Origin of the sequence: Vibrio sp. 10N.286.51.E5, assembly GCF_041469125.1 — a bacterium.
GTDB lineage: Bacteria > Pseudomonadota > Gammaproteobacteria > Enterobacterales > Vibrionaceae > Vibrio > Vibrio crassostreae_C.
In genome coordinates this window covers 69,004-126,674 of the sequence record NZ_JBFRJZ010000029.1, presented here as the reverse complement: position 1 = coordinate 126,674, position 57,671 = coordinate 69,004, and the positions used below count along the sequence as shown (strand labels likewise).

Sequence of the window (57,671 nt, the reverse complement as noted above, 5' to 3'; positions counted from 1 at the left end):
TTCGCACCGCCTGCCCACCAGATCATTTTGATCTCTGGGAACGTTAGGTTGTGACCATTGTGATGGTAGCTTGAACCCGGGTTTTCTAGCGCTTCAACAATACGCGCTACAGGGAATGCGTTCACAGATCCTGAAACAGCCCAATCGTTACCCGCCGAAGAACCACCGCCAAGTGACGCTGAAATCGCAGGAAGTACGCCTGCATCACGAGCAGGGTTACCACCGTTTGAGTAGTGGTAAGAAAGACCGAAACCACCACCAGGCAAGCCAACTTGACCTAGCATTGTCGCTAGCGTAACCAACATCCAGTGACGTTGTTCACCGTATTGTTGACGCTGCATACCCCAGCCAGACATCAGCATAGTACGGTTCTTACTGAAGATATCCGCAAGTAGCTCAAGCTGCTTCACTGGCACACCACAGATCTCAGACGCCCACTCAGCAGATTTTTCTACGCCGTCTTCCTTACCCATCAAGTAAGCTTCGAATACGTCGTAACCTGTTGTGTATTTACCCAAGAATTCTTTATCGTGCTTGCCCTGTTTCACTAACGTGTGTGCGATACCCATCATCATGGCTACGTCAGTCATTGGGTGAGGAGCAATCCACTCTGCGTTGTCACCAAAAAACTCGATAGTCTCAGAGCGCATTGGGTCAATCGCAATCACTGTCTTGCCCGACTTCTTCAACTGGTGGAAGAACTCAAGACCTGCACAGTCGGTTGAGCTCCAAGCGATCTTCAAGGTGTTAATTGGGTTTAGGCCCCAAAGTACCACCACATCACTGTGCTCAAGGATAACTGGGTAAGTCGTCTGCTGTTCATACACCTCAATCGAACCCACAACGTGCGGCATGATAACTTGCGCAGCACCTGTTGAGTAATCACCTAAGTGACCAGAGTAACCACCAGCCATGCTCATGTAACGTTGTAGAAGCGTTTGCGCTTTGTGCAGAACACCACTTGAACGCCAGCCATAAGAGCCTGCGAATACAGATTCCGCACCGTGCTCTTGACGAATACGTGAGTGTTGTTGGTGAATCAATTTGTACACTTCATCCCAAGAGATACGAACAAATTCATCACTACCACGTACACCTTCAGGTGCAGATGGGTTAGCCAAGTAGCCTTTACGAACCATAGGGTACTTAACACGCGCTTTGGTGTGTACTTGATCAGGGCCTGTGGTCTGCAGGCTATTTGGAACCGTTTGTGCCAGTGCATTCGTCGTCGACACTAACTTGCCATCTTTCACTTCACACAGCATTGGTCCCATACGACCTGATGTTAGAACACCAGAACCACGTTTGTCCGAAGCAATTGCGCTCATCGGCGTCAAAGATGTGAATGCCAACGCACCAGCTGTAATACCTGTGCCTTTCATAAATCCACGACGTGTCATATTAGTCATAATTTTATCCTTCTAATTCTCTTTAGTGACCAACAACGTCTTTCGCGTGGTTTTGGAAGTACTTAGTCAGCAGCTCAAGGTTTTGCTCAGAAATGTCTGTACGGTCGCCCATACTTTTCGCAACAGGCCCCCAAGCATTCACAGTGAAGTGGTTTGAAGGAATTTTCGCGTGACACGTTGCACAGTAAACGTTGTCCAACTCTTCTGCGTAAGACCAGATTGGGTCTAGTTTATCGACAACTGGAGAAGTGATATCACCCGTTAGCGCAACTGAACGCCACTCGTTACCATAAGCATCTGCTTTATAGTCACCAGTAGTCAGTGCTTCTTGACCTTTGTCTGTCAATGTCGCAACGATTGCACGTTGGCCTTCACCGAAGTAAAGCACTTGCTCTGCACCTTTCATTTGGAATGCATTCAAAGTCACAGTACGGTTGTCGCCTTCGGCCTTAACCACTTGCAGTTCTGCTGTTGGGTTTACACTGCCGAAGTCACCCATTGCGATATCGGTTACTGGGTAAACCACTTTCGCATCTGCTGGCGTGTTTTTCGTAAATGCGATCAGGGTATCGAACGCTTTGCTATCTAGCTGAGCTTCAGGAGCAAAATGTGCAACGCCTTTGTGACAATCGATACACGTTTGGTTATTTTCACGACCATAAGCATGCATTTTTGCTGCATCACGAGATTGCTCGAACTCTTCCATTGCATCGAATTCGTGACAAGAGCGACAAGTCGCTGAGTCATTCTCGCGGAATTGAGCCCAAACTGTCTCAGCCATCTCTTCACGGTGTGCTTCATATTTCTCAGGCGTGTCTATCTTACCTGAAATAAATTCGTGGTAGATGTCTTTGGACGCTCTTACTTTGGTGATCACGTAGTCAATCGGATCAGTTGGAATGTGGCAATCGGCACATTCAGCTCGAATGCCTTTTGCGTTACTGAAGTGTACAGAACCTTGGTATTCTTTGTGGGGTGCTTCCATTGTGTGGCAAGAAACACAAAACTCAGTGCTCGATGTATAGTGCATAACGGCTGCAGTTCCCCCTAAGGTTAACCAGCCAATACCTATACCAACCGCCGCTATTAGTGCGATATAACGTTTTTTTATTGTCATAATTCTTAATCATCTTCAACAATTGGTTACAATTAAGATCAGAATAGTACTTTAGGGGTAGATCGGTTTGATTTGGATCATAAATCGCATTCTGAGGAACAAAAATTGAACCTTTATGAGAACCCAAGGTCACTTCACGAAATTATTCCCCACCAGATACAATCACCCACCAAATAAGAGGCAGCGGTTAAATATTCATTATTGATTAATCCAACATCAACGAGACAAAACGGCTTTCTAAGTCAAAGAAGTAAATTGTAAATCTATTACAATATTGGCTATCTATTTTTCATAAACTCCTCACTCAATGAACCAAACAGAATTCCAACAAAAAATGGCGAGTTTCACCTCGATTGAACAAGCGCTTGATTACTTCGAAATTGGGTTTGATAGCAAGTTCATCAACCAAAATAGAGTCGAGCTTATGAAACGCTTTAATGGTTATCTGATCCTGTCAAAACCCGATGATTGGTTCTCAGGAAGAAGAGCGCTGAAAAACGCTTATTGTAAGGTTCAACGCAGCAAGTTAGATCGCCACACACGTTCAGCCTGTCGTGGGTGTACAACTTGTCAGCGTCGATAGATAGGAAGTACTGCTCAAAGTAGAGAACTAAAAAGTAGATAGTTGAAATAACATCTCATTACGATTTAGTTAGTGGTTTGCTCGAAAAAAAGTGTGCTAGTCTTACGGCAACTCAACTACGAGATAAAAACTACAATGAAAATTTTCAGCAATTTCGAAAGCGGCAACATTCACGTCGTTTCTGCAGATTCACCACAAAACATTCAACTGACGATCCCAGCAGACTACCAAACTGAAATCTCTCAGTGGTTTCACTTCCGCTTAGAAAGTGAAGCTCAACAATCTCACCACTTTGAAATCGGTCAATTGGCAACATCTGCCTACCCTGAAGGCTGGAAAGATTACGATGTAGTTGCATCGTATGACCGTGAAGAGTGGTTCCGTATCCCATCTCAGTTCGATGGCGATACATTAAGCTTCGATATCATCCCTGAACACGATTCAATGTACTTCGCGTACTTCGCGCCGTACTCATACGATCGTCACCAAGATCTTCTGCACAATGCTCAAACGCACCCTGCTTGTAAGCTTGAAACTCTAGGTCAGACGCTAGACAACAACGACATCACTTTGCTAACCATCGGCGAGCCAAGTGAAGAGAAGAAAAACATCTGGGTTATTGGTCGCCAACACCCTGGCGAGACGATGGCTGAATGGCTGATCGAAGGCCTGCTACAACGCCTACTTGATGAAACAGATACGGTTGGTCGCTCTCTTCTAGACAGCGTTGTGTTCAGAGTTGTACCAAACATGAATCCAGATGGCAGCATCCGCGGTCACCTGCGTACTAACGCGATTGGCGTAAACCTGAACCGCGAATGGCAATCACCTTCTATGGAACGCAGCCCAGAGGTATTCCTTGTTCGCGAGCGTATGCTGGAAACGGGCGTTGACCTGTGTCTAGATATTCACGGCGACGAAGCGATTCCATATAACTTTGTAGCAGGTAGCGAAGGCACACCTTCTTACAACGAGCGCATCGCGAAGCTAGAGAGCCACTTCAAGCAAGCACTGCTCACTATCACGCCAGAGTTCCAAGATGAATTTGGTTACGATAAAGACGAACCAGGCAAAGCAAACATGACAGTTGGCACAAACTGGATTGGTGAGCAATTCAAGTGTTTGGCTTACACCGTCGAGATGCCATTTAAAGATCACATCAGTCACGCTGACGAACTTTACGGCTGGTCTCCAGAACGAAGTGTCGCGTTTGGTCACGATATGCTAGCCGCAGTTTGGGCTACAGTAGACGAGCTATAAGGCGAACTAAGCTCATTAGCTTTACCTGTATCGCCTTTGGTTTATAAGAATCTGGGCTATAGATAGAACAAAGCCCAGCACTTGTGAAAGTGCTGGTTTTTTAATATCGGCTTGGATGAGTGAATCTAACTTTAAAAGCTTTCTATGCCACTCTGAGGCTAGCAAAAAACACTGGGTATCTTTGCCTAATGTGGCGTTGTTCAGACACCATATCTTTGAAGCTTGGGCCTTGTGATAACTGAACGATCACTTCGTCACCTTCTTGTCGCAATACAGCACCGCTAATATCGATACTGTTGTTGTCATGCAACCTCAAGGTGCCGGCCATTGAAAAGCCACGATAAACCGGAATGATGTTACGCATCATCAGGCGTACACCCTTTTCAGAAACTTCGCTGACATGAAAAAGCTCATCCTTAATTCGCATCACCGGACGAGCCTTTTGAGGGTACTTTAAGCGGTAATATTTGCGTTTCTGGGTGAATGAATCTTCACGCATTGGTGACTCCCTGTCTCTGTTATTTCGGTCAAGCAATAGGCTGTAGCTTCAATTGGTCTCAAATAAACACATTCACCAAATTGATAGCTAATAATTATATCGACTTCCCGAGCTAATGCTTTAGAGATTTATACAGAGAAACACTGATTGCTTAGCATTCAGTAAAAAATGAGAACTGAATCGGAAATGAAAACTAAGATGGAAACGAGAACTAAGCCGGAAATGAACTGAACCAATAGCTAAAAACCCAATTCTTCGCATCGCACCCTAAAGCTGAAACAATGCCAACTGAATGCTGAAGCCCACGAATAGAATCCCACACACAATGTTCATCATTTGCGAGGTGCGCTTTTGAACTAACAAACGACTATGGCGTCAATGATTAATTTTTGGCAGTGTTTTCATCCCACATGGCGCCATCTCTCAGCATAGAGTTAAGAGTCACAACCATCTTTCGAACACACGCGATTATTGCGACTTTCTTAGGCTTTCCGGCAGCTACAAGTCGAGCATAAGTTGCTTTGAATACGGGGTTACATTGCATGGCTGACATCATTGCCATATATAACACTGTGCGTACTTGCGCTCGACCGCCTTGGATCACGCGCTTACCTTTGTAGCGCCCACTTTCGCGTGTTATTGGAGCGACACCAATTAGTGATGCCGCTTGTTTATTTGTGATGTAGCCAAGTTCTGGTACGTTGCTAATTATTGATGCAGCGGCAATGTTTCCTATTCCAGGGACGCTCTGCAATATTGTGTTTTTAGCCTGATATTCAGGGCTATCTTCAATGAGTTTAACGAGCTTTTCTTCTAACTTGGTGATTTGATTTTTTATCGTGGTTAGCATCGGTTTGATAGTCGGATGGAGAGAAGCGGGAAGTATCTGGATTCGGTTCTTTTCCATGGTTTGCATGGATAACAACTGGTTTCGGCGAATGACTAAGTCACTCATTAGGCGTATGTTTTTTGGCTTTATGACAGTAAGAGCTGGTTTGATTGCTTCTCCATAGTGAGCAATCAATTCTGCATCTAAACGATCATTTTTGGCTCTGCGGCCAATAGCACCAGCGAACCGTTTTATGTGGACAGGGTTTGCTCTGACAATAGGTAATTGAGCCTCTGCACATGCAAGAACAAAAGGCATTTCTAATCGGCCTGTTGCTTCAATAACGATTCGTTCAGGACTGTGACTCTTAATCGTTTTGAGTGCTTTTTTGATGCCTTTATCATTGTTCTCTACTGAGAAAAATAGGTCTAGTGGCCTGATGTGGATGTCTAATTGTGTTTTGCCGGTATCAACTCCAACGTTGATGCTTTGATTGATTTTGGTATTCATAATAAGCTAACTCATGCTTGCGTAATGCGGGTTCGAGACCCAGTCGACTATTCGAGGTTTATGCTTGAAGTCCTATGTAGCGTTCATGTTTGTTATCGGTCTCTCGATAGAGGAGCCAGCGTTTAAACGAACTACTACATAGAAAGCTTTAGTTGCAGCTAAAGCCTGGGTCTCACATTACCCGATTGGAGTGCTTATTATCCATACAAGCGCTTAAAGGTATCCGCCATTAAGATCACAACTAAGAACCACATCGACACCACTGACGCTTGAATTGCACCAAGTATCAAACTGTCTGTCACAATCGCATCTGTTGAAACAAATTGAGGGAATATAGAAAGATAAAACAGGACAATTTTAGGATTCAGTAGATTAGTGAGAAGCCCTTTGAAAAATTGCTTATAAAGCTTACTTCCCGATGCACTGACCACAGAGAACACGCCCTCTTGAGCGCGCAATGCCGCTCGAAAGTGATTACAACCAAGCCAGATTAAGTCCACTTAAGACCTTCAAACGCCATTGGGGTCTGAGATAACAGTAAGCTCATGCCATTCGCAGAAACAAACGCATGAAAAAAGAACCCGCATGACACACCCAACACGTTAATAAACGCAAACAGCTTTCTTTGGGTTAGAGCCGTGCTCAATACCAACAGAGCATTTGGACCTGGAATAATGGCAATAAAAAACACGATGATAATAAACAGCCAGATACTTTCCCAACTCATTTCGCTCTCATTTCCTTAAAGCTTCCTAATCATACTTGATCGTTTTAGGGCGGGTATTGTACGTCCATTCAATACCATTACAATATGCCCAACGTTTAATTAGCTTAGCTCGCTTGCCTTAGTTCAGTTGTATGGATAACGCTTAAATTTAACGTGTATAATTCACCCGTTTATCCTGTAACGCAGCAAAACTCATTCTCTAACATTTATAGCCCTGTTAGACTCCACCTCCATTTTGATACTTGGTTCATTTATGTCATTTGATAACCTCACCCTTAACGCAAAAACCGTCACAGCGATCCCTTCTCAATTCGACAAACCGACTGAGATACAACAAGCGGTAATTCCATCAATTATTGCGGGTAAAGACGTACTTGCGTTGGCTCAAACGGGTAGCGGAAAAACGTTGGCGTTCGGCTTACCTTTACTGAATAACATCAACCAAGATGTGAATGAACTGCAAGCACTGATCATTGTTCCAACCCGTGAACTTGCATCTCAAGTGACCAAATCTTTAGAACCGATCGCGACAACGCTCAATATCAAATTGGTAACGCTAACGGGCGGCGTAAATACTGATGATCAACAGCAACAATTATCGACTAAACCACAATTAGCCATCGCCACACCGGGCCGCCTACTTGCTTTAATCAAAAGTGATGAACTGGATATAGCTCGGTGTTCATCATTGGTTCTTGATGAAGCCGACCGCCTGATCGACATGGGATTTTGGCCAGATATTCAAGCGATTACTGCAGCACTACCAAGTAAACGTCAGTCACTGTTGTTCTCTGCGACACTTCCGCCCGAATTAGTAGGGCAAGCTGAAGAGCTTCTTTTAAATCCAGTAAAAGTCACGACACATCAAGAAAACAGCGTGGTCGCGACTATTGAAGAAACCCTGTATTTAGTAAACAAAGGCAGTAAAGCTCAAGCGCTCATCGCACTACTCAATCAACACACATGGCCGCAAGTATTGGTATTTATTGGCGCAAAAGACAATGCCGATACATTAACCAAACGATTGAATAAAGCCAAAATCAGTGTGAGTGCGTTACATGGAAATAAGAGCCAAGAAGAACGAGAGCAAGCATTAGAAAGTTTCAAAAATGGCGAGACTCGTGTGCTTATCGCGACTGATGTGATGGCTCGAGGCATCCATATTGATCAACTACCTATTGTGATTAACTTTGAGTTACCACCTCATTCAGCGACTTATGTGCACCGCGTTGGAAGAACGGCGAGAGCAGGAAGTACTGGTTGTGCAATCTCGCTGGTTAGCCACAGTGAAACTGACTACCTGACCGCCATTCGCACTTTAACCAACAAAGCACTGCCACTACAGTCATTGGAAGGCTTCCCAGTCACAGACAAACCTGCATCTGAAGCGACCGCTCGCAAGCGTCCACCTAAAGATAAAATGGCCAATCGAAGAACAGCCCAAAAGAAGAGCATTAAGCAATTTAAAAGCAAACCAAATAGCTCTAAGTAACCAGAAATAGCGCTAAGCAACCAGAAATAGCGCTAAGCAACCAGAAATAAAATAATAAGCTCAGTTTGTACTGGGCCTTTTTATATGCAACAAAATACAAATTCACACCCAAAAACTTCCCTAAAGTTGCCAACTTAAATGACATTTTTGTGAACTATGATGCCAACGTATTGATTCTTGGTTGCTCAAAAAAAATACTCTTAAATCACGTTGACGCCCCTATATCTAGCAACTAGATTTTTCTATTAGTGTCTACAACAGGAGGTCATTGAAATGAAACGTGCTAGCTCTACATATCGATTACAACTGATTAAGGAAGTGGCAACTCGCCGAGATCGTCAACGTTCCAATGACCCGATGGCAAACTACATACAAACCCTAATAGATAATAAAGATGATTGTGATACTTCGGTTGAACGCAACCAGAGGTTCAGTGGCAGTCATTTTGATGAGCACATAGGTGGTTGGGTAAGTGACCACTGGGGTAGCAAGTAGTCCGATATCTCCAGTCACTCGTGTCATAAATAAAGCAGCGTAACCGCTGTAGAATTTATCTCCGCATTAACCTATCATCTACAACAAATCCCTATCATTGAGTAAGCAGAAAGTGTCTGAGTTAAAAAGAGAAAAAGAAGTGATGGTTGCCTTCCAAGTGATCCCTCGCGTTAAAGAAGGCAACAACTTCGAAGTAGTTGATAAAGCCATTGAAGTTGTGAAAGCAGCCGATGTCCCTTTCCAAGTTGGTGCGATGGAAACCACAATGAAAGGTGAACTCAATCAATTACTCGATATCGTTAAAAAAGCAGAACAAGCTTGCTACGATGCAGGGGCGGTAGAAGTGATCACAAACATTAAGATTCACAGTAAAACCACCGAGGCCGATGATACATTTTGCACGTACCATCGTGGTGTAACGAAAGCGAATCACATGTTTGTTTAATCACATTTTTGTTTCTGAAAACTGAGCTTTAAGAAAGGCTCTGAAGAACCAGTGGTGTTATTGGAAAGGCATGTCTGAGAGGTGAGAAAGGATTTCCATTCGTTCTTCTTCTGACATCGAATGCCAATCACGCGGAGTCTCTTCAGGGTCATCTTTTGCCCCGATCGGTTTTCGGTCAAGTGCTTTGACTGGCTCTTTTTTGATTTTTACGTTCTTTTTATTCATACCGACACCACTCCTTCTGGTACAAAGGTACCTACTTTAATATTACACCCCAACCATTATGTAAAGTAATAGTTACTTCGGAGTTAAATAAAATCTAAACACTTCCTCTTTAGCCAAAAAGATCTCTTTGGGGACTGGTATTTCCCTCTTCATCGACCTGCTTACCAATCAAGTTTTTTTGATTCATTATTTTTCTTCTATAGCGCTGACGACACAGCTTTATCACGTGCAATTGTTCTGACGGTGTCATCGACATCCAATTAAAGCGCTCTTCTCTCTTGCGCATACAACCGTTGCAATAGCCTTTGTCATCGCTTGAACAAACCCCAACGCAAGGGCTCGGAACTTGGAAAAACTCTAACTGCTCCACCATGCCTCCTTACACATTCAAAATTACGCTTACTCTCTCAAAAATAAGCGATTAATTTGTCGCCTGGCTCATGAAATTCATACTAAACTATGACCTTATACTGACACATATAGTGTTTTGTAAACTATACTTTGAACCCATCAAGTTACACTTATCCGGTAACTTCGTTCTTTCCTTTGGAGCCTTATAATATGAAGTTTAGTTCAAAAAAATTACTAGCAGTAGCCGCTTTACCTATGATGCTAGCAGCATGCACAACAACAGGTGACAACGCGATGCAAGTAACACCAACCGATCTACAGCACCATAATTGGGAACTTGCGCAAATTGATGGCAAGGACATTGTGAAAAGCGAAGACCAAGCAGCTCCTCGTCTAGAGATCGGCGAAAAGATGACTGCAAACGGCATGGCTGGTTGTAACAACTTCTTCGGTCAAGGCGAGCTGAAAGACGGTCAATTCCGTATCAAGCAAATGGGCATGACAATGAAAATGTGTCACGGCTCTGCGATGGAAATCGAACAATCGGTTTCTGCTACTCTAAGCGAGTGGAGCGACGTAACGCTAACAAACGATACGCTAGTACTGAAAAACGATGTACACACGCTAACGTACACAATTCGTGACTGGGTAAACTAATCCGTCATCGAAACCAAATACTGATTAAAGGAGCCTGATGGCTCCTTTTTTATTGTCAGCTTGCCCTCACTACTTCTTCAAAATTGACGCTCATCGCCGACTTTTCGTACCAGCCTCCAATAAACCTCAAAAATCTCTCATTTAGATGCAATAAATTCAACGGTTCAGCGGTCTGTTGCTAGGATGGCAAAAGCCTAGAGTCTGTCGAGTTTTCGAGGTGATTACAGATCGAACAAAACTCAACCGAGAACTCCCTGCTTGTTCTCAAGTAATTGATTGAATTTACTGTTGAATTAGAATTTATTTCAGAAACAGATAGAATAACTATTAGGGCATGTTGATCTTTCGTTAACCACGAAGGGTCAACACGCCCTAGGGAGTTTGAAAATACAATGCTCTTGCCCGTTCACTACCAAATGGAAAAGTTTATGAACAATATAGTAAGTACGTTAGGAATCATGGCAACCGTTGCATACAGCGCAACCATTTATGCTGATGAAGCAACATCCATCGACAGCTGGAACCAAATAGAACAGCAGGCAGAGGGAGAAACTGTCTACTTTCACGCTTGGGGCGGAAGCCAAGAGATCAATCGTTACCTACAGTGGGCAGGCAAGAAATTACAAAGTGACTACGGTGTCACGTTAAAGCATGTGAAAGTGACCGATATTGCGGAAACCACCACTCGACTGCTTGCTGAAAAAGCGGCAGGAAAGAACAGTGAAGGCAGCGTCGATATCGTCTGGATTAATGGCGAGAACTTCCGTTCGATGAAAGACAACGCGCTATTGTTTGGGCCATTTACGGAATCACTTCCAAATTGGCAGTATGTCGATAAGTCTCTGCCAATTGATGTCGATTTCTCAGAGCCGACAGAAGGCTTAGAAGCACCGTGGGGCGTGGGACAACTGGTGTTCATTCATGACCAAGAAACACTTCACAACCCGCCACAATCATTCTCTGAGATGTTAAGCTACGCTCAGGCTTTCCCAAATCGCTTAAGCTACCCTCGCCCACCAGAGTTTCATGGCACGAGCTTCATTAAGTCACTACTGATTGAACTAACAAACAATAACCCTGCGCTGGCTCAGCCGGTTTCAGAAGACAACTTCCAAGAAGTAACGGCACCACTGTGGGCTTACTTAGATAAATTCCATAAAGTGGCGTGGCGCGGTGGAAAGCAGTTCCCAGCAGGCACATCGGAAAGCATCCAACTTCTGGATGACGGACAGATCGATCTCGCGATTACGTTTAATCCAAACTCTGTTTATTCAGCACAAGCCAGTGGTCGCTTAGCCGAAACCACTAAGGCTTATGCTCTAGAAAGCGGCGCTCTATCTAACATTCACTTCCTTGCGATTCCTTGGAACGCCAATGCAACCGCGGGTGCTCAAGTGACCATTAACTTCTTACTGAGCCCTGAAGCACAGTCTCGCAAGGGGGACCTCAATGTTTGGGGCGATCCTTCGGTTCTGAGCAGCAAGTACCTCACTGGCAGCGCTAAAAACACCCAGCAATTTAAATCGGTTGATGAACCACACCCTAGCTGGCAAAACGCGCTCGAGAAAGAGTGGCTTAAGCGATACGGTAACTAGTCTTCATGCTACGCGCTCTATATTTTGTTGTTATAGCTGTATGCATTATCCCGACCATTCCTGGGGTAGCGGGAGTCGTGGCTTCGTCACTGAGTTTCATCCCGCCCCTTGGTTTAGAGGAGCCGACACTCAACGGTTTTAGCCAAGTCTTTCAATGGGAAGGGGCTTGGCACTCTATTGGCTTAAGCCTAGGTTCAGCAATTGCAAGCAGCTATATAGCCTGCTTCCTGACCTTTTGTATTCTTCAAGCCTCTTGGGGAAACAAGTTTTGGAGAAAGATTGAGTTTACGCTATCGCCAATGCTTGCCATTCCACATGTAGCTTTCGCTATCGGCTTTGCTTTTCTGTTTAGTCCAACGGGGCTTGGCGCAAGAGCGGTACATCACTTGCTCGGCGAATCGGCTACCAGCTCTGAATTGGCGTTATTGGTGAAAGACCCATACGCGTTTGGCTTAATTATTATGCTCGCACTCAAAGAAGTCCCCTTCTTATTGCTGATGAGCATTTCGATACTTCAGCAAATTGATGTAGAGCGTATCACCAAGGTCAGTGCATCGCTCGGTTACAGCCGCGCTCAGATCTGGTGGAAATGTATTTTCCCACAATGGTTTACTAAGCTTCGTTTCCCAATGCTGGCGGTACTCGCTTACAGTGTCTCGGTTGTCGATATTGCTTTGATCATAGGCCCAACCAACCCGCCGACCTTTGCCGTTTTGGTATGGCAATGGTTCAACGATCCGGATCTTAACCTACTTCCGCGAGCTGCTGCTGGTGCCATCGTTTTGTTTGGTTTAGCTTCGTTGATCATCGCCTTGGCGCGTTTAGTTGAATGGGCGGTTCTTAAGTACTTTCGAACTTGGCAGTATTCCGGAAGAACAGGGGCAAACCTTCCGGGGAAAACGGTATTCACTGTCCTTGCTAGCCTTTCACTGCTGATCATTCCTTTAATGGTAATTTGGAGCGTTGCTCAGCGTTGGCGCTTCCCTGATTTACTGCCGAGCCGCTACAGCACGCGCTTCTGGGAGTTCGAGTGGGAAGGCATCATGAGCACCGTTGGTCAAAGCTTATGGATTGGTCTGATTGCTGCTTCAATCGCTTTGTTGCTTGCGCTGGTTGCTCACGAATACAGAATCAAATACAAGTGGCAAGTTCCGGGCTTCATTATCGCTATTCCAATGCTAATACCACAGCTTTCAGTGTTGTTTGGTATGCAAGTCACGACCCTCTACATCGGCAGTAGTGCCTATGAGTTCTGGGTGATTTGGGCGCATGTTTTCTTTGCTTTCCCGTTTGTGTACCTGTCTTTGGATGGCCCGTGGAAAAGCTTCAATGATGGGTTGATTAAAGCCTCGCTGAGCCTAGGTAAATCGCCATTTCAGAGTTGGTATTCGATCAAACTACCAATCTTGCTTCCTGCGATTGCCTTTGCTTGGGCGGTCGGGATCAGCGTGAGTTTGGCCCAATACCTTCCAACATTAATGCTCGGCGCGGGCCGTATTAGCACGATCACCACAGAAGCCGTTGCACTTACCAGTGGTTTCGACCGCAGGGTGACAGCAATCTATGCCATTTGGCAGGCCCTATTGCCTCTGTTCTTTTTCTCTTTAGCGATATTAGCCAGCCGACTTCAACTGAGATATCGCCGTCTTACTTTTAAAGGTTTCCTAAGTAATGAGTCTGTACCTCAACGACCTCGCCATCCGTAAAACCGATGGAGATTCGCTGTTCTCAGCGCTAAACGTCACATTAGAATCTGGCCAAATACTGGCTTTGATGGGGCCGAGTGGCTGCGGAAAGTCGACCTTACTGGATGCGATTGCTGGTCACTTAAGTGAAGAGTTTTCGTACTCTGGCACCGTTGTGTTGAACAATATTCAGCTCGACGAGCTTCCATCACATCAGCGTGAAGTCGGTATTTTGTTTCAAGATGACTTGTTGTTTCCGCACCTCAAAGTATGGGAAAACTTGGCCTTTTCGTTACCGAACTCTGTTAAAGGTTCCGCTCGCCAAAAACAAGCAATGGCTGCACTAAAAGACATAGAGCTAACTCACTTAGCTGAATCTTTCCCGGATCAAATATCCGGCGGTCAACGCGCAAGAATAAGCTTGACTCGTATGTTGTTAGCCAAGCCTAAACTCGCCCTGCTTGACGAACCGTTCAGTAAGTTAGACCAAGAGCTCAGAGCACAATTTCGCGATTGGGTCTTCGAACAGCTGACCAAAGCGAATATCCCTACATTAATGGTCACGCACGACGAAGCCGATGTACCTCAAGGGGCAGAAGTACTGTCTTGGCCATGGAGAAGTAACCATGCTGGATAAGTACTCCATTAAGGTCATTAAGTGGCCATTAAATCAGTCTGCTAAGTTACTAAACCAATTGGGTATCACGGCCAATCAAACCACGTTATTCGGATTTCTGATTGGGTGTTTAGCGTTTCCAGCGTTGGCATTTCAACAATATGAGTGGGCGTTAGGCTTCATTGTGTTTAATAGAGTATGTGATGGGCTTGATGGAGCCTTGGCTCGAATCCAAGGCATTAGTGATGCGGGCGGTTTCCTCGATATCAGCCTAGATTTCCTATTCTACTCGCTGATCCCTTTTGGATTTGTCATTGCCAACCCAGAACACAACGCCATTGCCGGTGCATTTTTGATCTTCTCTTTTATCGGCACAGGCAGCAGCTTTTTAGCGTTTGCGGTTATGGCAGGCAAGCGAGGCATTGAAAACCCAGTCTATAAGCATAAGTCTCTGTACTACATGTCAGGGCTAACCGAAGGCACTGAAACCATCGCTTGTTTCATCGCGTTTTGTATTTGGCCTCAACACTTTGCGGTTATCGCTTACACCTTTGGTGCAGCTTGTTGGCTAACCACGTTCATGCGTATTTATTTTGGGTTCCAGACACTAAAAAACCAAGCTAGTTAATAAATGAGTTAGTTTCTTGCACCTATAAAAACGCCGCTCATTGTGAGCGGCGTTTTCTATATTAGTATGGATAATGCCCGCTAAATCATGACATCAAGCTTCAGCTGAAGCCGTGATTTTAAACCTCAATACCTTTAGGCTTGAATCAAGGTCGACATCGACAAACTCAGGCGGGTTGTCCAGACGCTCAATGAACTCAACGCTTGGTGCTTCTTCTGCCATCGTCTCAATCAGGAAGTTTGGTGATACTGCTGGTGAGTTCACACACGCAATCACTTCACCGCCTTCAGTTAGAAGTTCAGGCAAACGACGTAAGATTTTTTTGTAATCTTTGGTTAGAGCAAAGCTGCCTTTTTGGAACGAAGGTGGATCGATGATAACGAGCTCGTAAGGACCGCCCTTCTTGATTTTCCCCCACGACTTAAAGATATCGTAGCCAAGGAAGTTAACCGAGCGCATATCGTGTTCATTCAGACGGTGGTTATCGCGACCTTTGTTTAGCGAGCCACGTGACATGTCCACGTTCATGCATTGACGAGCGCCACCAGCGATAGCCGCGACAGAGAAACCACAAGTGTATGCAAACAGGTTAAGAACGTTCTTATCCTTGGCATTATCTTGTACCCACTGACGACCATTACGCATGTCTAGGAACAAACCGAAGTTCTGATTACGGCCAATGTCTAATTGGTACTTAAGGCCATGCTCAACCACAACCGGAGAGTCATTCAACTCACCCCATAGAACCTCTGAAGGCGCACCATCGGCATAACGGTGTTGCAGAACAATGCTTGTGCCCTGCTTTGATTGCCAGATATCTTTGTTGGTGAGTTCAACCAATCCAGCTTTAAGAGATGACAAGAATTCATCGTCGACTTCTTTAAACACGTTAACCAGTAGCTGTCCATCAACCCAGTCACATGTCAGTTGCTCTAGACCAGGCCAAAACTTACCGCGCCCGTGGAAAATACGGCGTAGTTCGTTTGGTACTTCATTAAGTTGCTGTTCAATATGACTAAAAAACAGAGGTAAAGCTGATGCTTCCATTATTTCACTCACTTAGTGTTTAGCTTTGGCCAAGTTAATGACCAAGGTTCAAGCCAACTGTCCAAACCGTTCGACACGGTTTCTTGATGCCACTTCTCACCCAAGGAGTTTAGGCTTCTTGGATCGCAGACATATTCGTAGGCTTGTGATTGATAGGCAAATCGAATCGCGAAGGCATGCAGATAACCTCTGTCAGCCTCACTCGATGGATTATAAATAGGGTCACCAACAATGGCTGAGCCGATCGACTTCATCGCGACACGGATCTGGTGAGTTCGCCCCGTATAGGGTTTGCATAACAGCAGACGCTCACCGGGTTCAGCCGTTGCTGATAAAAACTGAGTAATCGCAGGGTTCTCTTTGGATGTCAGAAGTTTCCAACTTGAGCGTCGTGAGCGCTCCATGTCTCCTGAGATCAAACCTTGCTTTTTCTTTGGCTTCTTAGAACCGATCGCAAGGTAGTATTTCTCTACTTCACGCTTTGCAAATAGCTGTGAAAGCTCGCTCGCCGCCGACGCATTTTTTGCCAGCAGCAGAATGCCCGAAGTCATTTTATCTAGTCGATGAACGAGATACAGCTTAGGCTCATTAATTGCCTTAGCAACTTCTTGAAGCAACATGGTATCGCCATCGTCTTTGTGGACGCTGACTCCAGGGTGCTTATTGATAAGTAAAAAATCAGAGTGGTTCAGAAGAATATCGAACATTAAAGGCTAGCTCCATTGTAGAACGTGGAGTATACCTCGTCTGAACCCAGATTCCAGCTACGAAAAAGCCCAACTCACTCAATAAATATTGAATCGTTGGGCTTCTTTTCAGCAACTAGCGATCAGTGCGTGGTCTTTACTCGATTACCAATAGGTAAATAGAACCAAGCTACCGCTTTACCCCAGTTTAAACTTACCAACTAATGCTTCTAGCTCAGCAACCTTAGCGTTCAAGCCTGATGTATTTTCGGAGCTACGAGTTGCTAGCTGCAGAGATTGCTCAGAGATATCGCTAATCGCGGTAATGTCCGCTGCAATTTCTTTGGTCACAGCCGTCTGTTCTTCTGCCGCAGTCGCAATAGAGTTAACCATGCTTTGTACATTGCCCGCACCGCTCACAATCGCTTCTAGAGCCGAAACAGCACCTGAACTTTGCTCAACACCAATCTCAACTAAACGACAGTTATCTTGAGTGTAAGTCACCGCTTCTTGAGTGCCCGATTGAATCGATTGAATGATGCCCGAGACTTCTCGTGTCGCTTTGGTTGTTCTTTCTGCTAGCGCTCGCACTTCATCGGCTACCACAGCAAAACCACGACCAAACTCGCCTGCACGTGCCGCTTCAATTGCAGCGTTAAGAGCTAACAGGTTAGTTTGCTCAGCAATGTCTTCGATTACCTTGATAACGCTACCAATCTGCTCACCGTGAGAACCTAGAGTATTCATTTGCAACGACATATCGCTCATTTGAGTCGACACTTGTTGAATACTCGCCACCATCTCAACAATCACGTTGCGGCCATCTTCTGCAGAGGTTTCTGAGCGACGTGCTTCTTCATAAGTTGAAGTACCTTGCTGCGCCACTTCAGAAATGGTCAAGCTTAGCTCTTCAGCAGCCGTTGCAATCAAGTTAGCTTTGTCTGCTTGAGCTGATGCACCAGTAACGATGTCTTGGCTAATAGAAGAGAGCTCCCCTGTCACCGATTGGACTTGGTGAGTCACAGACGAGATTGAACCTAATAGGTCTACTAGTGATTTCTGCATCTGGTTAATCGACTTAGCCAGTTCAGCCAATTCATCACCAGAATCATCAATAATGTCGCCTGCCGTTAGGTCACCATTTGCTACACGTCGTGCTACTTGTTCTACACGAGTAAGACGATTGGTAATAGAGCTAGACAACAGATACGCAATCACACAACCAAAGACAATCGCAATAGCAGACAACACCATGATGGTGCGCTCGATGGTAGTAAACGTGTCGGTTAGTGTCAGTAGTGACTGTTCTGTATCTGCGCGCTCACTTGCTGACGCTTGATCCAGTAAGTTCTCAATAGGGATAAGATTGCTCTCATACAAAGATCGTAGCTGTTGAATATTGGCTAGTAGCGCAGCTTCATCATTGATCTTCGGCACAAGCTTTGATTCAAACTCTTGAGTGAAACGCCCCATCAGGTCTTCAATTCGCTGAATACGGCGGTGGTCTTCCGAACCTCTACTCTCCAAACGCTTAGCCTGCTCGATAGCTTGAGCAAATTCGCTCTTGTTGGTTCGATAATCATTGAGTGCATTATCGACCAGAGTGATTGCACCCAGAGCATCTCGATAGACATCTCCAGCTTCATCTATCAGAACAAGATAGGTAACAGTGCCCGGTACATCGTCCATTCTGATCTCATCAGCACTTCTATGAGCGCCAATAACTTCTATCCATACAATACTGACTAACGTGACAAGCACCGCCAATATAGAGCCAAAACCGGCATACAGTTTCTTTCTCACTGACAATTTCACACAACACCTACCTAAATCAAAATATAGCTCTAACAGCTATTCGTTCCATTTATATCGGCTATCAGACGGATACCTTTAATAATTATTTTTCTTAGATAATTAAGTTCCAGACATAAAAAAACGGGAGCTAATGAGCTCCCGTTTATCAAATTACTTTATCTTGCGATTAGAACTTCTTAGAAATCAGCGCAAAACCAGCAATGATACCAATACCTAGTAGCATGATTGCACCTTTACCGCTATCGAAGCCAGAAGAGATACCCATGAACGCAACGATTGCGATAGCTACAGGGATGATGTACTTAACTAGTGTGTACCATAGACCAAATAGTGGGAAAGAGACTTCACCGTCGTTAGTGATTTCTTTCTCTAGGTCTGCACGGTTTAGTCTCCAACCAGCGAAGATACATACCAACATACCGCCAACCGCTAGGAAAATCTTATCCGTTAGTAGGTCGAAAATGTCGAACGCGCCAGTATCAAACAGTGTTGGACCGAAGCCGCCAAGTGATAGAGAAGCGAAGATACATAGAATCGCCATTACAACACTTGCAGACAGTACCGCTGTTACACGCTTCATGCCTTTCTCATCGATTAGGTAAGAAACCACAACTTCAAGTAGAGATACTGAAGATGTTAGTGCCGCAACACTCAAACCAACGAAGAACATAAAAGCAAATAGAAGACCAACTACGCCGCCCATTTCAGCGAACAGCTGAGGAACAACAACGAATACTAAACCAGGGCCCGCTGCAGGTTCCATACCGAACGCGAACATTGCAGGGAACATTGCAACACCAGCTAGAATAGCAACACCAGTATCCATTGCGGTTACCATTGCTGTTGTCTGAACTAGGTTCTCTTTCTTCTTAAGGTAAGAACCGTATGTCATCATACAACCCATACCAAGACTTAGAGAGAAGAATGCTTGACCTAGAGCGGCTAGAATTACATTGCTGTCTACTTTAGAGAAGTCAGGACTGAATAGGAACTCAAGACCAGCCATCGCGCCCGGAAGCATAATGCCTTTGATTGATACTACAATAAGGATAATGAAAAGAAGCGGCATCAGGATCTTACCTGCTTTCTCAATACCACCAGAGATACCTTTCATAACGATAACAACGTTAAGTAGTAGGTATAAGCCCATCCACATTAGTGGTTGAACTGGGTTTGAGATAAAGCCACCAAAGCTATCACCAATTGCTTCTGGTGCGTCTAGAAGACCACCTGCAATTTTACCGATGTATGCGATTGACCAACCGCCTACTACTGGGTAGAAACCCATGATAAGTAGACCACTGAATACGCCGATAACGCCAGCGAACGTCCAACGACGGTCAGTTGTTTTAAATGCACCTACTGCTGATTTTTGCGTATGACGGCCAATCGCAAATTCAGTCAGCATGACACTGAAACCAATAAAAATTACAAAAAACAGGTAAATGGCAACGAATGCACCACCGCCACTTTCGCCTGCTGTGTATGGGAATTTCCAAATGTTACCTAAGCCAACAGCAGAACCTGCTGCAGCCATTACGAATCCTAACTTCGAACCCCAGGTATCGCGGGGTGTTGTGGTTGTATTACTAGTAGCCACGTGTACTCCAAACTTTTGTGTTATGTGATGTTGTGTTTTGCTTTGGGTGGCGTCTTTAAAAGGAAGGTGTATACAAAAGTTTACATACCTAAAAGATTTGATTGACGCTCGTTGTCTAGCAAGTAAACCAGTTTAAGAATAAAATTGGAAGCCCGAACCGTACAAATTTCGTTACCAATGTAAATTTTTATGGTTAAATGCCGCCTTTTCATACAAAACAATCGTTTTCGTCTTAAGTTAACCAAAACTTAACAACTATTACCTGTTTACAGCTTTTGCTCTATTTTGTAAATAGTTGATTCCTTAAATTCCCATATCCGCAAAATAGCATTACTATCTAAGTGTCTCTTTTTTCGAGTATTCAATGTGGAAAAGTTCTACCATTTTTTAACTTTAGCTTCTGTCGCTTTGTACTGGGTACTGGTTGCCGGTGTGACCTTCCGTGTTGTACTAAAACGGCGCTCTGTCAGCGTTTCTCTCGCGTGGTTGATGGTTATCTACATTATCCCAATTGTAGGTGTCGCTTGTTACTTCCTTTTTGGAGAGCTAAACCTAGGCAGAAAAAGGGCTGAACGCGCTCATCGTATGTTTACCCCTTTCGGCGACTGGTTCCGTCAATTGAATGATTGCCAACTTCACCAACCAGGGAAAGTAGGCTCCCCTATCCATAAAATTGACGAGCTTTGTAACAATCGAATGGGCATCCCTGCACTCAGTGGAAACACTCTATCGCTGCAGTCTTCACCAAACGAGATCCTACACGCAATTATCGAAGATATAGAAAATGCACAAACCAGTATCAAGATGGTTTTCTATATTTGGCATCCAGGTGGCCTGACCGATTCGGTTGCCTCTGCGCTGATTCGCGCTGCAAAACGTGGCGTAGATATTAAAGTTTTGCTCGATTCAGCAGGTAGCCCACGCTTTTTCAAAAGCCATTGGCTCGCAATGATGAAAGACTCGGGTGTACAGGTTGTACAAGCATTGGAGGTGAGCCCATGGCGTATTTTTTTACGTCGCCTAGATTTAAGACAACACCGCAAAATCATTGTGATTGACGAGACTATCGCCTATACGGGTTCAATGAACATGGTTGACCCGGCTCACTTCAAACAAAACTCAGGCGTTGGTCAATGGATTGATGTAATGGTCAGAGTGACTGGGCCAACCGTTAATGTGTTATCCGCTATTCATGGCTGGGATTGGGAAGTTGAGACTGGTGAACGCATTCTCCCTGATATACCTGAATGCCCAGTTGAAGAAATCATGACACATCATCCGGTTCAAGTAGTGCCGTCTGGCCCTGGCATGCCGGAATATTTGATCTTACAAGTACTGACCATCGCCATCAATCAAGCGAATCATTCTGTACGTATTACTACACCTTATTTTGTGCCAAGTGCTGACTTACTCGAAACACTTAAGATGACAGCTCAACGCGGCGTAACTGTAGAACTGATCATTCCACACAATAACGATTCACTAATGGTTAAATGGGCTTCTCGTGCGTTTTATACCGAGTTGCTTGAAGCTGGCGTGAAGATCTATGAATTTTACGGTGGCCTTCTTCATACCAAATCGGTAGTGATCGATGAAGAGTTTTGCTTGATCGGAACCGTCAATATCGACATGCGCAGTTTGTGGCTCAACTTTGAAGTGACTCTGGCTGTGGATGATGTGCATTTCACGCAAAAACTGTCTGAGCTGCAGAAATCTTATATCGCTTCATCCCACTCTGTAGAGTTAGAACAGTGGGAGCAAAGAAACCTTAGTAATCGCTTCTTTGAGAGGCTGTTCTACTTGTTCAACCCACTCCTATAATTCCAGCAATGAGTCGATTATGGCTCGTTGTTTCCCCATCGATCATTTTTAACCTTTCACTGTTAACTGAGTGAAAGGTTAAAAATCGTAAGAAAAGCGCAAAAATCCCCGCTCCGCTCTTGCTTTGAACACTCTTGGCATGTTTTAAATAGGACATAACCGATTGATAAGGAATTCACAGCATGTCCGAGAACAAAACCACTAAACTTATCACTGCCGGTCGTGATAAGAAGTGGACCAATGGTGTTGTTAACCCACCAGTACAACGCGCTTCAACTGTCGTATTTAACTCAGTAGAAGAGAAGCGTAAAGCTACGATTAACCGCGCTAACAAGACCCTTTTTTACGGACGTCGTGGAACCAACACTCATTTTGCCTTCCAAGATGCGATGGTTGAAGTAGAAGGCGGCGCCGGTTGTGCACTGTACCCGTGTGGTACGGCCGCCATTTCTAATGCCATTCTCTCTTTTGTAGAAACAGGTGATCATATTTTAATGGTTGACACCTGCTACGAACCTACTCGTGATTTCTGTGACACCATCATGAAAAAGATGGGGGTAGAGACAACTTACTACGAGCCAACGATTGGTGAAGGTATCCAAGACCTTATCAAGCCAAACACTAAGGTGCTGTTTACTGAGTCTCCAGGCTCTGTCACCATGGAAGTGCAGGATATTCCAACACTAGCGCGTATCGCTCATGAACATGACATCATCGTTATGCTAGACAATACTTGGGCGGCTGGCGTGAACTTCTCACCGTTTGATTTTGGTGTTGATATCTCGATTCAAGCAGCGACCAAATACATCGTGGGTCACTCTGATGTGATGCTAGGTACGGCAGTCGCCAATGAGAAATGCTGGGATCAACTAAGAGAGCAAAGTTACTTGATGGGGCAATGTGTCTCACCTGATGATGCTTATTTAGGGCTTCGCGGCATTCGTACTCTTGATGTGCGTCTACGCCAACACGCAGAAAGCAGCTTGAAGGTCGCAAAATGGTTAGAGACTCGTCCTGAAGTTAACCACGTTCGTCACCCTGCTCTTGAGTCTTGCCCAGGCCATGAATTCTTCAAACGAGATTTTACTGGCGGTAATGGCTTGTTCTCTTTTGTACTAAACAACTCTAATATCAAAGCGACGACAGCGTTACTTGATGGAATGACACATTTTAGTATGGGTTACTCTTGGGGTGGATTTGAAAGTTTGATTCTAGCTAACGAACCAAGCAGTTTTGACAGCTTGAGAACTGTTGCCAATCCTAATTTCGAAGGTACCTTGATACGTGTTCATATTGGGTTAGAAGATGTTGATGACCTGATTGCTGATCTAGAGGCGGGATTAGAACGTTATAGCGCTCTGATTTAATCTGAGACGATAGGTCTAATATGCAAAAAAGGCAGGATATTCCTGCCTTTTTCTGTTTAAAGCATAACTCAAAATACTCATATTCAGATACTTCAGCTCATAATACAAACCGCTCATAGTCCAGAAGCTTTCAAAGCCAATATTGAACCTTAAAGCACATCCACTTAAAGATCTCAGAGCGATGAAAAAATGGCTATGAATTTTTCAATTTCTAAGTGATTGTTCCGCTCAAATAAATAACACTTTATTTGTGTGGGCAACCGACTAAATGATCATTGACCATACCTGTTGCTTGCATAAATGCGTAACAGATTGTTTCTCCTACAAACTTAAAGCCTCTCTTCTTCAAAAACTTACTCATCGCTTTAGATTGCTCGGTAGAAGCGGGAACTTGAGACATCTCAGTCCATTGATTCACGATCACTTCATTATCAACAAATTGCCATAAGGCATTAGAAAGAGAGCCGAACTCTTTCTGTAATTCAAGCGTTGCTCGTGCATTGTTGTATACCGAAGCAATCTTACCCCTGTGTTTAACCACATCGAAGTTTTCAATGATGTGCGGCACGTTGTCTTCATTCAGCTCAGCTAGCTTGTTTAGATCGTAATTATCGAACGCGGCACGATAGCCTTCACGCTTTTTAAGGATCGTAATCCAACTCAGACCTGCTTGAGCACCTTCTAAAGTAATGAACTCAAACAGAACTTGGTCATCATAAACAGGCACGCCCCACTCTGCATCGTGGTACTCCCTTTCAAGCTCATGTTTAAGCGCCCATGCACACGTTCTATCCACTGTATTAGCTTCCATTTCGATGGTCTCTTTTAGTAATCATACATAAAAATAATGCCCCAATTAGGGGCATTATTTCAAAGGTCAGTTGACGTTAAGCCACTTCAATTTTATGGAACAAACGATACAGCACAGGCACTACGATTAGCGTGAGTACAGTCGCAAAGCCTAAACCAAACATGATGGTTACTGCCATTGGTTTGAAGAAGATATCCGGTAGTAGAGGGATCATACCTAGAATGGTGGTAATCGCCGCCATACATACCGGGCGAACACGACTCAGAGCCGCATCAACAACCGCTACATACGGATCTTTACCAGATTTCATCTCAATCTCAATTTGATCAAGTAGTACGATACCGTTCTTCAGAAGCATCCCAGATAGACTCAAGAAGCCCAACAGCGCCATAAAGCCGAATGGTGTATTCAAGGCTAGCAAGCCTGTCGTCACCCCTATCAACGCCAATGGAACCGTTAACCAAACGATCAGAGGCTCTTTCACCGAGTTAAACAAGAACACAGTGATTAAGAACATGAACAAGTAACCCAGAGGCATGGTTGTGAACAGTGACGCCTGTGCATCTGCTGACGACTCATATTCACCCCCCCATTCCAATGAGTAACCCGGAGGCATCTCAATCGCTTCAATCTGTGGTTGTAAGCGTTTCTGTAGAGTTGAGGCCGTCTCTTCACCCAATAGATCAGGATCCGCCATTACCGTTAGCATACGCTTACGGTTCTTACGGATGATCAGTGGATCTTCCCATTCTAGCTCGTAACCTAACGTTACTTGTTGAAGTGGGATGTACTCACTTAATGCTGGGCTCCAGATCTTCATGCCTTCGATGTTACGAATATCGACACGCTCGTCTTCAGGCAAACGAGCCACAATCGGCATTAACGTTGTACCATCACGATACACACCAATCGACTTACCAGAGAAAGACATTGCTAGGAAATCATCAACGTCAGATTTAGTAATACCATAACGACGCGCTTGGCTTTCATTGAACTGAGGCTCTAATACCTTAGTTCTTTCACGCCAATCGTGACGAACGTTAAATGCGCCTTCATCAGCACGCATGATGTCCATCACTTGTGCAGCGATTGAACGTAAAACCGTTGGATCAGAACCCACAATTCGCGCTTCAATTTTCGCACCGCCACCAGGACCTAATTCGATCTGTTTAAGCTTGTAGTCAATCTCTGGGAACTGACCATTTACATGTTCACGGAAGCGTTTCATTAGCCCTTCAAGTACTTCATAACTTTTCACACGAACCGTTATCTCGCCGTAAGCGCTATAACTTTTCTCTGGCGCATAAGTCAGCATGAAACGTTGCAGGCCTTTACCCGCGGTTGTCGTGATATGTTCAACTTCGTCCTGCTCAGCTAGCCAACTCTCAAGCACTTTAAGCTTGGTATTGGTCGCTCGAATATCGGTACCTTCTGGCATCCACACATCCACTTGGAACATAGGTGTGGTTGAAGACGGGAAGAAGGCTTGCTTAACGAAACCAAAACCGTACACACTCGCGCCTAAACCAATAATCAGAACAAACATGGTTAACCAAGCACGCTTCATACAGAACTCAAGGAAGTTTTTGTAGATAACAAAAACCATCCCGTTGTATGGGTCCTTACCTTCGTTATCTGGATCGACCTTCTGACCTTTAAAGAACATGTCGGCAAAGAACGGCGTGAGCGAGATGGCAGTAAACCAACTCAGCATCAAGGAGATCAGTAGCACCGTGAACAAGGTGCCACAGTATTCGCCTGTTGAGTCTTCAGATAAACCAATTGGAGCAAACGCAGTCACCGCAATAACCGTCGCACCAAGCAGCGGCCATTTGGTTTGGGTTACGATATCGGTGGCGGCCTGCATCCGGGTTCGCCCCTTCTGCGTGCCGATCAATATCCCTTCCACCACCACAATGGCATTATCCACCAGCATCCCCAAGGCGATAACCAACGCGCCCAGTGAAATACGTTGTAGGTCGATCTTGAAGTACTGCATGAAAATGAATGTACCGAATACGGTCAATAGCAGTATCAAACCAATCAATAGGCCCGATCTTAGTCCCATGAAGAACAGTAACACCACGATTACGATCGCAACCGCCTGCCCTAAACTCACCACAAATCCGCTTACCGACTTGTCTACCTCTTTAGGTTGGTTATAAACCTCGGAGATGTCGATGCCGACGGGTTGTTGATACTTTAGCTCGGCCAATCTTCGATCAAACGCTTCACCAACCGCTACTACGTTCACGCCTTGCGCAAAAGAGACACCAAGGTTAAGTGCGAGCTTGCCGTTATAGCCAATGATGTTACTTGGCACTTCAACATAACCACGAGTTACATTCGCCACATCTTTTAAATAGATGAGACCTTGAGCACCACCTTCTGTCAGAATTAAATCGCCAAGCTGCTCAACATTCTGGAACTCACCCGTTGGATGGATTCGAATATATTCATCACCAATTCTTACCGCACCCGCACTTGATACAATATTTTGAGTCGATAAAAGGTTAAATACCGTGCTTGGAGACAGACCCAGAGAGCTTATCCGTTTCATCGATATCTCAATGAACACTTGCTCTTGTTGTTGGCCGGAAACGGAGACTTTACTGACCCCATCAACCAACTCTAGCTCTCGCCTTAGGTAATCAATGTAATCCAGCAGCTCTTTGTAGCTATAGCCATCCCCCGTCACCGCCAGCAAAATACCGTAAACGTCACCGAAATCATCGATGACTTGAGGATCATTGACGCCGGGTGGCAGTTCAACCTTGAGATCATTCACTTTTCGGCGAAGTTCATCCCATATTTGCGGAAGATCATCTGGGCCGTAGTTGTTCTTCATCGTCACCGTTACCTGTGATAGGCCGCGGCTAGAGATAGAGTTCACTTCGTCCACATAGGTAAGTTGTTGAATCGCTTTTTCTAGTGGGTAAGTAACTTCTTCTTCAACTTGTTGAGGTGTGGCCCCTGGGTAAGAGGTCACAACCATCGCATCTTTGATGGTAAAGGCAGGATCTTCTAAACGACCCAAGCCGAAAAAGGCAGAGACACCACCAATAAGAAAGATCAGAGATAGCATCCAGCTAATGACTTTGTTACGTATAAAGTAAGAAGCAACACCTGTGATCTGATCATCACCCTGTTGATCGTCATTTTGGGGCTTGTTATTTACTTCACTCATTGTTCGTCTCCTGAGACAATACTTCCACTGTCATCCCATCTCGCAATCGCGATACGCCTGCAACAACGACATGCTGCCCCATTTCCAATCCTTTCACTACCTGCAATGTTTCCTGGTTTGCTTTTCCTAACACGACTTGTTGTTTCGAGACTGTCTTGTCGTCGTTAAGAACCCACACATAAGAGTTTTTACGATCCAGTTCATCACCGTCTGCATTGAATACCGCTTCGATCGGAATAAGTACACCAGCTTTTAGCTCCAAACCGATATCCCGCCCGTTTGAAGTCACATCAACGGCCATACCATCAAGAATCAAATCGTCTTCTGGCATCGGCAAAGCTAATGTAACCGTGAAGGTACCCGTACTTGGATCGGGTTCAGTGGTGAACTCTTTAATACCTGCGGTGTATTCATTACCGCTTGGCACTCTCACCACAGCTTCCACGTTCGAGAGGAGCGTTTCATTGGGTTGATTCACATAAATTTGGTCAGGGAGCTGAATCACAACTTCGACATCCTCAACACTGTGAATGTTCACAATCTGTTGGCCTACCTGAATATTTTCATATTGGTCGACACTGACTCGAGAAATAATCCCATCAACAGGCGCACGAAGCATAGTGAACGATAAGCGCAGTTTCGCCAGTTCCAACTCGGCATAAGCAATCTGGCGTTGAGCGGCAATTTCATCGAATTGCGACTTAGCCAATAAGCCTTTCTTCACTAGCGGACTCGAACGTCGGTATTGACTATTGATTACCGTGTAACGAGCTTGAGCATTGTCCACATCCAATTGATAATCGGTTGGGTCAAGCTCGGCAATGATGTCCCCTTTGGCAACTCGTTCACCTTCCTTCACATCTAGCTTGAAGATTTCACCCGCAACTCGGAAACTGAGGTGAGCCTTCTCAGCAGCGTTTGCTACCGCAGGGAAATAGAGTTTGTCGCTAAAATCGATGACTGAAATCTCGATAGCTTTAACCAAGGGCGTGTTATTCACTTCTACAGCTTGCTTATCTTCACAAGCCGTCAGTAAGGCTAAACACGACAGGCCAGCAGCCACTTTAAGTGTTTTCATGTTATAGCCCCCTTTCCTTGATCCACTCTCGAACTTTAATGCCCGACTCAAGACCATTGACGCCAGAAGTCACAATGCGATCGCCATCGTTCAATCCAGAGACGATATGGCGTTTTTCATCGATGACAATGGCAACATTTTCAACAATGCCGTCGCTATTCACACGCCATACAGAGACATCATCCCCATCGGTCATCATTGCTGACGTTGGTATTTTGGTGGCCGCCGCTAACGATGAAACGAGATTTACCGAGCCAGACATACCGGGCAAAATACCCACATCGGTTGGTCTTTCCATCACCATGGTCACCTTGTACGAACCCGTTTTAGGGTCGGCTTCCGTATCGACTTCTTGGAATGTCAGTACATAGGAATTTTCAGGAAACGCATCAAAAACCATGGTTGCATCAATCTCGACCCCTGATGAAAAGCGCGTAATAAGTTGGTCGGGTAATAAGAAGACGACTTTAAGAATTTGATTGGTTTGAATATTCATCACGCCTTGTTTAGCCGCAATGTATTCATGGTTTTCAGCAGGAATGATGGAAATGGTTCCGTCATACGGCGCAACCAAAGTGGTGTAGCGAAGGTTCGCGTTAGCTTGATTAAGCACCGCGCGAGCTGAATTGTGGTTCGCTTTCGCTTGGTCGAAATCTTGCTCTGATACCACACGATCTTTACGAAGTTTGATCGCACGTTGATATTGAACATCGGCTAGCTGAAAATTCGCTTTTGCTTGCTTCTCGAGTAGTTGATATTCATCGGGATTTAACTTAGCAAGCTCGTCGCCTTTAGACACGTGCTGCCCAGCGGTCACATCGATGCTCTGCAATAACCCAGGAACACGGAATGCGAGTACCGCTCTGTCACCAGCTTCTGTGGTAGCAGGGAAATTACGCTCAAAGGCATTATTACCGACGGAGACAGTGAAGAGTTTGGCGGGTCTGGACTCAGGTTCAGGCACGGGAGGAAGCTCCTTACCACACCCAGACAACCCAGCTAAGGCAGTCAATAGGACAAGGGAGGCTCTATACATTGGTGATCATCCATATCTATAAATATTTTTATAACATAGATTAATCACATGTAACTTACCAGTCAGCGTAAGATTTATTTAGAGAAAATTATTAAAAAAAATAACGGCTTGGAATAAATTTTCCTAAACCGTTATCTAATCCTTTTTAGGTTTTACCACTACATGTTCTTAAATTCACGATTCACTTTAAACGTATCTGAGGTGACATAAGCTTCCATGTTGCGGACACTGGTCTCTAACTTCTGGAAATCACCCTCTAAAGTGTTCAATAGCGACTCTGCAGTTTGCCCTTTTTCCCAAGGCTTTTGCTTCAGCGTATGCTCTTGTTTCGCCTTCATTTGGTCGACATACTGAGGTGGTTGTTTTTCAAGCATAAATGTCAAAGCTAAATACGCTAATAACACCAGAAAACTACCACCAAGCAGTGCTGCTGAGATAACTAAGATGCGAACCAACCACACTTCAAGGCCAAAATAGTTCGCTAACCCTGCACACACACCAGACAATTTGCCGTTAATCGTGTCGCGATACAGTTCTCTACTCATAGTTTCGTCTCCAGTTAGGCGACTCCGCATCCAGTATTTTTTCTAGCGTTTTCACTCGGTCTTGCATGGATTCGGCTTGCGCAGAAAGCTTATGCAGACGTTGAAGATCCGTTTCAGAAAGACCATTGCTGGATTTCTTCTTGCTGCGGTAATGTAAGAATAACCATAGCGGTGCCACGAAGATTAAAAAGACAATCAGTGGACCTGCAATTAGAAATGTTGACATAGACAACTCCTAGATTATTTATCGCGGTTTTCAACTTGTTGCTTCAGTTTCGCTAGCTCTTTTTCGATTTCATCTTGAGCTTGTAGCTCGGCAAACTCTTGGTCTAAAGATTTTGCGTTGCCAGTCTTAGCGTAAACGTCCGCTTCAGCTTCTAATTCATCCACTTTACGCGAGAATTGCTCAAACTTCGCCATTGCTTCGTTGGTTTTGCTTGAGTGCAGGTGTTTTTGAACATCACGACGGTTGCTTGCCGCATTGTTACGAATCATTAATGCTTGTTGCTTTGCACGAGTTTCTGCGATCTTTGTTTCAAGTTTACCAATTTCACTCGTCAATTTTTCGATGGTTTCATGAACCAAGGTTTGTTCGGTGTGAAGGCTCTTGATGATGTCTTCCAGTTTTTGCTTTTCGATTAGCGCCGCTCTCGCCAAATCTTCGCGTTGTTTGGTCAGGGCAAGTGTCGCTTTATTTTGCCAATCTAGAATCTGTGTTTCGATAGCTTCTACTTTACGCGCTAGCTCTTTCTTGTCAGCAATTGCTTTTGCTGAGTTGGTACGAACTTCAACTAAGGTGTCTTCCATTTCTTGGATAATAAGACGAATCATCTTTTCTGGATCTTCAGCCTTATCTAATAGTGCACTGATGTTTGAATTTACAATGTCTGCAAAGCGAGAAAAAATACCCATGAGGAACTCCTTAATTACAATGATGGCAAATGCGTTTCAAATCGTTGTGCGACTTTATCAATCCACTTGCTCAAAAATTTACGTTTGTTGTTAAACCTACCATAAATAATCCAAGTAGCGTGCCAACTTTTAAGCCATTTATTATCAGTTACTTACAATAAAATGGTGATTAACTCGAACCATGCTATGATGAATTTAGCCAAGTATTGGTATTTTTCACCACTATGGCTCTTACATGACCTCTCCAGCGATTAATTCATACAAGGACCCGCTATGCAGCAGAACCTCATTGGTGAATCACCTAGCTTTCTCTCTGTGTTAGATAAAGTTTCCCAACTCGCACCAATAGAAAGACCCATTCTGATCATTGGCGAACGTGGCACAGGTAAAGAGTTGATCGCACAAAGACTGCATTACCTTTCAAGACGTTGGGATCAACCTTTGATCTCATTGAACTGCTCAACCTTAAGTGAAGGTTTGATTGATTCAGAACTGTTTGGTCATGAATCGGGATCCTTTACGGGTTCGAAAGGGCGTCATCAAGGTCGTTTTGAAAGAGCAGAAGGCGGAACGCTGTTTCTGGATGAGCTGGCGACCACTCCCCTTGCGGTTCAAGAGAAACTACTGCGCGTTATTGAATACGGGCAATATGAACGTGTCGGTGGGCAAAAGGCGCTAAGTGCCAATGTCAGACTGGTGTGTGCAACCAATGCCGACTTACCAGACATGGCATTAAAGGGCGAATTCCGAGCAGACCTATTAGATAGACTGGCGTTTGACGTCATTACTATCCCTCCTTTGCGTGAGCGAAAAGAAGACATCATGCTACTGGCAGAATATTACGCCATTAAGATGTGTCGTGAATTGGAATTGGAGTTGTTTGTTGGCTTTGCCCCCTCTGCCGTTGAATCGCTTTTGGATTATTCTTGGCCAGGGAATGTACGAGAACTCAAAAACGTCATTGAGCGAGCTATCTATCAGCACGGAAAAGATCCATATCCTATTGAATATTTGGTGTTTAACCCATTTAAACCCGCATGGAAAACAGAGCAAGATTCCTCTCCGGAAACTGGCAATGAGCCGTCTAACAGCCATACTTCATCAGAGAGCTTGTTTTCTTTGCCGCTTGATTACAAAGCATGGCAAGAACAACAAGACATCAAGCTACTCAACCAAGCCCTCAAACAGAGCAAATATAACCAGAAACAAGCCGCAGAATTACTTGGGTTAACCTACAACCAATTACGTGGAATGGTGAGGAAGTACGCGATTGTCGGACAAGCTAACGATAAATAGCTGTCCACGCTTGATTATTATTTGGAGCCGAATAAATAAAATGTTAAATTGTCCGGATCTTGAGGCTCCTCTAACGCCTCGTTTCGAAAAGTATTTCTTTTTATGAAAGCACTAATAAGACTATCACTGAGCATCTGTACGCTGAGCTTTCTCGCTGGATGTGGTGAGAGTGTGAATCACGAGCAAATCCGTGAAAAAGGCTTCATTTATTGCGGCCAAGGTAATCCTAGTACCTTCAACCCACAGCTGGTTGATAGTGGCATTACCGCAGAATCGCTGAGTCCTCAAATTTTCGATACACTGCTCACTCTTGATCCGATGACGTACCGACCAAAACAGAACTTGGCGACAAGTTGGTCTGTTGATAAATCAGGTACAGAGTACACGTTCAAACTGCGCCCAAATGTTGCGTTCCAAACCACAGACTGGTTCACCCCTACTCGTAGCATGAATGCACAAGATGTGGTGTTTAGCTTTGAACGTGTCATTGATAGTTCAAACCCATTTCATTATGTGGGTGGCGGCCTATACCCGTGGTTTGCCGGAATCGACTTCAAGACCCTGATTGTCGATATCACCGCGGTTGACGACCTAACAGTGAAATTCCAATTAAGTCGCCCAGACAATTCATTTCTCAATAACATCGCCACCAGCTATGCGGTCATTCACTCTAAAGAGTATGCCAATCAGCTCATTGCAGCGGATGAGAAAAATCGAATCGATTCCAATCCAGTCGGCACTGGCCCTTTCTACTTAGATGAATACCAAATCAACGACCTAGTGCGCTTGAAAAAGAACAAGCACTACTGGAAAGGTGAAGTACAAATGGACCAAGTTGTGTTCGATACTTCGCAACGTGGAACAGGCACACTTGCCAAGCTTCTGCGTAGTGAGTGTGACGTGCTCAACTCACCAATTTCTAGCCAAATCCCTATTATTCAGGCTCATGAAGAGTTGAAGATTTCTGCTACTCCGGCGGTTAATGTCTCTTTCATCGCGCTGAATACTGAGCACCCTGTACTGCGTGACTCTCGAGTTCGTAAAGCGCTCAACTTAGCCATCAATCGTCAGAACATTCTTGATTCTGTGTATTACGGTACAGGAACCAAAGCCTACACCTTGCTTCCTCCGACTTCTTGGGCTCACCAAAAAGACAGCGTTCAAGTTCGCTACGACCGAAACTATGCGGTTGCGCTTCTCAAAGAAGCTGGCGTTGAACCTGGGTTAGAGCTTTCAATGTGGGTACCACTAGAGCCACGCGCATACAATCCAAGTCCAAGAAAAACGGCAGAACTTATCCAAGCAAACTTAGCCGATATTGGTATTGAATTGAAACTCTATACCGACGACCGATTTGACCGCACACAGTTGTCCTCTATTTCCTCAACAGACTTGTTGCTTACAGGCTGGATAGGCAATACCGGTGACCCGGACAACTTCTTACGTCCGCTGCTCTCATGCAGCTCTGAGCGTGCAGGGTTAAACGTCTCGATGTGGTGTAATTCAGACTTTGATTTCCTTCTCGACTTAGCATTAGAGATCAATCAACAAAGGCACCGTGTGAACTTGTACCGACAAGCCCAAAACATTCTCAATGAAGAAGTTCCTGTGATTCCTTTAGCTCATGGCGTGCAATTTCGCGTGCACGATCGTTCGCTAACAGGCTTTAAAGCAAGTCCTTTCAATGCCCAACCTTTTGATCAAGTCAGAAGAGAGGTGCAGTAATGTTTTGGTATACATTAAGACGTGTAAACTTATTCGTTATTACGCTAGGAATTCTGACCTTGGTAGGTTTTTCCCTGCTTCGATTAGACCAAACCTCACCTTGGGCAATTCAAGATTTTTGGCCCGGTTGGATTAGCTATATCACTGAATTATCGACGCTAAACTTTGGCCTAAGCAAACACGGTGTGCCTATCATCGATGAGTTGGTCCTGGTGTTCCCTGCAACGCTAGAGCTGTGCTTCTTTGCCTTTGTGTTGGCACTCATCATCGGTATCCCTTTCGGCACCATTGCTGGTATGAGACAAGGTAAATTTGTTGATACCACCATATCGTTCACCTCAATGGCCGGTTACTCTGCGCCTATATTTTGGGTCGCGTTGCTGATGATCATGGTGTTTTCACTGCACTTTGAAATGTTCCCAGTTGGTGGCCGATACGACCTACTTTACGAGATTGAACACGTGACTGGATTCGCGATGATTGACGCCTTTTTTGCCGAGGGTCGCTACCGTGCGCACGCACTACAAAGTGTTATCGAGCACATGGCGTTGCCTTGTCTTGTTTTAGCACTGGCGCCAACGACTCAGGTCATCCGATTGATGAGAGCGTCAGTGGCTGAAGTAATGACGCAAAACTACATCCGCGCTGCGCGAATTAAAGGTCTTTCCACTAGAGAGATCATCACGCAGCACGTGCTAAGAAACGCGATACCTCCGATTATTCCTAAGGTCGGTGTTCAGCTATCGAGTATGTTAACGCTTGCTATTGTTACCGAGTCTATCTTTAACTGGCCGGGCATTGGCCGCTGGTTATTGGATGCCTTATCGAATCAAGATTACGTTTCAATTCAAGCTGGTGTAATTGTGGTGGCTACCTTAGTTTTGACCGCTAATATTCTGTCCGATCTACTGGGCGCGATGATCAATCCACTGGTAAGGAAGGAATGGTATGCTAACAAATAACGTCTACCAAGAAGAACAGATTCCAACCCAGTTCGAACGTTTCTGGCGCAGCTTCCGCAGCAATAATCTAGCTATGTTTGGCTTGTGGTGTTTGGTGCTTATCATTCTGGTCACCGTCACTTCACCGTGGCTAGCCCCGCATGATGCACAAGAACAAACCGGTCACCTATTAACGCCGCCCTCTTGGGATCCTGCGGGAACGGTAGAATACTTTTTGGGTACGGATGACTTAGGCAGAGATATTCTCTCTCGCCTAATAATTGGCTCTCAGTTAACCTTCGGCGCCGCGGTGGTGATTACCTTTATCGCAGCCGTCATTGGTTGTCTGATTGGCGTACTTGCTGGTATGACGCGCGGTTTACTATCAAGCACGCTAAACCACCTGCTTGATACTGTTATGTCGATTCCATCTCTTCTGCTGGCGATTATCTTCGTGGCATTCCTTGGCTTTGGGGAGTTTAATATCTTGCTCGCCTTGTGCTTGGCACTGATCCCGCGCTTTATACGCTCGGTGTACATTGCCGTGCATGCTGAAGTAGAAAAAGACTATATTTTGGCTTCTCGCCTTGATGGTGCGAACGATTTTTACCTGCTATGGAACTCAATCCTTCCGAACATCCTTACCGTGATCGCTCTTGAAGTTACGCTGGCACTGTCAGTCGCAATTCTTGATATCACGGCTTTAGGTTTCCTAGGGCTTGGCGCTCAAGCACCGAGTACCGAATGGGGCTCCATCTTGGGTGATTCGGTCGAGTTGATTTACCTTGCGCCATGGACAGTTACCCTACCCGGCTTAGCTATTATGTTTACAGTTATCGTGATTAACCTCGTCGGTGAAGGTGTTCGCCAAGCGCTAAATGCAGGAATCGAATAATGCCGTTACTTGATATTCGACATCTAACCATCGAGATTGAGACCCCTCAAGGGATGGTTAAAGCCGTAGACCGAATGAGTATTACCCTCAATGAAGGGGAAATTCGTGGCTTAGTAGGTGAATCAGGCTCAGGTAAGAGTTTGGTTGCAAAAGCGATCGTCGGAGTATGTAAAGAAAACTGGAAGGTTTCTGCAGACCGAATGCGCTTAGGTAATATCGACCTACTGCAATTGACGCCTAAAGAAAGACGCCGAGTGATCGCCCGCGATATCGCGATGATCTTCCAAGAGCCATCGACGTGTCTTGACCCTTCTGAAAAAGTAGGTAACCAGCTCGTTGAAGCGATCCCTTCCCATTCGTTTGAAGGTCGTTGGTGGCAACGATTTAAGTGGCGTAAGAAGCAAGCGATCGCGTTACTGCACAAAGTCGGCATCAAAGACCACTCTCGCCTAATGGACAGTTACTCTTATGAGCTGACAGATGGTGAGTGTCAAAAAGTCATGATCGCAATGGCGATCGCTGCCAAGCCAAAAGTCTTGATTGCTGACGAGCCAACCAACGATTTAGACCCAATTACACAGTCTCAAATATTGCGTCTTTTGAGTCGTATGAACCAGATCAATAACACCACCATCGTGTTGATCGGCCATGACTTAACCACCATTACCCAATGGGCGACTCGCATTACCGTGATGTACTGTGGTCAATCGGTAGAATCCGCTGATACACCGAAGCTGTTGGATGCACCAAAGCACCCGTACACCGTTGCTTTGTTAAAAGCGATGCCAGACTTTAACGACTGGATTCCCCACAAGGAGAAGCTCCAGTCTTTGCCGGGGTCAATTCCACCGCTGCAACATCTTCCTATTGGTTGTCGATTAGGGCCTCGCTGCCCATACGCACAAAGGCAGTGTGTCGAGATCCCACATACGAAACGTATCAAGAACCATAAGTTCAACTGTCACTTCCCTCTGAATATGGAGAAGAAAAAGAAATCATGAGTGCATTATTAGAAGTCAGTGATTTGTCTAAAGACTTTACGACTCGCTCTGGTCTTTTCCGTAAAAAGATTCATCAGGCGGTGAAGCCAGTTAGCTTTTCTCTTGAAGCAGGCCAGACAATTGGTTTTATCGGCCAGAATGGTTCTGGCAAATCAACATTAGCCAGAATGCTCGCAGGCATGGTGGAGCCAACCGCAGGCGAGATCCGCGTGAATGGCGAAAAGCTAGAGCACAAAGACTACTCGACTCGTTGTAAGCTGATTCGAATGATCTTCCAAGATCCGAATACGTCACTTAACCCGCGCATTCAGATCGGTCGAATTCTTGAAGGTCCATTAAAGCGAAACACCAACATGCCTCCAGAAGCTCGTATGCGTCGTGTGAAAGACACACTACTGCGCGTAGGCCTTCTACCGGAACATGCGTATTTCTACCCTCAGATGCTTGCTGCAGGCCAGAAACAAAGGGTTTGTTTGGCTCGTGCCTTAATACTTCAGCCATCCATCATTGTTGCTGATGAAGCTTTAAATGGTTTGGACATGGCAATGCGCTCGCAAATCATCAATCTGTTCTTAGAGTTACAAGAAGAGATGGGCGTATCGTTCGTTTATGTATCTCAACACCTCGGTATTGTTAAGCACATTACCGACAAGATTATTGTCATGCATGAAGGCAATGTGGTTGAGAGTGGGGAAACAGATCAAGTGCTAACCAATCCAACTCACCAAATCACCCAAAGATTGGTTGAGAGCCATTTCTCCAAAGCGCCGAACCACTAACCTGGAATCACGCTACATTTAGCAGAGGGGAAAAGTATGTATCGAACAGCTTCAATGCTTCCCCTCTTGTTGGTGCTGTTGTCCTTTAACGCGACAAGCACACCGCTCACATGGCTAGATAGAAGCTTCGTCGAAACTGCCTTTTATAACGTCGCGCTTCAACACGAATACTCCCAAGGCAACAAACCGCTCGCCAAGTGGAAACAACCGATCAAGATTTGGATCGATCATCGAGTGGGCGATGAGGAACTGCATCAAGAGATCACAGAGCTTCATATCAAACACTTATCTGAAGTCACCCAACATCCAATAACAATCGTCAGTAAAGAGTCCGAAGCGAACGTTAAATGGATATACACAAGGCAGAGCCAGTGGGTATCTGAGGCGAAATCGGTGCTCAAGCTCAAATCAACTCAACATTTAAATAGAGCCATCTGCACGGCGGGCTATAGAACCAATTCTAAAGGCGAGATTGTATACGCTGGGATTGTAATCCCGGTTGATCAGGCAAGATCGCGAGGTAAGCTGGTCGCCTGTATCGTGGAAGAGATCACACAAGTTCTAGGCCTGCCGAATGATTCAGATAAAGCCTACCCTTCTATTTTCAACGACCACACGCCAGAAGACTTATTATCGCCGTTAGACGTAGTGCTACTGCAATTGCTGTATGAACCAGAATTGAAAGCTGGAATGACAAAATCTGAAGTAAAACCTATCGTTCGAAAGATACTCAAGAGATACAGCAAAACAGGTGTGCTTCAGCAAGCTTCTAAAGCCGCACAGCAAGCGCCTTTGTATCAGTTGATTGGGTATTGACGAATATACGTTGGAAGTAACTTAGATGGGATAATTGAATCATAGCGCTGCCTAAGAAAGGCAACGCTGACTTACGATGTTACTGTATTACGAAAGAACTAGCGCTTAGCTGCCTGCTTTTTCAATTCGAAGTCGAACTCATCCGGGAACAAGATAACGCCTTCTTCTTGCTCGTTCGGGAATACTACAACAGCAAGTTCGTCGTCTTCTAGACCGTTCGTCCAGCGACTGTGCCATTTGTTCAACGAAATAGACTCAGCTTTACACTCAGACCAATCACCCGTTGCCCATGATTCTGCGAACTCTTGGTTTGGCCATACTGGAACACAATCTTCATCTTCTGTGTTCAGCATTACACAACCGTGTTCATCGGTTAAGATCCATACTTCACGGTTTGCTACGATTTCTTTCACACAGTATTTCAGGCGTTGCTCGCCCGTATACTTGTTGATTTCAGCGATTTTTTTATCGTCTAGCTGTGTAGTCATCTTAATTTCCTACTTTAGTCAGTAACTTTGCTCTTAAAGCTATTTTATGCCGAGTGTTGTTAACTTCAAACATTATCGATGAAGAAGAAAGTCTACTTCAAAGAAAAACGCCTGCTAAATAAGCAGGCGTTTAATATTAAGCGACTTGATTAAACAAGCTCACCTTGTAGCCAAGGCCAGCCTTGCTTCTTACGGCTTAGTGTATTTTCCATCATTAATACGCCGCCTTTCTCGTGCTTAACCAATTTCTCAGCCCACTCACCTTTGTATAGAAGACGAGTTTGAGCAGTAGTGATATCTGTTAGCATTACCGCTGCGAACGCTAGACCGTCTTTCTCACAACGCTCTTCAAGATCAGCTTCTAGCGCTTCGATCATGCCGTCTACTTGCTCAAGAGTCGCAAGTTCAACTTGACCAACAACAACATCACGACCGTTGAATGGGTAGCCTTTAAGGTCTTTTTCTACTAGCTGTGCAGCAGATAGGCCTTCGATGTTTGTTTTTGCGATTAGAAGCGCTTTGATGAATGCATCAACGTCAGTTACGCCAGCAATTTCAGCAAGCTCAGCAACCGCGTCTTTGTCTTTTTGAGTACATGTTGGAGAAGCGAAACCAACTGTGTCTGAAAGAATTGCAGACATCATTAGTTTAGCGATTTGTTGAGAGATTGCGTGACCTTCAATCTTGAACATGTTGAAAAGTACAGTGTTTGTACAACCAACAGGCCAGATCCAAGCTTCCATTGGGTTTACTGTCATCACGTCGCCTAGACGGTGGTGATCAACAATACCTACGATCTCTGCATCAGCAACATCATCTGGTGCTTGTGCTAGATCTGAGTAGTCTACTAGCCAGATTTTCTCACCAGCAACAGAAGTACGAAGCTCTGGCTTTTCAGCACCAGCGACTTCTAGAATGTGTTGAGTTTCGCGGTTGATCTCGCCTTGGCGAATTGGTGTCGCTTCCTCGCCACGAGCCTTAAGAAGCTCAGTTGCAACTAACGCACTACAAATACTGTCACTATCAGGGTTTTTGTGACCAACAACTAAAATCATGTTTCTTCCTATTACACTAACAATTATGACTCTACCTTTAGAGCCTCTCTTTATTAGCCATACTTTACCTCATTTTTTTAGATTGGTCATGTTTCGTGGGTTTAGCCAATAGTAACAATAGATAAAAAAACAACAAATGCAATTGATAATTATTATCATTCGTATATATTTATCTTAAGCCACTAATTTTGAGTAACACCTATGGATCGACTAATCTCTTTTTTGCCAAGCAGTAGTGCTGCGAAAACAACTCAGTTTTCACTGTCATTTAAGCGCCTGCTTTTGCCTGTCTCACTTGCAGCTTTGGTTGCAGCCCCAGCTACACGAGAGCTGACGGTGACTACTTTGTCAGACGCGTTTTGGGCAGTGTCTTGTTATGTTGCTTTAACCTTGGCTATTTACCACTGGTTAAGTCTGTACATAAACAAAGATAACGTCTTCAATAAGCTCGTCCATCAATCTCGTTCAAACCAAGTGGTATTCGCGGCTCTCATGGGCGCGTTGCCCGGCTGTGGCGGTGCGATAGTGGTTACCACACAATTTATCTCGGGCAAACTCGGATTCGGCGCAGTTGTTGCTGTGCTCGTCTCAACCATGGGTGATGCGGCCTTCCTGCTCATAGCGAGCGAGCCTAAGACAGGTTTAGCCATGATGGCGATGGGCGTGATCGTGGGTACTGCGTCAGGCCGAATCATTAACTTGTTTCACGCAGACGACTTCTTACGCCCAAAAAAAGCAGAGAAAAATGAAGCCGTTCACAGTTGCTCATCTCAATCCCAAGACAAAGAATCCGTCTCTAAAAAGGCGATCAACCTGCAAGGTTACCTATGGTCAGTGCTGATTATTCCCGGCGCTGCAGTAGCTCTACTTGGCTCTTTTCAAGTCGATGTAAACGAGTTACTCGCGTTGCCTGAAATGTCGATGGAATGGGCGGGAACAATTTTATTGATTAGCTCGATGTTTCTATGGGGCCTCACTCGGGAAATTGAAGATTACAAATCAGCAGTAAGTGAAGATGAGAAATGTTTAGGCTCACATCCACTGCAAAAAACCGCTCAAGACACCAACTTTGTGACAGCGTGGGTTGTGGTTGCCTTTCTTTTCTTTGAATTTGGCTCTGTGATAGCAAATGTTGATTTTGCGACGCTATTCTCAAGCTGGGGCATCATGCTCCCCCTGGCTGGCGTGTTGATGGGTTTGCTACCGGGCTGTGGACCGCAATTATTGGTCACTAGCTTATACCTTTCAGGCGCCCTGCCACTTTCGGCTCAGGTAGGTAACGCAATTTCAAATGATGGTGACGCGCTATTCCCTGCGATTGCGATGGCTCCCAAAGCGGCACTGGTCGCGACCTTATACTCTAGTGTGCCCGCACTAATCTGTGCTTATAGCTACTGGTTTATATTTGAGATCTAACTTGAGTAGAGTTAACTCCATAGGCTTCTGTAAGGTCGGTACTTTGTATCGGCCTTTTTGTTTCCGCCTGCTTAAGTCTTTCCACAGGTTCTTTTTACATTCCCTTCCTGCTTCACTGCTTCTACCACCTCTCTCAAACAGCGCGTTACAGCCTGTCTCAAAAACGCCCTCTATTAGCCCTGTATAATGCTTATTTAGAAACACCAACACTGATATCAAAAATACAAAAAGCCCCTGTAAGAGTGCTTACAGGGGCTTTAATTCAAGCTTTAATCTTGGTTCTTAAGACAAGACTTAAGAAACTTCGATTGGACCACCGAATGAAGTTACTGGAGGCAGTTTGCCTTGGAACTTCTCGAAATCAACCAAACATGTGTTTGCTGACGTTGCTTGAGCAAGTTCAGACGTACCGATATCTTGAGTCAGTGTGTTTGGATCGCCGTATGTATCTAGCGCGCCCACTTTCTCGTTGATCGGACCGTACCAAGCACCTTCTTCGATACGAACAACACCAGGAGCATAGCTATCCATTAGAACAGCACCCGCTAGTAGTTGACCACGGTCGTTGAACACACGTACTACATCGCCATCTTTGATGCCTTTCTTCTTAGCATCTACTGGGTTGATGTAGATTGGCTCACGGCCTTGTACCGCGTAAGTCGCACGCCACTCTTCAGATTCACACATCTGAGAGTGAAGACGCTTGTCTGGGTGACAAGATTGTAGCCAGTACGGGTGTTTGTCAGAGCCTGGACCACCGTGTGAACGTTCAGATTTCTCGAACCACATTGGGTGTTCTTGACAGTGCTCGTAGCCCATATTGCCAACAGTACGGCTTGTGATTTCGATGAAACCAGAAGGTGTACCTAGTGCGTTGATCTCTGGATCTTCACGGAATGAAGCGTGACGAGTCCATGGCTTACCTTTACCGAAGTCTAGGAAACCTTTCTCCCAGAACTCAGCAAATTCAGGCATTTCAAAGCTGCCTTCATTTGAAGCGCGACATTCGTCGTACAGTGATTTAACCCACTGCATTTCGTCCATACCACGCGTGTAATCGTCGTAACGACCCCAACGCTTAGTTAGGCTAGACATGATCTCGAAGTCAGTCTTAGACTGGAACAGAGGATCCACTAGCTTGTGCATTGCGATCAAACCACGGCCAGAGTATGCGCCATAACCATCAATATCGTTTCGTTCCCACTGAGTACATGCAGGAAGCACGATGTCAGAGTGACGACAAGTTGCAGTCCAAGCAAAATCAACAGCCACTACAGTTTGTAGGCTCTTGAATGCTTTACGCATCTTGTTGCGATCTTGGTGGTGGTGCCACGGGTTGTTACCACTAAATACCATCATCTTGATATCAGGTAGTGTTACCGTTGAACCATTCGCTTTGATCTTCTTACCAGGCTCTAGCAAGCTATCAACCCAACGAGCAACTGGGATTACGCGGCTGTAGCCGTTGTAATCTGTGTTGGTGTACTTAGGTGATTGACCTTGGTCGATGTTCAGCGGGAAAGAACCCGGAGCAGCGAAGCCAGTTGAAGATACACCGATACCAGAGTAGTGGTGACCGTAAGAGATACCACCGCCCGGTAGACCAATTTGGCCAACCATTGCTGCGATAACTGCACACATCCAGTAAGGTTGTTCACCGTGCTCTTGACGTTGGATACTCCAACCAACAAGAATCTGTGTACGACCGTTAACCAGCATCTTAGCGAAGTCACGAATAGAGTCCGCGCTTGCGCCACAGATAGCAGAAGCCCATTCTGGCGTCTTCTCAACTCTGTCTTTCGTTTCACCTTGAACGTACTTGATGAAATCTTCAAAACCTAGACAGTAAGTTTCGATGAACTTCTTGTCGTATAGGCCTTCGTTGTAAAGAACGTGAGCAACACCAAGCATGAACGCCACATCAGTTTGTGGGTTGATGTACATTTGCTCGTTTTCTAGGTAACGACCTGTTTTGTTTTTAACAGGGTCAACAGAAACAACGTTGATCTCTTTCTTAGCAACTTTTTCTTTCAGCTGTTCTAGGTATGCGAACGACTCGTGAGTCTCACATGTCCAACCTACTTGAAGGTTTTTAACTGGATCGTTACCCCAAAGAACAATGTTGTCACTGTTTTCTAGGATAAGTTCCCAAGATGTACCTTGTGCGTAAACTTCAGTAGAACCTAGCACGTAAGGCATGATCGTTTGACCAGCACCTGTTGAGTAGTCACCGATTTTCTTCACAGAGTAACCGTGAAGTGCCATTGCACGTTGCATGTGGTTAGTACAGCTATGGAACTGACCTGTTTGTCTCCAACCAGTTTGACCTGTGTGAAGCGCCCATGGACCGTAATCTTTCTGTACGCGCTCTAGCTCGCGGTAAACAAGGTCTAGTGCCTCATCCCAAGTCACACGAATAAAGCGGTTGTTACCACGTGTGTCTGCGCTGTATTTATGCTTCTTCAACCAATCTAGGCGAACCATAGGGTAACGCACACGTGATGGGCTGTAGATAATACCTTTAATACCTTTCAACATCTCAGTTGGGTGCTGATCGATTTCTAGAGGTTTAATTTCTTGTACTTTACCCGCGTAAACGCGAGCTCGGAATGCACCCCAGTGAGAACCAGAGACTTTCCACGCGCCGTCTGTTTCTGCAGCAGACGCTGATGCCGACGCCAATAAGCTTGGACCGATAACCGATGCCGCACTTGTAGTAGCGACACCTTTCAGAAAACTTCTTCTTGTAATTGCCATTGTGTTACTCCAATTGACGTCTTATTAGTGATGGCCTTCAGAAAAATCTGATGAGTGCTTCTGTAGATACTTAAGAACCAGTGCTTCTGTATCTGTATCGAAGTTAACGAATGCAATCATACCATCTAGCATGCCTACCCAACCGTTAGCGCTGAAGTGAGCTTCATCTGGCTGTGAGTGACACGTTGAACAGTTAGATTGGTACGCTTGACCCGCTGCGTTCCAGATTGGATCGAAGTTATCAACCATAGACTCTTTCTTCATCCAAAGTGCTAGGTTAACTTCTTCCCATGGAAGGCCAGTAAGCTCATCTTCTTTCTTCTCACCAACAGTGATAACGTCACTTTGAGATACATCTTTCGTCAAGATTGCAGTTGAGATGTTCATACCGAAGTCTTCTTGGATTACACGTCCGAAGCCTTTCGCTTTACGCCAACCGTCGATTTGAATCTTGATCATATCGCCTTTTTCGTCGATAACCGCAACTTTACTTGCAGGGCTTAATAGACCCGCTTCAACTTCAGCTGTTTCATCTGTGTACATTGGTAGGTGACGAATAGAGATCACGTCTGAACCATTTGCGTAAGATGTGCTGCTTGCTACGTTTTCTAGCTCGCCAACAATACCGCTCGCTGATGCCATATCTAATGGAAGGTTGTGAGCAATACCTTTGTGACAGTCAACACAGCTTTGATCACGCTCTGCCGCGTTCTTCATCTGGATACGCGCTGTTGGGCGCATGTTTTCGAAATCCATTGAATCGTAGTTGTGGCAGTTTTTACACTCTAGAGATTTGTTCGAAGAGAAGCGATCCCATTCGTGTTTAGCCAGTTCGATACGACGAGCTTCGAATTTCTCAGGCGTATCTAGGTCACCAAATACTTGAGCGAATACTTCTTTAGAAGCTTGCATCTTACGAGCGATTTTTGCTGTCCATTCATGTGGAACGTGACAGTCAGGACAAGTAGCACGTACACCAGAAGTGTTTTTCCAGTGAACCGTTTCTTGTAGTTCTACGTATACGTTGTCACGCATGGTGTGACAGCTTACACAGAATTCTTCTGTATTTGTGTGCTCTAGAGCTGTGTTAAAACCGCCCCAGAAAATAACACCGGCGATAAAGCCACCCATAGTTAGTACACCAAGACTGATGTGTACTGCTGGGCGAGTCATTGTGCGCCATAATTTAACTAAAAATGATTTCATGTTTAGCTCTCTTAAATATTGATTTTAAAAAATGTTGTTACAAGAGGGCATTACATGCCGCCGTGAGCACCTGGAGGTCCGAATACAAACACTTGCAGTGCCCAAACTAGGAAGCCGTAACCGCCTACAAAAGCCACACTTAATATTGGGAAGAGAACCACCGCGATGAAGAGGAAAGACTTCCACTCCAGCGAATGTTTTTCGCTAGTTTCAATTTTATTAACATCACTCATACATTTTGCCTATTTTGTATTTAGTAATTTCGAGTAACCCATTCTATGGGGCTAAAGTTCTTAAGTATCTAACGACAAATTTTAGACCATACTCAAAGTAGGGTTCAATCAAATCTCCCGTTATAACCCTTGCTAATCAATACTTTTTTGAGCTCATCCAAAGTTGTTTTTAGTTAAACAAAGTTATTAAAAAGTATTAACAAATGTGAAGAATTAAGTATATTTCACAAATGTTAAATTCCAACACCTGCGCAACCTTATTGTAACCAATTTTAACGTTTTACCTACTAAGTAGTAGCCAAAAATGCCTCAAAAAACCAATATTTTGTGGTTTGATTGTTAAATTATTGAGTATTTTTTAAAGCAACGGCTGAGAAGCTGAAATGCATCATTTGGCACTTTCAGATATGATGGGGACCTACTTAAAAGGAAACATTATGCAAGACGTTATTGATATATCTTGGTGGCAGTTATTGTTCTTCAGCTCACTTCTCTTGCTACCCATTACCATCAACCACAAGTTAAAACTCGGCCTTGGCAAAGAGGCTTCTATCAGCATCATTCGTATGGTTATTCAGCTATTTCTGGTGGGACTTTACCTAGAATACTTGTTCACTTTGAATAGTTTGTGGGTCAATTTGCTGTGGTTATTTACTATGATTATCGTCGGTGCAAGCTCGATTGTTGAAAAATCTAGACTGCCAAGAAACCTACTTTTGGCTCCTGTCGCCGTTAGCCTTGCGGTAACTTGTGTACCTATTGTCTTGTTCATCTGCTTTTTCATCATTAAGCCGACACCGGTTTTTAACGCGCAGTACCTTATCCCAATCGCAGGGATGTTATTGGGTAATAGCTTAAGCAGTAATATCGTGGCATTGCAGAACCTGTTTGGTGCCTTTGAAACACAGAAATCAGAATATGAAGCAGCAATCGCGTTAGGCGCGTCTCCTACTTATGCTGCTGCGCCTTTTGTACGTAATGCAATACAGAAAGCGATGTCCCCTATCATGGCCTCTATGGCAACCACAGGCTTAGTAACGCTGCCGGGAATGATGACTGGACAGATCTTAGGTGGTGCTTCACCGATGATCGCGATTAAGTATCAACTGATGATCATGCTGGCGATTTTCGTGATGATGAGCTGCTCTTTAGCACTTGCACTTCACCTCTCATTGAAGACATCTTTAACCAAAGAAGGGCGAGTTCTCGCTCAAATACAGCCTTCGAAATAGCCTCCCTGCTCCACTTAGATCTGGTTACTCACTGAATTTGAGACAGGTTATCCACAGAAACTGTGGATAACCAAATCAATATAGATCCTTTTTTGTCCATTTCGACCCAAGGGAAGATCATCGCCTTTGATCTTTGGGTGATTTCAAAGACATATACACACATGGTAATCAGCGCTGTTGCGTACTCAGATGATCATTAGAGAGATGAAGAAGTAGGTTTTCCACAAATAAAAAACGGCCTGCAATGCAGACCGTCTTGTAAATGTCATAAGTCAGTTCAGTGTTTTCACTGCGCCTTAACTCATCTCGTCAACTGAGTTAGTCACGCCATCTTTGTCGATAGCGCCACCTTTATTAGTCACGTAGGTAGATCAACCAGTACCACATGCCAACAAAGATACCGCCGCCAATGATGTTACCGATGGTAACGGGCAGCAAGTTGTTCATCAAAAAGTCCGCCATGTTCAGATCAACATAGTCCGCTGGGTTAGCGCCTGTCATTGTCCAAAATTCAGCCGGAGCAAATGTTTTGATGCCGATAGCTAAAGGCACTTGGAACATATTCGCAATACAGTGCTCGAAACCAGCCGATACGAACATCGCAACAGGCAAAATCATTACCGCAATTTTGTCAGTCAGTGTGCGTCCACTAAACGTCATCCATACCGCGATACAAACCAATACATTACACATGATGCCGAGCGCGATAGCTTGGATAAAATCGTGGTGCATCTTATGTTGGGAGATCGCCATTGCATTCAAACCCACTTGACCGTGGTCGAACATGTACTGTTTGGTCAGTAACATACAAGCCACCAGCAGCAATGCGCCAATCAAGTTACCTACATAAACTGTAGCCCAGTTCTTAACGAGCGTGCGCCAACTAATCTTGCCACTTGCACGAGCAACCAGAGTCAGCACCGAACTGGTAAATAGCTCACCACCGGTAACAACAACGAGAATTAAGCCCAAGCTAAATGCAAGGCCACCTAATAAGCGAGTAATACCCCACGGCAAATCACCAGCACCAGTCGTTACGATGGTGTAAAACACAAACGCAATACCGATATGTATGCCAGCGGAAATCGCTAGGAGAAAAGATTTGATTGGATCTTTGGTTGCTTTACCTACGCCAATATCTGCAGCGCGCTCAGCCATTTGTGGCGGTAATAATGAGTCAAATTGGTTTAGATTCATGATGATTTACATTTTGAAACATGTCGTCGGGAGCGCGATAATCCTCTCTTTCATTTCTGAATTCAAGAGCTATTTTAGGCACAAAATAGCTCTCACAGCCTTGTTGAAAGCAAATAGTCCGAGTTATTCCAAATTCATACGACTTTAGTAGTAAAAAGAAAACTCTGCTGAATGATTAGTTATCAGCATAGAAAACAACACATCTATAAATATCAACAAGTTACGTTAAAAATCAAAGAATAACGTACACTAAAATGGCTCACAGAGCGCTTTTATTTCTAGATTTTGACATAGATCAACAGAACGTAAAAAAACGCCCTAAGGCGCTTTTAACTCAATCACAAATAAAGAAATTAGTGATGCTAAACCGAAGGTTCAATCACTTCTTCTGATGATTGTTCTAGGGTTGAATCCTCTAGAGTAGATTCAACAGCTGGGGACATCACATCAGAGTCACTTTCGTTGGCCACTTTGCCACCTAAGCTTTTCAAACTATCCACTAACTCTTCTAAGCTTTTAATGTGAGCATCACTCTTGGTAATCTGCTCACCGAGCAACTCACTGTGCTTGGTTGCTTCAGACAGTTGCTGCGCTTGCTTCTGGTTTTCAGACTCCTGCTTAGCTAATTGCTCAGTCAAAGTTTTAATCTCTGACTTTAATGACGCCGTCATGTCTGAGCCTTTCAGCGCTTTAACACTCGCTACAATTTTTTGAGACTGAAGACGCAATACAACATCACGGTGATCTTCATCATTAACCACTCGTGAAATGCTCAATAACTGGTTCTCTGCATTCAAAACCGACTGTTCGAACTGGTCGCCTTTTACGCTCGCCAGCACTTTGACTTCATGAGCAACACTGCGTACGTGGTTTAATTCGAACTCCGCAGCGTGAACTGCGTCTTCAATGATAGACTTTTCACGGGGACTGGCTTTCACTTGGCTTTCTGCCAAAGCAATTTGAGATGCCGCTTTAGCAAACGTCAGTGGAACAACGTCATCGAAATCTTCATCTTCCAAGAACTCTAATTCGTTCTTCAAAGGTTCGATGTATTTCTTATGCGCCACTTTAACTTCTAGTAAGCGAGCATTGTTAAGAAATTCCACCTGCGCTTCTTGAGCGTCTTCAAGCTCATCGACCAGCACATACTCGAACAACTCGCTGTATTCTGAATACAAACGTTTGTAGCTCGAGGTAAACATGGTATCTGCGCCAAGAAACTTCAGGTAATCCATTTGGACAATCGAATCCGCGAGTACTCGATCAGCCTTCTTCTTTAACACTAAGATCGAGTCATAGTTTGATTTGATCAAAGCGATTTTTTCATCGAAGGCTTCAGCGTAAGTTAGGCTCGAAAAAATGGAGTAACTCTTGGTTATCCGAGTTTCGTCTTTAAGTAAGTCCGCATAAATGCTTTCAGCATCATCCCATGCGTCTAATAGTTCATTGTAATTCTCTGGTGCATAGAGAGACAATTGAGCATGGTCTTCAAGCTTAACTTCCCATTCGGAGTAAACGCTTTGGACAGACTGAAATGAACGGACCTCTATTGTCGATTCATTATTGTTGTTTGTGGTTTGGTTCGCGTCTGTCTGCTCTGAGGGTGTGCTTTGACAACCTGAGATAGCAAATAGCATACTGATCGTTAATGCTACTTTGTTCGCTCTCACTTATGCATATCCTTTTTATACAATATTCGCTCAATGCAAAATATTTCTAGTCACAATATATTACAACCACTTAGCAATAAACATCACTGATGATTTAAGTGGGTGCAAATCACCCAATATAACCAAAATAAACTCATCACTCGATGATTAATCAATCAATTTGGTATCACTTATCAATTCTCTTTATTTGCTATTGCCTGAGCCGAGAATGCGCACTAAGGTGAAGGTAGAGAACGTTATGAATATATAGGTTAATTATGAAGTACAACGCTGAACATATTGCTGATTTAAACCTCCTTCTTCAATTTGATGTAAGTAGTGCAGCTACTGGAATTAAAGTCCATCAAGAGGCAGCTCAAGAAACTCAAGACGCTGTTAAGCGCCTATTCGAAAAAAACCTTTGTACTCAGCCAGACGGCGGTTACCTAACAGATGAAGGTATCGAGATGGCAGAGCGCGCAGACAAGCTTCTTCGCGTACTAAACTAAAGCTCCATTGTTCTAGTAAAAACTCCACTTGCTTCGGCCGTGGAGTTTTTTCATTTTTGGGCAAAGCTTTGTTAGGCTTATTGTAAATTCGTCATTTGCAGTTGTGAGGAACACATGGCTTCTATATTTATTGTCGGTGCAGGATGGGTAGGTGCACCTTTATCTGAACATTTAGAAAAACATGGTAACCGAGTAGTGGTCACGAAAACGACCCAAGCGGGAGCAGATGCCATTGGTAGCGAACAAATTCCATGTGAAGTGTTTAGCTTTGATTCATCCGATCCACAACAGACTATCGGGCGACTCTATTCATTGTTACTCGAAAACAACACTGAAATTGTGATTGGCAGCTTCCCTCCTGGCTTTAGAAAAGGAGCAGGACAAGAGTATGCCGACCACTGGCAGCAACTCACCAATGCATGCCAAAAGGCCAACATTAAAAAGCTCATTATGGTTAGTTCAACTACGGTATACCCAACTAAGCCGGGTGTGCTGAACGAGCTGGATGCATCACTCCCCCTTTCGACCTCAGATAACGAGCACGCGTCTTTATTTTCCGATAACGCACGAATCATGCTGCAAGCTGAACAGTCAGTGATTGATTCCGGTATCGACTACACCATTCTTCGCTTTAGTGGCTTAATCGGCCCAAGCCGTCACCCATCACGCTTCGCAAGCAAGTTAAAACAAGTCAGCACTCAAGCTCCAGCCAACATGCTGCACCTTGATGATGCAATTGGTGCTGTCGATTTCGCTATCAGTCAACTGCACAATGAAATAGTTAACGTGACCACACCAAATACAGTCAGTAAGGCGGAGTTTTATGCCGCGGCACTGAAAAGCGCCAACAGCAGTGAGCCTCTGCCCGCTGTTGTTGATACCCCAGACAAGTTAATCTCTTCGAAGAAGATTCTCGACTTAGGTTATTCATTTAAATTCGAATCCACACTGGACGCACTTCATGACTGAACAATCTATTGCTAACAAAAATCCCAACATAAAACTGCATCGCTCAGTCGACACCCTTTGGAACTTTATGTCGATGGGTCACAAGGTTACGCCTTCCGACTGTATCTTTGTATTGTGTAGCAACGATACTCGCGTAGCTGAATATGCAGCCGAGCTTTATCACCAACAGATCGCGCCTTACATCGTTTTTTCTGGCGGTGTGGGGCGCTTTACCGAAAGAAGCTTTGAACGCTCAGAAGCAGAAACATTCGCTTCTATCGCACGGGATTGTGGCGTGCCTGACTCTGACATTATCATAGAGAAACACGCAACAAATACTGGGGAAAATGTACGATTCACTCATGAGTTGCTGACAGAAAAAGGGTTATCGCCGAAGAGGCTAACCTTAGTTCAGAAGCCCTTCATGGAGAAACGTACCTACGCAACCTTCAGTAAACAATGGCCTGACGAAACTTCCGAGATTACCGTGACGTCGCGATGGCAAACTTGGGATGATTACTTTAACGAAGAGTTGCCGTTAGATATGGTGTTAGGCGCATTAATTGCTGATTACGAGCGAATCAAATCCTACCCAGAGAAAGGCTTTCAGATTGAGATGCCGATCCCCGACGACGTTGACCACGCCTATCAAGCATTGAAGAAGCTCGGTTTCGAATAAGCAAAAGTTAGACTTTGAACAAAGTAAAAGCTCGGCAGGAAATAAAACAAAAGCTCGGCTTGGAAGAAAGCAAAACACAGGCCCAATAAACAAAAACGGTGACACTTGGTCACCGTTTTTCGTTCTTTCGCGTTAGCAAATAGAGCTGCTTATTTACCTAACGCTTCTTTGTAGTGCAGACGGCAAACAGAAACGTATTTGTCGTTACCGCCAATAGCCACTTGGTCGCCCTCAGCAATCGCCACACCGTGCTCGTCGGTACGAATTACCATGTTCGCTTTACGGCCACAGTGACAAATTGTTTTAAGCTCAACAAGTTTATCTGCCCAAGACAGTAAGTAACGGCTACCTTCAAACAGTTCACCCAGGAAATCGGTACGTAGGCCGTAACAAAGTACAGGGATGTGCAGCTTATCAACCACTTCTGTTAATTGGTACACCTGCTCCTTCGATAAAAATTGGCACTCATCGATCAAAACACAATGACGCTTTTCTTCCTCATTGAGCTTTTTGATCGCATCAAACATGTTGGTGTCATTTTTAAACAGCTGAGCTTCAGATTGCAGACCAATTCGTGAGCTCACTTTACCGATACCATAGCGATCGTCCAAAGCTGCCGTAAAGATCACTGGCGTCATGCCACGTTCTTGGTAGTTGAATGAAGATTGAAGAAGCGTTGTTGATTTACCCGCATTCATTGCCGAGTAATAAAAATACATCTGAGCCACAGAAATATTCCTGTTAATTAAAAGTTGAAGATAGAAAAGGTGAAAATAGAGAATTCGTGCTAGAAAAAAGGGCTGAAAATCAGCCCTTTTTATAAGATTTACTTACGACGCCAAGTCGTACCTTCTGGGCCATCTTCCAGAACAATACCCAACTCGTTTAGCTTATCACGTGCAAGGTCGGCATTTGCCCAATCCTTTGAAGCACGAGAGTCGTTACGCAGTTTGATCAACGCTTCGATTTCAGCCACTTCGTCGTCGTTACCTGCCGCATCACCTTGTAGGAAGGCTTCTGGCTCTTGGTGAAGAATACCGATGATGTCTGCTAGTTCACGCATCAATGCACCTAGTGCACTTGCTTTTTCAATGCTTTCAGACTTGATACGGTTGATTTCACGAGCCATTTCAAACAGTACTGAATAAGCTTCAGGTGTGTTGAAATCATCGTTCATCGCTGTAGAGAATCGAGTCACGTACTCTTCGCCACCGGCAGGAGCGGCTGTAAGGTCTAGGCCACGAAGTGACGTGTATAGACGCTCTAGTGATGCGCGAGCTTGGTTTAGGTTATCTTCGCTGTAGTTTAGCTGGCTACGGTAGTGACCAGACATTAGGAAGTAACGTACCGTTTCAGCATCGTAATGTGCTAGCACGTCACGGATAGTGAAGAAGTTACCTAGTGACTTAGACATCTTCTCTTTGTCTACCATCACCATACCACTGTGCATCCAAGTATTTACATACTGAGTGCCGTGCGCGCAGCAAGACTGTGCGATTTCGTTTTCGTGGTGAGGGAACTGCAGATCTGAACCACCACCGTGGATATCGAAGTGGTTACCAAGAATAGACGAGTTCATTGCTGAACATTCGATGTGCCAACCTGGACGACCCGGGCCCCATGGCGATTCCCATGTAGGTTCACCTGGCTTAGACATCTTCCAAAGAACGAAGTCTAGTGGGCTGCGTTTTGCAGATTCAACATCAACGCGAGCACCCGCTTGAAGCTGATCAAGGTCTTGCTTTGAAAGCTTACCGTATTCGTCGAATTTCTTTACTTCAAACATCACGTCGCCGTTGCTTGCAACGTATGCGAAACCACGTTCAATCAGCTTTTCAACAAGCTCGATGATTTCAGTGATGTATTCTGTCGCACGAGGCTCAACATCTGGACGCTTCATGTTCAATGCATCAAAGTCAGCGTGCATCTCACCGATTAAACGCTCAGTCAGAGAGTCACAAGACTCACCGTTTTCGTTAGCGCGTTTGATGATTTTGTCATCGATATCTGTGATGTTACGAACGAAATTCAAATCGTAACCAAGGTAACGAAGGTAACGAGTTACTACGTCGAAAGAAACGAACGTACGACCATGACCAATATGACAGAGATCGTATATGGTTACCCCACAGACATACATGCCGACTTTGCCAGCTGTAATTGGTTTGAATTCCTCTTTCTGTCTTGTGAGCGTGTTATATATCTTCAGCATGATCTCTATCTATTTTATGGATTAATCAAAATAAGCTCGCAGTATAACAAGTCATACCTTAATAGGTAATCCCCAAAAGCAGGAATTACTTTAAACATCTGAGTTAAGTGAATGATTTGATGATTTGAAAGTCCGCCAACATGCGCTAGAATTCGAACTTCATATTAAAAAGACAGTAAGGTAACAATCATGATCATCCTTCACACAAATTTTGGTGATATCAAAGTTCAACTTAACGAAGAAAAAGCACCAGAAACAAGCGCAAACTTTCTACAGTATTGCCGTGACGGTTTCTACGACAACACACTATTCCACCGTGTTATCGATGGTTTCATGATTCAAGGCGGCGGCATGACTTCTGGCCTTAAAGAAAAGGCAACTCGTGCAACGATCAAGAACGAAGCAAACAACGGTCTAGCGAACAAAGTTGGTACGCTAGCAATGGCTCGTACTATGGAACCGCATTCAGCCAGCTCTCAGTTCTTCATCAACGTTAACGACAACTCTTTCCTAAACTTCCGTAGCGAAAGCCTAGACGGTTGGGGCTACTGTGTATTCGCAGAAGTTGTTGAAGGCATGGACATCGTAAACAAGATTAAAGGTGTTAGCACTGGTTCTATGGGTATGCACCAAGATGTACCTCTAGAAGAAGTGATCATCACTGGTACTACAATCGAAGCTTAATTCATCGCTTTCGGTTAGTATTGATGAGCCGATAAAATCAGGATATAGGGAGCGAATCGCTCCCTTTTTTTAGACCTATGAAAACATATTTTATATCAGATCTGCACCTTTCTCCGTCACGACAAGACATCACAGACTGCTTCTTAACCTTTATGAAGAAAGAAGCCGTAGAAGCGGATGCACTTTACGTATTAGGTGACCTTTTCGAATTCTGGATTGGTGACGATGATAAGAGTGAATTCGCGACTTCTATCCGCCAAGCGTTTATCGACTTAGTGAAAACAGGCGTGCCTTGTTACTTTACTCAAGGGAACCGCGACTTCTTAGTCGGCAAAAAATTTGCTAAGCAAACGGGCGTACAACTTCTCGACGAAGTTTCTACGATCGATATCTACGGGCAAAAAGCGGTAGTATTGCATGGAGATACCCTATGTACTGAAGATGTAAAGTACCTCGCCTTTCGCGAAAAAGTGCATCAGCCATGGTTACAATGGGTCTTCAACCGAATTCCATTTTTCATCAAGAAGAAAATTGTTTCAAAGGTTCAATCAGATATCAAAGATGACAAGCAGACCAAGTCTCTCGACATCATGGATGTGACACAGCAAGAAGTCGAAGATGTGATGGAACGAAACAATGTCGATCTGATGATCCACGGCCATACTCACCGCCCAGACATCCATACATTTAATGCTAACAATTGCACTAAAACCCGTATCGTACTTGGCGATTGGTATACGCAAGGCTCAGTGCTGGTGTTCACGCCGCAAAGTTTTGAACTACAGAATCGAGCGTTTAGCAATAGCTTTTAACATCACGCTTAAACTTTCACTTTGATTATTATTGTCGGTCAGACTTTCTTAGAAAGTGTATGGTAATTTCTAGTGAATTAGCTATTATCTCTCTACCAGAAATAAACCGAACACAGTACCAAGTTGAAATATTCATACGTAGCGCGTCAACCAATACTCGACACAGGCAAGAAAACCATAGGTTACGAGTTGCTATTCAGGGATGGTCCTAAGAACACTTTCCCTGAAGTAGAGCCGGAGCTCGCTACTAGCCGTTTGCTTTCCGATCACTTCTTATCGACCCACTATAATACGTTGGGTGATAAGCTTGGGTTCGTGAACTTCCCATATGCAAGCCTAATCAACTTAGTCCCTACTCTGTTCCCCAAAGAAAGCCTCGTTGTTGAGGTTCTTGAAGACTGCGAACCAACAGACGAATTACTTGAAGCAATCAAAACCATCTTTGACGCGGGTTATACCATTGCGCTAGACGACTTTGTGCCAAGTAAAGCTTGGAAGCGCTTCTTACCCTACGTTTCAATTATCAAGTTCGATATCCGTTTGACGCCAATTGCCAAAGCAGCGATGTTTATGAACTCTCTCAAAGGGCTAGATATCAAGTTCCTTGCTGAGAAAGTAGAAACGTACGAAGAATACCAAGAAGCGAAAAAAGCAGGCTTCACCTACTTTCAAGGTTATTTCTTTAGCAAGCCAGAGATGATCCAAACGCGTGCGCTCAACCCGGCATTCCTGACGACCGTTCAGCTGTTAAAAGAGATTGCGCACGACCCTATCGACTTTGGTGAAGTAGAGCGTTTGATTACGCTCGATGTGACCATGTCGTATAAGCTACTTACCTACGTAAACTCCGCTGGCGGTTCACCAACAACGATTCGTTCATTCCGCCAAGCGCTTATTTACCTTGGTGAACAGAAACTGCGTAAGTTCGTTTCACTGGTGGCTATCGCATCCGCGAAAGAAGATAAGCCGGACTCACTTTATGGCTTAGCGGTAATACGCGCACGTCAGTGTGAACTCTTGGTTGAGAAGATGAATGTTAAGGTTGAGCCTGGACAAGCCTTTTTGACCGGTATGTTCTCTCTGTTGGACTCACTCTTTGACCAACCATTGAAACAAGTACTCGATTCAGTGCCGATCGACATCGAGATCAAACAAGCCTTGATTCAACGTAAAGGCGTGTTAGGTGCTGTATTGGCGATGGTGGTTGCGTATGAGCAAGCTCGTTGGGAAGAAGCGACTCGTATTCGCCAGCTTCTCAAACTGAGTGAAGCTCAACTTGGTCAAGCTTATGACGAAGCGACGACTTGGGCTCAAGAGCTATTGTCTCCAGCCTTGAAATAGTAAACTTCGCGCTAACACTTTGATAATTTCAATAACTTCAACAGAAACTAAACTTTGGTGAGCGATCGTTTCTTGGTAAACTCCCACGCATTCACTTATGGCCTCTTAATAGAGGCCATTTTTACAGGATCTGACTATGTCTTTATGCCCATGCGGTAGCAAAAATACTTACCAACAGTGCTGTGAATCAGCGCACCTTCACCACAGTGCTGTTGAAACGCCTGAACAGTTGATGCGCTCTCGTTATTCAGCGCACGTGTTGGGTTTAGTTGACTATGTTGTTGCGACTTACCACCCTAGCTGCAACGCAGAAGCGCAAAGAGAAGGTATTGCCGAATCTATCAACAGTGATTGGGCAGGACTAGAAGTCATCGATACTGCGGTAGGCTCGCACCAAGACGAAGGCTTTGTTGAGTTTAAAGCTTACTTCAATGAAGAAGGCGCACAATACTGCATGCAAGAACGCTCTCGCTTTATACGTGAAGACGGTCTTTGGTACTACATTGATGGTACCTTCCCAGAGCAGGAACAAACTACACAACCAGAAATTGACCCACGCTTAAATCAAACCGTTGAGAGCTTTAAAATCGGCCGTAATGATCCGTGTATTTGTGGCAGTGGTAAGAAATACAAGAAGTGCTGCGGGTAACTCGTTCGACTAAGAAGTCAGATTAAGAGAAGAGATTCCTGATGTCGCTTAGGCTCCTCGGAATGACGCAAAGTCAGAGGTTAGAAAAGTGACGTAGGGCTTAGAAATCTTGAAATCTTGAAA

54 protein-coding genes and 2 pseudogenes (1 of these 56 running past the window's edge) are annotated in these 57,671 nt (G+C 44.6%); 28 read left to right on the top strand and 28 right to left on the bottom strand.

Annotated features, from left to right (window positions below; translation table 11 throughout):
- Together AB4161_RS11860 and AB4161_RS11855 are read right to left on the bottom strand one after the other, a co-directional pair.
- A protein-coding gene (locus AB4161_RS11860) for a molybdopterin guanine dinucleotide-containing S/N-oxide reductase (protein WP_017060333.1) crosses the window boundary here: on the bottom strand, positions 1-1,409 show its 5' portion. 1,039 nt of this gene lie to the left of the window's left edge; the window shows 1,409 of its 2,448 coding nt (coding positions 1-1,409); the start codon lies at positions 1,407-1,409; its stop codon lies off the left edge, out of view.
- A 22-nt stretch (positions 1,410-1,431) separates the two neighbouring features.
- Positions 1,432-2,526, bottom strand: a complete 1,095-nt coding sequence (locus AB4161_RS11855; protein ID WP_017060332.1) for a NapC/NirT family cytochrome c — start codon at positions 2,524-2,526, stop codon at positions 1,432-1,434.
- 307 nt (positions 2,527-2,833) lie between these two features.
- Between AB4161_RS11855 and AB4161_RS11850 the strand changes: the two genes are divergently transcribed.
- The gene (locus AB4161_RS11850; protein WP_017060331.1) at positions 2,834-3,109 is read left to right on the top strand and encodes a nitrogenase-stabilizing/protective protein NifW; all 276 of its coding nucleotides are present in this window, start codon (positions 2,834-2,836) and stop codon (positions 3,107-3,109) included.
- A gap of 135 nt (positions 3,110-3,244) precedes the next feature.
- A complete protein-coding gene (locus AB4161_RS11845) occupies positions 3,245-4,369 on the top strand; it encodes a M14-type cytosolic carboxypeptidase (RefSeq protein ID WP_017060330.1) in 1,125 nt (374 codons plus the stop codon).
- 142 nt (positions 4,370-4,511) lie between these two features.
- Here the strand turns inward: AB4161_RS11845 and AB4161_RS11840 are convergent, their stop codons facing one another.
- From AB4161_RS11840 to AB4161_RS11825, 4 genes and pseudogenes are all read right to left on the bottom strand, one after another.
- Complete coding sequence (locus tag AB4161_RS11840) at positions 4,512-4,868, bottom strand: hypothetical protein (RefSeq protein WP_017060329.1); 357 nt, start codon at positions 4,866-4,868, stop codon at positions 4,512-4,514.
- Positions 4,869-5,135: 267 nt separating this feature from the next.
- Positions 5,136-5,234 (bottom strand): annotated as a pseudogene (locus tag AB4161_RS11835) (LysE family translocator); the annotation flags it as partial.
- A gap of 16 nt (positions 5,235-5,250) precedes the next feature.
- Entirely contained in the window at positions 5,251-6,207 is a 957-nt protein-coding gene (locus AB4161_RS11830; protein WP_017064050.1) for an IS110 family transposase, read from the bottom strand.
- A 206-nt stretch (positions 6,208-6,413) separates the two neighbouring features.
- Positions 6,414-6,934 (bottom strand): annotated as a pseudogene (locus tag AB4161_RS11825) (LysE family translocator); the annotation flags it as partial.
- 253 nt (positions 6,935-7,187) lie between these two features.
- Between AB4161_RS11825 and AB4161_RS11820 the strand changes: the two are divergent.
- The 3 genes from AB4161_RS11820 (at position 7,188) to AB4161_RS11810 (ending at position 9,366) form a co-directional block, all read left to right on the top strand.
- Positions 7,188-8,426, top strand: coding sequence for a DEAD/DEAH box helicase (locus tag AB4161_RS11820; RefSeq protein ID WP_372083377.1), 1,239 nt, complete (start codon positions 7,188-7,190; stop codon positions 8,424-8,426).
- 273 nt (positions 8,427-8,699) lie between these two features.
- Complete coding sequence (locus tag AB4161_RS11815; protein WP_017065363.1) at positions 8,700-8,921, top strand: hypothetical protein; 222 nt, start codon at positions 8,700-8,702, stop codon at positions 8,919-8,921.
- A 142-nt stretch (positions 8,922-9,063) separates the two neighbouring features.
- Entirely contained in the window at positions 9,064-9,366 is a 303-nt protein-coding gene (locus tag AB4161_RS11810; RefSeq protein ID WP_017065764.1) for a thiamine-binding protein, read from the top strand.
- Between the two features lie 57 nt (positions 9,367-9,423).
- Here AB4161_RS11810 and AB4161_RS11805 read toward each other — a convergent pair whose 3' ends face one another.
- The gene (locus tag AB4161_RS11805) at positions 9,424-9,591 is read right to left on the bottom strand and encodes a hypothetical protein (protein ID WP_017060325.1); all 168 of its coding nucleotides are present in this window, start codon (positions 9,589-9,591) and stop codon (positions 9,424-9,426) included.
- Between the two features lie 109 nt (positions 9,592-9,700).
- Complete coding sequence (locus AB4161_RS11800; RefSeq protein WP_017060324.1) at positions 9,701-9,964, bottom strand: DUF1289 domain-containing protein; 264 nt, start codon at positions 9,962-9,964, stop codon at positions 9,701-9,703.
- A gap of 188 nt (positions 9,965-10,152) precedes the next feature.
- On the opposite strand from AB4161_RS11800, the gene AB4161_RS11795 reads away from it, so the two are divergent.
- The 5 genes from AB4161_RS11795 (at position 10,153) to AB4161_RS11775 (ending at position 15,123) form a co-directional block, all read left to right on the top strand.
- A complete protein-coding gene (locus tag AB4161_RS11795; protein ID WP_004734625.1) occupies positions 10,153-10,599 on the top strand; it encodes an META domain-containing protein in 447 nt (148 codons plus the stop codon).
- Positions 10,600-11,027: 428 nt separating this feature from the next.
- A complete protein-coding gene (locus AB4161_RS11790; RefSeq protein WP_017068055.1) occupies positions 11,028-12,194 on the top strand; it encodes an ABC transporter substrate-binding protein in 1,167 nt (388 codons plus the stop codon).
- A 5-nt stretch (positions 12,195-12,199) separates the two neighbouring features.
- A complete protein-coding gene (locus AB4161_RS11785) occupies positions 12,200-13,900 on the top strand; it encodes an ABC transporter permease (RefSeq protein ID WP_372083376.1) in 1,701 nt (566 codons plus the stop codon).
- Positions 13,866-14,516, top strand: a complete 651-nt coding sequence (locus tag AB4161_RS11780) for an ATP-binding cassette domain-containing protein (RefSeq protein ID WP_017065359.1) — start codon at positions 13,866-13,868, stop codon at positions 14,514-14,516. Before AB4161_RS11785 ends, AB4161_RS11780 begins: the two co-directional genes overlap by 35 nt.
- Positions 14,506-15,123 (top strand): CDP-alcohol phosphatidyltransferase family protein, encoded by a 618-nt coding sequence (locus AB4161_RS11775; protein WP_017060320.1) that lies wholly within the window; start codon positions 14,506-14,508, stop codon positions 15,121-15,123. Before AB4161_RS11780 ends, AB4161_RS11775 begins: the two co-directional genes overlap by 11 nt.
- Before the next feature lie 93 nt (positions 15,124-15,216).
- Here AB4161_RS11775 and AB4161_RS11770 read toward each other — a convergent pair whose 3' ends face one another.
- The 4 genes from AB4161_RS11770 to AB4161_RS11755 form a co-directional block, all read right to left on the bottom strand.
- Positions 15,217-16,170 (bottom strand): class I SAM-dependent methyltransferase, encoded by a 954-nt coding sequence (locus tag AB4161_RS11770; protein ID WP_017068057.1) that lies wholly within the window; start codon positions 16,168-16,170, stop codon positions 15,217-15,219.
- Positions 16,171-16,178: 8 nt separating this feature from the next.
- On the bottom strand, positions 16,179-16,877 hold the full coding sequence (locus AB4161_RS11765) for a TIGR01621 family pseudouridine synthase (RefSeq protein ID WP_017060318.1): 699 nt from the start codon (positions 16,875-16,877) through the stop codon (positions 16,179-16,181).
- 177 nt (positions 16,878-17,054) lie between these two features.
- On the bottom strand, positions 17,055-18,671 hold the full coding sequence (locus AB4161_RS11760; protein WP_372083375.1) for a methyl-accepting chemotaxis protein: 1,617 nt from the start codon (positions 18,669-18,671) through the stop codon (positions 17,055-17,057).
- Positions 18,672-18,837: 166 nt separating this feature from the next.
- Entirely contained in the window at positions 18,838-20,271 is a 1,434-nt protein-coding gene (locus AB4161_RS11755; RefSeq protein ID WP_372083374.1) for a sodium-dependent transporter, read from the bottom strand.
- 366 nt (positions 20,272-20,637) lie between these two features.
- On the opposite strand from AB4161_RS11755, the gene cls reads away from it, so the two are divergent.
- Positions 20,638-22,092 (top strand): cardiolipin synthase, encoded by a 1,455-nt coding sequence (gene cls, locus AB4161_RS11750; protein WP_372083373.1) that lies wholly within the window; start codon positions 20,638-20,640, stop codon positions 22,090-22,092.
- A 182-nt stretch (positions 22,093-22,274) separates the two neighbouring features.
- Complete coding sequence (locus AB4161_RS11745) at positions 22,275-23,459, top strand: cystathionine beta-lyase (protein WP_017065338.1); 1,185 nt, start codon at positions 22,275-22,277, stop codon at positions 23,457-23,459.
- Between the two features lie 244 nt (positions 23,460-23,703).
- On the opposite strand, the gene AB4161_RS11740 is transcribed toward AB4161_RS11745, so the two are convergent.
- From AB4161_RS11740 to pspA, 7 genes are all read right to left on the bottom strand, one after another.
- Complete coding sequence (locus tag AB4161_RS11740; RefSeq protein WP_017065337.1) at positions 23,704-24,270, bottom strand: DNA-3-methyladenine glycosylase I; 567 nt, start codon at positions 24,268-24,270, stop codon at positions 23,704-23,706.
- A 76-nt stretch (positions 24,271-24,346) separates the two neighbouring features.
- On the bottom strand, positions 24,347-27,457 hold the full coding sequence (locus AB4161_RS11735) for an efflux RND transporter permease subunit (RefSeq protein ID WP_017065336.1): 3,111 nt from the start codon (positions 27,455-27,457) through the stop codon (positions 24,347-24,349).
- A complete protein-coding gene (locus AB4161_RS11730) occupies positions 27,450-28,535 on the bottom strand; it encodes an efflux RND transporter periplasmic adaptor subunit (RefSeq protein ID WP_017060312.1) in 1,086 nt (361 codons plus the stop codon). The genes AB4161_RS11735 and AB4161_RS11730 overlap by 8 nt, the downstream gene beginning before the upstream one ends.
- A 1-nt stretch (position 28,536) precedes the next feature.
- A complete protein-coding gene (locus AB4161_RS11725; protein ID WP_029235302.1) occupies positions 28,537-29,571 on the bottom strand; it encodes an efflux RND transporter periplasmic adaptor subunit in 1,035 nt (344 codons plus the stop codon).
- A gap of 158 nt (positions 29,572-29,729) precedes the next feature.
- Entirely contained in the window at positions 29,730-30,116 is a 387-nt protein-coding gene (pspC, locus tag AB4161_RS11720) for an envelope stress response membrane protein PspC (protein ID WP_017065334.1), read from the bottom strand.
- Positions 30,109-30,342, bottom strand: coding sequence for an envelope stress response membrane protein PspB (gene pspB / locus AB4161_RS11715; RefSeq protein ID WP_004734605.1), 234 nt, complete (start codon positions 30,340-30,342; stop codon positions 30,109-30,111). Before pspB ends, pspC begins: the two co-directional genes overlap by 8 nt.
- A 14-nt stretch (positions 30,343-30,356) precedes the next feature.
- Positions 30,357-31,028 (bottom strand): phage shock protein PspA, encoded by a 672-nt coding sequence (gene pspA / locus AB4161_RS11710; protein WP_010440091.1) that lies wholly within the window; start codon positions 31,026-31,028, stop codon positions 30,357-30,359.
- 273 nt (positions 31,029-31,301) lie between these two features.
- On the opposite strand from pspA, the gene pspF reads away from it, so the two are divergent.
- The 7 genes from pspF to AB4161_RS11675 all read left to right on the top strand — a co-directional run bounded on the left by pspF (position 31,302) and on the right by AB4161_RS11675 (position 38,481).
- A complete protein-coding gene (gene pspF, locus AB4161_RS11705) occupies positions 31,302-32,324 on the top strand; it encodes a phage shock protein operon transcriptional activator (protein ID WP_017060309.1) in 1,023 nt (340 codons plus the stop codon).
- A 102-nt stretch (positions 32,325-32,426) separates the two neighbouring features.
- Positions 32,427-34,049, top strand: coding sequence for an ABC transporter substrate-binding protein SapA (sapA, locus tag AB4161_RS11700; RefSeq protein ID WP_136975893.1), 1,623 nt, complete (start codon positions 32,427-32,429; stop codon positions 34,047-34,049).
- The gene (locus AB4161_RS11695) at positions 34,049-35,011 is read left to right on the top strand and encodes an ABC transporter permease subunit (protein ID WP_017060307.1); all 963 of its coding nucleotides are present in this window, start codon (positions 34,049-34,051) and stop codon (positions 35,009-35,011) included. Before sapA ends, AB4161_RS11695 begins: the two co-directional genes overlap by 1 nt.
- Complete coding sequence (sapC, locus tag AB4161_RS11690; protein WP_017065331.1) at positions 34,998-35,885, top strand: putrescine export ABC transporter permease SapC; 888 nt, start codon at positions 34,998-35,000, stop codon at positions 35,883-35,885. Before AB4161_RS11695 ends, sapC begins: the two co-directional genes overlap by 14 nt.
- A complete protein-coding gene (locus tag AB4161_RS11685) occupies positions 35,885-36,886 on the top strand; it encodes an oligopeptide/dipeptide ABC transporter ATP-binding protein (RefSeq protein ID WP_017060305.1) in 1,002 nt (333 codons plus the stop codon). The genes sapC and AB4161_RS11685 overlap by 1 nt, the downstream gene beginning before the upstream one ends.
- Entirely contained in the window at positions 36,883-37,665 is a 783-nt protein-coding gene (locus AB4161_RS11680) for an ATP-binding cassette domain-containing protein (RefSeq protein ID WP_017060304.1), read from the top strand. The genes AB4161_RS11685 and AB4161_RS11680 overlap by 4 nt, the downstream gene beginning before the upstream one ends.
- Positions 37,666-37,701: 36 nt before the next feature.
- Entirely contained in the window at positions 37,702-38,481 is a 780-nt protein-coding gene (locus tag AB4161_RS11675) for a DUF2927 domain-containing protein (RefSeq protein WP_102320258.1), read from the top strand.
- Positions 38,482-38,579: 98 nt separating this feature from the next.
- Here AB4161_RS11675 and AB4161_RS11670 read toward each other — a convergent pair whose 3' ends face one another.
- Both AB4161_RS11670 and AB4161_RS11665 read right to left on the bottom strand, forming a co-directional pair.
- Positions 38,580-38,969, bottom strand: a complete 390-nt coding sequence (locus AB4161_RS11670) for a DUF2750 domain-containing protein (RefSeq protein ID WP_004734596.1) — start codon at positions 38,967-38,969, stop codon at positions 38,580-38,582.
- Between the two features lie 149 nt (positions 38,970-39,118).
- Positions 39,119-40,024: a manganese-dependent inorganic pyrophosphatase gene (locus tag AB4161_RS11665; RefSeq protein ID WP_017065328.1), complete on the bottom strand. Its 906-nt coding sequence runs from the start codon at positions 40,022-40,024 to the stop codon at positions 39,119-39,121.
- 201 nt (positions 40,025-40,225) lie between these two features.
- Here AB4161_RS11665 and AB4161_RS11660 point away from each other — a divergent pair, with 201 nt between their 5' ends.
- Positions 40,226-41,440 (top strand): putative manganese transporter, encoded by a 1,215-nt coding sequence (locus tag AB4161_RS11660; RefSeq protein WP_102320259.1) that lies wholly within the window; start codon positions 40,226-40,228, stop codon positions 41,438-41,440.
- 294 nt (positions 41,441-41,734) lie between these two features.
- On the opposite strand, the gene torA is transcribed toward AB4161_RS11660, so the two are convergent.
- From torA to torE, 3 genes are read right to left on the bottom strand one after another with little or no spacing between them, the layout of a single operon-like run.
- On the bottom strand, positions 41,735-44,197 hold the full coding sequence (gene torA, locus AB4161_RS11655; protein WP_102320260.1) for a trimethylamine-N-oxide reductase TorA: 2,463 nt from the start codon (positions 44,195-44,197) through the stop codon (positions 41,735-41,737).
- Positions 44,198-44,221: 24 nt separating this feature from the next.
- Positions 44,222-45,403 (bottom strand): pentaheme c-type cytochrome TorC, encoded by a 1,182-nt coding sequence (torC, locus tag AB4161_RS11650; RefSeq protein ID WP_102320261.1) that lies wholly within the window; start codon positions 45,401-45,403, stop codon positions 44,222-44,224.
- 50 nt (positions 45,404-45,453) lie between these two features.
- On the bottom strand, positions 45,454-45,636 hold the full coding sequence (torE, locus tag AB4161_RS11645) for a trimethylamine N-oxide reductase system protein TorE (protein WP_017060298.1): 183 nt from the start codon (positions 45,634-45,636) through the stop codon (positions 45,454-45,456).
- A gap of 437 nt (positions 45,637-46,073) precedes the next feature.
- Between torE and AB4161_RS11640 the strand changes: the two genes are divergently transcribed.
- A complete protein-coding gene (locus AB4161_RS11640) occupies positions 46,074-46,868 on the top strand; it encodes an ABC transporter permease (protein WP_050645084.1) in 795 nt (264 codons plus the stop codon).
- A gap of 354 nt (positions 46,869-47,222) precedes the next feature.
- Here the strand turns inward: AB4161_RS11640 and focA are convergent, their stop codons facing one another.
- Positions 47,223-48,065 carry a formate transporter FocA gene (focA, locus tag AB4161_RS11635; protein ID WP_017060282.1) on the bottom strand — a complete coding sequence of 281 codons (843 nt, stop codon included), beginning with the start codon at positions 48,063-48,065 and terminating at the stop codon, positions 47,223-47,225.
- A 362-nt stretch (positions 48,066-48,427) separates the two neighbouring features.
- Positions 48,428-49,735, bottom strand: coding sequence for an ATPase (locus AB4161_RS11630; RefSeq protein ID WP_136978555.1), 1,308 nt, complete (start codon positions 49,733-49,735; stop codon positions 48,428-48,430).
- 257 nt (positions 49,736-49,992) lie between these two features.
- On the opposite strand from AB4161_RS11630, the gene AB4161_RS11625 reads away from it, so the two are divergent.
- The 3 genes from AB4161_RS11625 to AB4161_RS11615 all read left to right on the top strand — a co-directional run bounded on the left by AB4161_RS11625 (position 49,993) and on the right by AB4161_RS11615 (position 51,850).
- Positions 49,993-50,223, top strand: coding sequence for a TIGR02647 family protein (locus tag AB4161_RS11625; RefSeq protein WP_017060280.1), 231 nt, complete (start codon positions 49,993-49,995; stop codon positions 50,221-50,223).
- Positions 50,224-50,337: 114 nt separating this feature from the next.
- Complete coding sequence (locus AB4161_RS11620; RefSeq protein WP_136981596.1) at positions 50,338-51,192, top strand: NAD(P)H-binding protein; 855 nt, start codon at positions 50,338-50,340, stop codon at positions 51,190-51,192.
- Positions 51,185-51,850, top strand: a complete 666-nt coding sequence (locus tag AB4161_RS11615; RefSeq protein WP_032545711.1) for a YdcF family protein — start codon at positions 51,185-51,187, stop codon at positions 51,848-51,850. The genes AB4161_RS11620 and AB4161_RS11615 overlap by 8 nt, the downstream gene beginning before the upstream one ends.
- A gap of 149 nt (positions 51,851-51,999) precedes the next feature.
- Here AB4161_RS11615 and AB4161_RS11610 read toward each other — a convergent pair whose 3' ends face one another.
- Together AB4161_RS11610 and cysS are read right to left on the bottom strand one after the other, a co-directional pair.
- Positions 52,000-52,578, bottom strand: coding sequence for a thymidine kinase (locus AB4161_RS11610; RefSeq protein WP_017060277.1), 579 nt, complete (start codon positions 52,576-52,578; stop codon positions 52,000-52,002).
- Between the two features lie 98 nt (positions 52,579-52,676).
- Positions 52,677-54,062, bottom strand: coding sequence for a cysteine--tRNA ligase (gene cysS / locus AB4161_RS11605; protein ID WP_372083372.1), 1,386 nt, complete (start codon positions 54,060-54,062; stop codon positions 52,677-52,679).
- A 189-nt stretch (positions 54,063-54,251) separates the two neighbouring features.
- On the opposite strand from cysS, the gene AB4161_RS11600 reads away from it, so the two are divergent.
- The 4 genes from AB4161_RS11600 to AB4161_RS11585 all read left to right on the top strand — a co-directional run bounded on the left by AB4161_RS11600 (position 54,252) and on the right by AB4161_RS11585 (position 57,548).
- Positions 54,252-54,746, top strand: coding sequence for a peptidylprolyl isomerase (locus AB4161_RS11600; protein WP_017060275.1), 495 nt, complete (start codon positions 54,252-54,254; stop codon positions 54,744-54,746).
- Positions 54,747-54,823: 77 nt separating this feature from the next.
- Positions 54,824-55,558 (top strand): UDP-2,3-diacylglucosamine diphosphatase, encoded by a 735-nt coding sequence (gene lpxH, locus AB4161_RS11595; RefSeq protein WP_065675744.1) that lies wholly within the window; start codon positions 54,824-54,826, stop codon positions 55,556-55,558.
- A 123-nt stretch (positions 55,559-55,681) separates the two neighbouring features.
- Positions 55,682-56,899: an EAL and HDOD domain-containing protein gene (locus tag AB4161_RS11590; protein ID WP_029235542.1), complete on the top strand. Its 1,218-nt coding sequence runs from the start codon at positions 55,682-55,684 to the stop codon at positions 56,897-56,899.
- A gap of 136 nt (positions 56,900-57,035) precedes the next feature.
- Positions 57,036-57,548 (top strand): YchJ family protein, encoded by a 513-nt coding sequence (locus AB4161_RS11585; protein WP_017060272.1) that lies wholly within the window; start codon positions 57,036-57,038, stop codon positions 57,546-57,548.
- Positions 57,549-57,671: the final 123 nt, after the last annotated feature.

Coding starts and splice junctions, on each gene's coding strand:
- AB4161_RS11615 (WP_032545711.1), top strand. CDS start 51,185: ATGACTGAACAATCTATTGCTAACAAAAATCCCAACATAAAACTGCAT.
- AB4161_RS11640 (WP_050645084.1), top strand. CDS start 46,074: ATGCAAGACGTTATTGATATATCTTGGTGGCAGTTATTGTTCTTCAGC.
- AB4161_RS11800 (WP_017060324.1), bottom strand. CDS start 9,964: ATGGTGGAGCAGTTAGAGTTTTTCCAAGTTCCGAGCCCTTGCGTTGGG.
- AB4161_RS11765 (WP_017060318.1), bottom strand. CDS start 16,877: ATGTTCGATATTCTTCTGAACCACTCTGATTTTTTACTTATCAATAAG.
- AB4161_RS11725 (WP_029235302.1), bottom strand. CDS start 29,571: ATGTATAGAGCCTCCCTTGTCCTATTGACTGCCTTAGCTGGGTTGTCT.
- sapC (WP_017065331.1), top strand. CDS start 34,998: ATGCTAACAAATAACGTCTACCAAGAAGAACAGATTCCAACCCAGTTC.
- AB4161_RS11660 (WP_102320259.1), top strand. CDS start 40,226: ATGGATCGACTAATCTCTTTTTTGCCAAGCAGTAGTGCTGCGAAAACA.
- AB4161_RS11600 (WP_017060275.1), top strand. CDS start 54,252: ATGATCATCCTTCACACAAATTTTGGTGATATCAAAGTTCAACTTAAC.
- AB4161_RS11695 (WP_017060307.1), top strand. CDS start 34,049: ATGTTTTGGTATACATTAAGACGTGTAAACTTATTCGTTATTACGCTA.
- AB4161_RS11830 (WP_017064050.1), bottom strand. CDS start 6,207: ATGAATACCAAAATCAATCAAAGCATCAACGTTGGAGTTGATACCGGC.
- torA (WP_102320260.1), bottom strand. CDS start 44,197: ATGGCAATTACAAGAAGAAGTTTTCTGAAAGGTGTCGCTACTACAAGT.
- AB4161_RS11740 (WP_017065337.1), bottom strand. CDS start 24,270: ATGGAAGCTAATACAGTGGATAGAACGTGTGCATGGGCGCTTAAACAT.
- AB4161_RS11840 (WP_017060329.1), bottom strand. CDS start 4,868: ATGCGTGAAGATTCATTCACCCAGAAACGCAAATATTACCGCTTAAAG.
- AB4161_RS11795 (WP_004734625.1), top strand. CDS start 10,153: ATGAAGTTTAGTTCAAAAAAATTACTAGCAGTAGCCGCTTTACCTATG.
- AB4161_RS11785 (WP_372083376.1), top strand. CDS start 12,200: ATGCTACGCGCTCTATATTTTGTTGTTATAGCTGTATGCATTATCCCG.
- lpxH (WP_065675744.1), top strand. CDS start 54,824: ATGAAAACATATTTTATATCAGATCTGCACCTTTCTCCGTCACGACAA.
- AB4161_RS11810 (WP_017065764.1), top strand. CDS start 9,064: ATGGTTGCCTTCCAAGTGATCCCTCGCGTTAAAGAAGGCAACAACTTC.
- AB4161_RS11670 (WP_004734596.1), bottom strand. CDS start 38,969: ATGACTACACAGCTAGACGATAAAAAAATCGCTGAAATCAACAAGTAT.
- pspC (WP_017065334.1), bottom strand. CDS start 30,116: ATGAGTAGAGAACTGTATCGCGACACGATTAACGGCAAATTGTCTGGT.
- pspA (WP_010440091.1), bottom strand. CDS start 31,028: ATGGGTATTTTTTCTCGCTTTGCAGACATTGTAAATTCAAACATCAGT.
- AB4161_RS11775 (WP_017060320.1), top strand. CDS start 14,506: ATGCTGGATAAGTACTCCATTAAGGTCATTAAGTGGCCATTAAATCAG.
- AB4161_RS11665 (WP_017065328.1), bottom strand. CDS start 40,024: ATGATTTTAGTTGTTGGTCACAAAAACCCTGATAGTGACAGTATTTGT.
- torC (WP_102320261.1), bottom strand. CDS start 45,403: ATGAAATCATTTTTAGTTAAATTATGGCGCACAATGACTCGCCCAGCA.
- sapA (WP_136975893.1), top strand. CDS start 32,427: ATGAAAGCACTAATAAGACTATCACTGAGCATCTGTACGCTGAGCTTT.
- AB4161_RS11790 (WP_017068055.1), top strand. CDS start 11,028: ATGAACAATATAGTAAGTACGTTAGGAATCATGGCAACCGTTGCATAC.
- torE (WP_017060298.1), bottom strand. CDS start 45,636: ATGAGTGATGTTAATAAAATTGAAACTAGCGAAAAACATTCGCTGGAG.
- AB4161_RS11585 (WP_017060272.1), top strand. CDS start 57,036: ATGTCTTTATGCCCATGCGGTAGCAAAAATACTTACCAACAGTGCTGT.
- AB4161_RS11845 (WP_017060330.1), top strand. CDS start 3,245: ATGAAAATTTTCAGCAATTTCGAAAGCGGCAACATTCACGTCGTTTCT.
- AB4161_RS11625 (WP_017060280.1), top strand. CDS start 49,993: ATGAAGTACAACGCTGAACATATTGCTGATTTAAACCTCCTTCTTCAA.
- AB4161_RS11780 (WP_017065359.1), top strand. CDS start 13,866: ATGAGTCTGTACCTCAACGACCTCGCCATCCGTAAAACCGATGGAGAT.
- AB4161_RS11855 (WP_017060332.1), bottom strand. CDS start 2,526: ATGACAATAAAAAAACGTTATATCGCACTAATAGCGGCGGTTGGTATA.
- pspB (WP_004734605.1), bottom strand. CDS start 30,342: ATGTCAACATTTCTAATTGCAGGTCCACTGATTGTCTTTTTAATCTTC.
- AB4161_RS11730 (WP_017060312.1), bottom strand. CDS start 28,535: ATGAAAACACTTAAAGTGGCTGCTGGCCTGTCGTGTTTAGCCTTACTG.
- AB4161_RS11805 (WP_017060325.1), bottom strand. CDS start 9,591: ATGAATAAAAAGAACGTAAAAATCAAAAAAGAGCCAGTCAAAGCACTT.
- AB4161_RS11620 (WP_136981596.1), top strand. CDS start 50,338: ATGGCTTCTATATTTATTGTCGGTGCAGGATGGGTAGGTGCACCTTTA.
- AB4161_RS11675 (WP_102320258.1), top strand. CDS start 37,702: ATGTATCGAACAGCTTCAATGCTTCCCCTCTTGTTGGTGCTGTTGTCC.
- AB4161_RS11680 (WP_017060304.1), top strand. CDS start 36,883: ATGAGTGCATTATTAGAAGTCAGTGATTTGTCTAAAGACTTTACGACT.
- focA (WP_017060282.1), bottom strand. CDS start 48,065: ATGAATCTAAACCAATTTGACTCATTATTACCGCCACAAATGGCTGAG.
- AB4161_RS11745 (WP_017065338.1), top strand. CDS start 22,275: ATGTCCGAGAACAAAACCACTAAACTTATCACTGCCGGTCGTGATAAG.
- AB4161_RS11820 (WP_372083377.1), top strand. CDS start 7,188: ATGTCATTTGATAACCTCACCCTTAACGCAAAAACCGTCACAGCGATC.
- pspF (WP_017060309.1), top strand. CDS start 31,302: ATGCAGCAGAACCTCATTGGTGAATCACCTAGCTTTCTCTCTGTGTTA.
- AB4161_RS11770 (WP_017068057.1), bottom strand. CDS start 16,170: ATGGAAGCATCAGCTTTACCTCTGTTTTTTAGTCATATTGAACAGCAA.
- AB4161_RS11815 (WP_017065363.1), top strand. CDS start 8,700: ATGAAACGTGCTAGCTCTACATATCGATTACAACTGATTAAGGAAGTG.
- AB4161_RS11735 (WP_017065336.1), bottom strand. CDS start 27,457: ATGAGTGAAGTAAATAACAAGCCCCAAAATGACGATCAACAGGGTGAT.
- AB4161_RS11685 (WP_017060305.1), top strand. CDS start 35,885: ATGCCGTTACTTGATATTCGACATCTAACCATCGAGATTGAGACCCCT.
- cysS (WP_372083372.1), bottom strand. CDS start 54,062: ATGCTGAAGATATATAACACGCTCACAAGACAGAAAGAGGAATTCAAA.
- AB4161_RS11850 (WP_017060331.1), top strand. CDS start 2,834: ATGAACCAAACAGAATTCCAACAAAAAATGGCGAGTTTCACCTCGATT.